The organism is Corynebacterium sp. HMSC056E09, assembly GCF_001813425.1.
In the GTDB taxonomy this organism is placed as follows: domain Bacteria; phylum Actinomycetota; class Actinomycetes; order Mycobacteriales; family Mycobacteriaceae; genus Corynebacterium; species Corynebacterium hesseae.
Genome location: NZ_KV812511.1, coordinates 114,494 through 170,108 on the forward strand (window position 1 = coordinate 114,494; position 55,615 = coordinate 170,108).

General features: G+C 61.2%; 57 protein-coding genes (2 of these 57 cut by a window edge). 24 read left to right on the forward strand and 33 right to left on the reverse strand.

Annotated features, from left to right (window positions below; genetic code table 11):
• Positions 1-786 carry the 5' portion of a TatD family hydrolase gene (locus tag HMPREF2912_RS08835; RefSeq protein ID WP_070565737.1) on the reverse strand. The gene continues 39 nt to the left of window position 1, outside the view, so only the first 786 of its 825 coding nucleotides appear in the window; the start codon lies at positions 784-786; its stop codon lies beyond the left edge, outside the window.
• Between the two features lie 24 nt (positions 787-810).
• On the opposite strand from HMPREF2912_RS08835, the gene HMPREF2912_RS08840 reads away from it, so the two are divergent.
• Positions 811-1,305: a GNAT family N-acetyltransferase gene (locus HMPREF2912_RS08840; protein ID WP_083299263.1), complete on the forward strand. Its 495-nt coding sequence runs from the start codon at positions 811-813 to the stop codon at positions 1,303-1,305.
• Between the two features lie 8 nt (positions 1,306-1,313).
• Complete coding sequence (locus HMPREF2912_RS08845) at positions 1,314-1,817, forward strand: GNAT family N-acetyltransferase (protein WP_070563396.1); 504 nt, start codon at positions 1,314-1,316, stop codon at positions 1,815-1,817.
• 183 nt (positions 1,818-2,000) lie between these two features.
• Here HMPREF2912_RS08845 and HMPREF2912_RS08850 read toward each other — a convergent pair whose 3' ends face one another.
• From HMPREF2912_RS08850 to rsmI, 6 genes are all read right to left on the reverse strand, one after another.
• Positions 2,001-2,261 carry a HigA family addiction module antitoxin gene (locus tag HMPREF2912_RS08850; protein WP_070520778.1) on the reverse strand — a complete coding sequence of 87 codons (261 nt, stop codon included), beginning with the start codon at positions 2,259-2,261 and terminating at the stop codon, positions 2,001-2,003.
• A gap of 34 nt (positions 2,262-2,295) precedes the next feature.
• Positions 2,296-2,577, reverse strand: coding sequence for a type II toxin-antitoxin system RelE/ParE family toxin (locus HMPREF2912_RS08855; protein ID WP_070565735.1), 282 nt, complete (start codon positions 2,575-2,577; stop codon positions 2,296-2,298).
• 100 nt (positions 2,578-2,677) lie between these two features.
• A complete protein-coding gene (locus HMPREF2912_RS08860; protein ID WP_070565733.1) occupies positions 2,678-3,871 on the reverse strand; it encodes an MFS transporter in 1,194 nt (397 codons plus the stop codon).
• 4 nt (positions 3,872-3,875) lie between these two features.
• On the reverse strand, positions 3,876-5,708 hold the full coding sequence (gene metG / locus HMPREF2912_RS08865) for a methionine--tRNA ligase (RefSeq protein WP_070565731.1): 1,833 nt from the start codon (positions 5,706-5,708) through the stop codon (positions 3,876-3,878).
• Positions 5,709-5,785: 77 nt separating this feature from the next.
• Entirely contained in the window at positions 5,786-7,627 is a 1,842-nt protein-coding gene (locus HMPREF2912_RS08870; RefSeq protein WP_070683862.1) for a BCCT family transporter, read from the reverse strand.
• Positions 7,628-7,923: 296 nt separating this feature from the next.
• The gene (gene rsmI / locus HMPREF2912_RS08875) at positions 7,924-8,772 is read right to left on the reverse strand and encodes a 16S rRNA (cytidine(1402)-2'-O)-methyltransferase (RefSeq protein ID WP_070597491.1); all 849 of its coding nucleotides are present in this window, start codon (positions 8,770-8,772) and stop codon (positions 7,924-7,926) included.
• Positions 8,773-8,810: 38 nt separating this feature from the next.
• Here rsmI and HMPREF2912_RS08880 point away from each other — a divergent pair, with 38 nt between their 5' ends.
• Complete coding sequence (locus HMPREF2912_RS08880; RefSeq protein ID WP_369816039.1) at positions 8,811-10,424, forward strand: dolichyl-phosphate-mannose--protein mannosyltransferase; 1,614 nt, start codon at positions 8,811-8,813, stop codon at positions 10,422-10,424.
• Here HMPREF2912_RS08880 and HMPREF2912_RS08885 read toward each other — a convergent pair.
• Positions 10,421-11,110 (reverse strand): zf-HC2 domain-containing protein, encoded by a 690-nt coding sequence (locus HMPREF2912_RS08885; RefSeq protein ID WP_070520764.1) that lies wholly within the window; start codon positions 11,108-11,110, stop codon positions 10,421-10,423. The two genes, HMPREF2912_RS08880 and HMPREF2912_RS08885, sit on opposite strands and share 4 nt — an antisense overlap.
• Positions 11,097-11,510: a DoxX family protein gene (locus tag HMPREF2912_RS08890; RefSeq protein WP_070520761.1), complete on the reverse strand. Its 414-nt coding sequence runs from the start codon at positions 11,508-11,510 to the stop codon at positions 11,097-11,099. The genes HMPREF2912_RS08885 and HMPREF2912_RS08890 overlap by 14 nt, the downstream gene beginning before the upstream one ends.
• Before the next feature lie 55 nt (positions 11,511-11,565).
• Between HMPREF2912_RS08890 and HMPREF2912_RS08895 the strand changes: the two genes are divergently transcribed.
• Positions 11,566-12,102, forward strand: a complete 537-nt coding sequence (locus HMPREF2912_RS08895; RefSeq protein WP_070531669.1) for a methylated-DNA--[protein]-cysteine S-methyltransferase — start codon at positions 11,566-11,568, stop codon at positions 12,100-12,102.
• A 41-nt stretch (positions 12,103-12,143) separates the two neighbouring features.
• Positions 12,144-12,761, forward strand: coding sequence for a DNA-3-methyladenine glycosylase I (locus tag HMPREF2912_RS08900; protein WP_083299262.1), 618 nt, complete (start codon positions 12,144-12,146; stop codon positions 12,759-12,761).
• Between the two features lie 19 nt (positions 12,762-12,780).
• Here the strand turns inward: HMPREF2912_RS08900 and glpR are convergent, their stop codons facing one another.
• The 4 genes from glpR to HMPREF2912_RS08920 all read right to left on the reverse strand — a co-directional run bounded on the left by glpR (position 12,781) and on the right by HMPREF2912_RS08920 (position 17,216).
• A complete protein-coding gene (gene glpR / locus HMPREF2912_RS08905; RefSeq protein WP_338025100.1) occupies positions 12,781-14,010 on the reverse strand; it encodes a divisome protein SepX/GlpR in 1,230 nt (409 codons plus the stop codon).
• 160 nt (positions 14,011-14,170) lie between these two features.
• Positions 14,171-14,887 (reverse strand): GNAT family N-acetyltransferase, encoded by a 717-nt coding sequence (locus HMPREF2912_RS08910; RefSeq protein WP_070683864.1) that lies wholly within the window; start codon positions 14,885-14,887, stop codon positions 14,171-14,173.
• 18 nt (positions 14,888-14,905) lie between these two features.
• On the reverse strand, positions 14,906-16,198 hold the full coding sequence (gene glp / locus HMPREF2912_RS08915; protein WP_070520746.1) for a molybdotransferase-like divisome protein Glp: 1,293 nt from the start codon (positions 16,196-16,198) through the stop codon (positions 14,906-14,908).
• An 88-nt stretch (positions 16,199-16,286) separates the two neighbouring features.
• Positions 16,287-17,216, reverse strand: coding sequence for a UTP--glucose-1-phosphate uridylyltransferase (locus tag HMPREF2912_RS08920; RefSeq protein WP_070520743.1), 930 nt, complete (start codon positions 17,214-17,216; stop codon positions 16,287-16,289).
• Positions 17,217-17,286: 70 nt separating this feature from the next.
• Here HMPREF2912_RS08920 and HMPREF2912_RS08925 point away from each other — a divergent pair, with 70 nt between their 5' ends.
• The 3 genes from HMPREF2912_RS08925 to mscL all read left to right on the forward strand — a co-directional run bounded on the left by HMPREF2912_RS08925 (position 17,287) and on the right by mscL (position 19,356).
• Positions 17,287-17,853, forward strand: coding sequence for a 5-formyltetrahydrofolate cyclo-ligase (locus tag HMPREF2912_RS08925; protein ID WP_070531661.1), 567 nt, complete (start codon positions 17,287-17,289; stop codon positions 17,851-17,853).
• 55 nt (positions 17,854-17,908) lie between these two features.
• Positions 17,909-18,553 (forward strand): SAF domain-containing protein, encoded by a 645-nt coding sequence (locus HMPREF2912_RS08930; RefSeq protein WP_070531660.1) that lies wholly within the window; start codon positions 17,909-17,911, stop codon positions 18,551-18,553.
• A 374-nt stretch (positions 18,554-18,927) separates the two neighbouring features.
• The gene (mscL, locus tag HMPREF2912_RS08935) at positions 18,928-19,356 is read left to right on the forward strand and encodes a large conductance mechanosensitive channel protein MscL (RefSeq protein ID WP_070520733.1); all 429 of its coding nucleotides are present in this window, start codon (positions 18,928-18,930) and stop codon (positions 19,354-19,356) included.
• An 87-nt stretch (positions 19,357-19,443) separates the two neighbouring features.
• On the opposite strand, the gene HMPREF2912_RS08940 is transcribed toward mscL, so the two are convergent.
• The 7 genes from HMPREF2912_RS08940 to HMPREF2912_RS08970 form a co-directional block, all read right to left on the reverse strand.
• A complete protein-coding gene (locus HMPREF2912_RS08940) occupies positions 19,444-19,683 on the reverse strand; it encodes a hypothetical protein (protein ID WP_070520730.1) in 240 nt (79 codons plus the stop codon).
• The gene (locus HMPREF2912_RS08945; RefSeq protein ID WP_070520727.1) at positions 19,683-20,276 is read right to left on the reverse strand and encodes a MogA/MoaB family molybdenum cofactor biosynthesis protein; all 594 of its coding nucleotides are present in this window, start codon (positions 20,274-20,276) and stop codon (positions 19,683-19,685) included. The genes HMPREF2912_RS08940 and HMPREF2912_RS08945 overlap by 1 nt, the downstream gene beginning before the upstream one ends.
• 109 nt (positions 20,277-20,385) lie before the next feature.
• Positions 20,386-21,864 carry a S1C family serine protease gene (locus tag HMPREF2912_RS08950; protein ID WP_070683866.1) on the reverse strand — a complete coding sequence of 493 codons (1,479 nt, stop codon included), beginning with the start codon at positions 21,862-21,864 and terminating at the stop codon, positions 20,386-20,388.
• 111 nt (positions 21,865-21,975) lie between these two features.
• On the reverse strand, positions 21,976-23,586 hold the full coding sequence (locus tag HMPREF2912_RS08955; RefSeq protein ID WP_070597479.1) for a HAMP domain-containing sensor histidine kinase: 1,611 nt from the start codon (positions 23,584-23,586) through the stop codon (positions 21,976-21,978).
• Positions 23,583-24,281, reverse strand: a complete 699-nt coding sequence (locus HMPREF2912_RS08960; RefSeq protein WP_070563351.1) for a response regulator transcription factor — start codon at positions 24,279-24,281, stop codon at positions 23,583-23,585. Before HMPREF2912_RS08960 ends, HMPREF2912_RS08955 begins: the two co-directional genes overlap by 4 nt.
• A gap of 239 nt (positions 24,282-24,520) precedes the next feature.
• Positions 24,521-24,694: a 50S ribosomal protein L32 gene (rpmF, locus tag HMPREF2912_RS08965; protein WP_010187615.1), complete on the reverse strand. Its 174-nt coding sequence runs from the start codon at positions 24,692-24,694 to the stop codon at positions 24,521-24,523.
• A 15-nt stretch (positions 24,695-24,709) separates the two neighbouring features.
• On the reverse strand, positions 24,710-24,979 hold the full coding sequence (locus tag HMPREF2912_RS08970; RefSeq protein ID WP_070520710.1) for a type B 50S ribosomal protein L31: 270 nt from the start codon (positions 24,977-24,979) through the stop codon (positions 24,710-24,712).
• A 474-nt stretch (positions 24,980-25,453) separates the two neighbouring features.
• On the opposite strand from HMPREF2912_RS08970, the gene rpmB reads away from it, so the two are divergent.
• The 6 genes from rpmB (at position 25,454) to HMPREF2912_RS09000 (ending at position 28,276) form a co-directional block, all read left to right on the forward strand.
• Positions 25,454-25,690, forward strand: a complete 237-nt coding sequence (gene rpmB, locus HMPREF2912_RS08975) for a 50S ribosomal protein L28 (RefSeq protein ID WP_005279911.1) — start codon at positions 25,454-25,456, stop codon at positions 25,688-25,690.
• Between the two features lie 2 nt (positions 25,691-25,692).
• A complete protein-coding gene (rpmG, locus tag HMPREF2912_RS08980) occupies positions 25,693-25,857 on the forward strand; it encodes a 50S ribosomal protein L33 (RefSeq protein WP_010187624.1) in 165 nt (54 codons plus the stop codon).
• A gap of 3 nt (positions 25,858-25,860) precedes the next feature.
• Positions 25,861-26,166, forward strand: coding sequence for a 30S ribosomal protein S14 (gene rpsN / locus HMPREF2912_RS08985; RefSeq protein WP_010187625.1), 306 nt, complete (start codon positions 25,861-25,863; stop codon positions 26,164-26,166).
• 15 nt (positions 26,167-26,181) lie between these two features.
• Complete coding sequence (rpsR, locus tag HMPREF2912_RS08990) at positions 26,182-26,436, forward strand: 30S ribosomal protein S18 (protein ID WP_010187626.1); 255 nt, start codon at positions 26,182-26,184, stop codon at positions 26,434-26,436.
• A 240-nt stretch (positions 26,437-26,676) separates the two neighbouring features.
• Positions 26,677-27,471 carry a hypothetical protein gene (locus HMPREF2912_RS08995; protein WP_070683868.1) on the forward strand — a complete coding sequence of 265 codons (795 nt, stop codon included), beginning with the start codon at positions 26,677-26,679 and terminating at the stop codon, positions 27,469-27,471.
• An 88-nt stretch (positions 27,472-27,559) separates the two neighbouring features.
• On the forward strand, positions 27,560-28,276 hold the full coding sequence (locus tag HMPREF2912_RS09000; protein WP_070597474.1) for a TetR/AcrR family transcriptional regulator: 717 nt from the start codon (positions 27,560-27,562) through the stop codon (positions 28,274-28,276).
• Here HMPREF2912_RS09000 and HMPREF2912_RS09005 read toward each other — a convergent pair.
• Positions 28,273-28,953, reverse strand: a complete 681-nt coding sequence (locus HMPREF2912_RS09005; protein ID WP_118781208.1) for a DNA-binding response regulator — start codon at positions 28,951-28,953, stop codon at positions 28,273-28,275. The two genes, HMPREF2912_RS09000 and HMPREF2912_RS09005, sit on opposite strands and share 4 nt — an antisense overlap.
• Before the next feature lie 134 nt (positions 28,954-29,087).
• Positions 29,088-30,428, reverse strand: a complete 1,341-nt coding sequence (locus HMPREF2912_RS09010) for a serine/threonine protein kinase (RefSeq protein ID WP_070597472.1) — start codon at positions 30,426-30,428, stop codon at positions 29,088-29,090.
• Between the two features lie 144 nt (positions 30,429-30,572).
• Between HMPREF2912_RS09010 and HMPREF2912_RS09015 the strand changes: the two genes are divergently transcribed.
• Positions 30,573-31,238, forward strand: coding sequence for a hypothetical protein (locus HMPREF2912_RS09015; protein WP_070520688.1), 666 nt, complete (start codon positions 30,573-30,575; stop codon positions 31,236-31,238).
• Between the two features lie 17 nt (positions 31,239-31,255).
• On the opposite strand, the gene HMPREF2912_RS09020 is transcribed toward HMPREF2912_RS09015, so the two are convergent.
• Both HMPREF2912_RS09020 and HMPREF2912_RS09025 read right to left on the reverse strand, forming a co-directional pair.
• Complete coding sequence (locus HMPREF2912_RS09020) at positions 31,256-32,215, reverse strand: serine hydrolase (RefSeq protein ID WP_230310895.1); 960 nt, start codon at positions 32,213-32,215, stop codon at positions 31,256-31,258.
• A complete protein-coding gene (locus tag HMPREF2912_RS09025; RefSeq protein WP_070520686.1) occupies positions 32,215-33,129 on the reverse strand; it encodes a hypothetical protein in 915 nt (304 codons plus the stop codon). The genes HMPREF2912_RS09020 and HMPREF2912_RS09025 overlap by 1 nt, the downstream gene beginning before the upstream one ends.
• Positions 33,130-33,406: 277 nt before the next feature.
• Between HMPREF2912_RS09025 and HMPREF2912_RS12730 the strand changes: the two genes are divergently transcribed.
• Entirely contained in the window at positions 33,407-33,850 is a 444-nt protein-coding gene (locus tag HMPREF2912_RS12730) for a hypothetical protein (protein ID WP_232755556.1), read from the forward strand.
• 115 nt (positions 33,851-33,965) lie between these two features.
• Here HMPREF2912_RS12730 and purH read toward each other — a convergent pair whose 3' ends face one another.
• The 3 genes from purH to HMPREF2912_RS09040 are packed head-to-tail and all read right to left on the reverse strand — an operon-like array spanning position 33,966 to position 37,897.
• Positions 33,966-35,498, reverse strand: a complete 1,533-nt coding sequence (gene purH / locus HMPREF2912_RS09030; protein ID WP_070520683.1) for a bifunctional phosphoribosylaminoimidazolecarboxamide formyltransferase/IMP cyclohydrolase — start codon at positions 35,496-35,498, stop codon at positions 33,966-33,968.
• 39 nt (positions 35,499-35,537) lie between these two features.
• Entirely contained in the window at positions 35,538-36,143 is a 606-nt protein-coding gene (purN, locus tag HMPREF2912_RS09035; RefSeq protein ID WP_070520680.1) for a phosphoribosylglycinamide formyltransferase, read from the reverse strand.
• A 41-nt stretch (positions 36,144-36,184) separates the two neighbouring features.
• Positions 36,185-37,897: a cell division protein PerM gene (locus HMPREF2912_RS09040; protein ID WP_246816509.1), complete on the reverse strand. Its 1,713-nt coding sequence runs from the start codon at positions 37,895-37,897 to the stop codon at positions 36,185-36,187.
• A 366-nt stretch (positions 37,898-38,263) separates the two neighbouring features.
• Here HMPREF2912_RS09040 and HMPREF2912_RS09045 point away from each other — a divergent pair, with 366 nt between their 5' ends.
• The 5 genes from HMPREF2912_RS09045 to HMPREF2912_RS09065 all read left to right on the forward strand — a co-directional run bounded on the left by HMPREF2912_RS09045 (position 38,264) and on the right by HMPREF2912_RS09065 (position 44,373).
• Positions 38,264-39,016, forward strand: coding sequence for a M23 family metallopeptidase (locus HMPREF2912_RS09045; RefSeq protein WP_070683871.1), 753 nt, complete (start codon positions 38,264-38,266; stop codon positions 39,014-39,016).
• A 252-nt stretch (positions 39,017-39,268) separates the two neighbouring features.
• Positions 39,269-39,820, forward strand: coding sequence for a PadR family transcriptional regulator (locus tag HMPREF2912_RS09050; RefSeq protein ID WP_070520673.1), 552 nt, complete (start codon positions 39,269-39,271; stop codon positions 39,818-39,820).
• Complete coding sequence (locus HMPREF2912_RS09055) at positions 39,817-40,533, forward strand: ABC transporter ATP-binding protein (RefSeq protein ID WP_070520666.1); 717 nt, start codon at positions 39,817-39,819, stop codon at positions 40,531-40,533. Before HMPREF2912_RS09050 ends, HMPREF2912_RS09055 begins: the two co-directional genes overlap by 4 nt.
• A gap of 1 nt (position 40,534) precedes the next feature.
• Complete coding sequence (locus HMPREF2912_RS09060) at positions 40,535-43,231, forward strand: FtsX-like permease family protein (RefSeq protein ID WP_070597470.1); 2,697 nt, start codon at positions 40,535-40,537, stop codon at positions 43,229-43,231.
• 386 nt (positions 43,232-43,617) lie between these two features.
• Positions 43,618-44,373, forward strand: coding sequence for a M23 family metallopeptidase (locus HMPREF2912_RS09065; protein WP_070520656.1), 756 nt, complete (start codon positions 43,618-43,620; stop codon positions 44,371-44,373).
• 4 nt (positions 44,374-44,377) lie between these two features.
• Here the strand turns inward: HMPREF2912_RS09065 and pcrA are convergent, their stop codons facing one another.
• On the reverse strand, positions 44,378-46,903 hold the full coding sequence (pcrA, locus tag HMPREF2912_RS09070) for a DNA helicase PcrA (RefSeq protein WP_070520652.1): 2,526 nt from the start codon (positions 46,901-46,903) through the stop codon (positions 44,378-44,380).
• Positions 46,904-47,024: 121 nt separating this feature from the next.
• Here pcrA and HMPREF2912_RS09075 point away from each other — a divergent pair, with 121 nt between their 5' ends.
• The 3 genes from HMPREF2912_RS09075 (at position 47,025) to pgi (ending at position 50,094) form a co-directional block, all read left to right on the forward strand.
• A complete protein-coding gene (locus tag HMPREF2912_RS09075; RefSeq protein WP_070520647.1) occupies positions 47,025-47,387 on the forward strand; it encodes a chorismate mutase in 363 nt (120 codons plus the stop codon).
• A 68-nt stretch (positions 47,388-47,455) separates the two neighbouring features.
• Complete coding sequence (locus HMPREF2912_RS09080) at positions 47,456-48,358, forward strand: chymotrypsin family serine protease (protein WP_070520642.1); 903 nt, start codon at positions 47,456-47,458, stop codon at positions 48,356-48,358.
• Positions 48,359-48,459: 101 nt separating this feature from the next.
• Positions 48,460-50,094 carry a glucose-6-phosphate isomerase gene (gene pgi, locus HMPREF2912_RS09085; RefSeq protein WP_070520639.1) on the forward strand — a complete coding sequence of 545 codons (1,635 nt, stop codon included), beginning with the start codon at positions 48,460-48,462 and terminating at the stop codon, positions 50,092-50,094.
• 142 nt (positions 50,095-50,236) lie between these two features.
• Here pgi and HMPREF2912_RS09090 read toward each other — a convergent pair whose 3' ends face one another.
• The 5 genes from HMPREF2912_RS09090 to HMPREF2912_RS09110 form a co-directional block, all read right to left on the reverse strand.
• Positions 50,237-51,304, reverse strand: coding sequence for an HNH endonuclease signature motif containing protein (locus HMPREF2912_RS09090; protein ID WP_070683873.1), 1,068 nt, complete (start codon positions 51,302-51,304; stop codon positions 50,237-50,239).
• 52 nt (positions 51,305-51,356) lie between these two features.
• Positions 51,357-51,770 (reverse strand): YccF domain-containing protein, encoded by a 414-nt coding sequence (locus HMPREF2912_RS09095; RefSeq protein WP_046646988.1) that lies wholly within the window; start codon positions 51,768-51,770, stop codon positions 51,357-51,359.
• A gap of 10 nt (positions 51,771-51,780) precedes the next feature.
• A complete protein-coding gene (locus HMPREF2912_RS09100) occupies positions 51,781-52,602 on the reverse strand; it encodes a DNA-formamidopyrimidine glycosylase family protein (RefSeq protein ID WP_070683875.1) in 822 nt (273 codons plus the stop codon).
• A 27-nt stretch (positions 52,603-52,629) separates the two neighbouring features.
• On the reverse strand, positions 52,630-53,898 hold the full coding sequence (locus HMPREF2912_RS09105) for an alpha-hydroxy acid oxidase (protein ID WP_070683877.1): 1,269 nt from the start codon (positions 53,896-53,898) through the stop codon (positions 52,630-52,632).
• An 87-nt stretch (positions 53,899-53,985) separates the two neighbouring features.
• On the reverse strand, positions 53,986-55,615 hold the 3' portion of the coding sequence (locus tag HMPREF2912_RS09110; RefSeq protein WP_070683879.1) for an Lhr family ATP-dependent helicase. 3,314 nt of this gene lie beyond the right edge of the window; the window shows 1,630 of its 4,944 coding nt (coding positions 3,315-4,944); the start codon falls outside the window, past its right edge — the gene reads right to left on this strand; it ends in the stop codon at positions 53,986-53,988.

A 55,615-nucleotide genomic window follows, 5' to 3' on the forward strand; every position in this document is an offset into this window, starting at 1 on the left:
CGCCGCGAGATCCTCCACTTCTTGACCACGCGCCTGCGCCACACAACGATACGTGTGCCCAATCAAGGAGGGCTCATTACGCGCTCCCCGGAAAGGCTCCGGCGTCATGTACGGCGCATCCGTTTCAATCAGCAGTTGCCCTGCCGGGGCAATGGCAGCGGCCTGGCGCATTTCCTCATTACGCTTGAAAGTAACGTTGCCGGCGAAAGACAGAACATAGCCGCGCTCAAGGGCTTCTTTGGCCACGGCGAGCGGCGAGGAAAAGCAGTGCAGCATCACCGTCGGCGGCTCGGGGCAATCCCCCAGCACACGCATGAGGTCCTCATCGGCCTCGCGGTTGTGGATCATCAGCGTCTTTCCCACCTTGGCCGCCAATTCCGCGTGCCAACGAAGAGCCTCTTCCTGCACCTCGAGGGGCGCGGTGGTTTCCGGCTCGTGGTGAATCCAATAGGTATCTAAGCCTGTCTCCCCGATGGCCACGCAACGCGGATCCGCAGCCATCTCGCTCAAGCGCAAACGAGCAGCCTCATTAAGTTCAGCCGCCTTAGTGGGGTGAATGGCGCACGCGGCATACACGTTGTCGAATTCCTGCGCCGCCGCCAAAGCCTTCTCCGCCTCAGCCAAGCCATCACCCACGGTAACGATGCGCTCAACACCAGCAGCACGAGCACGCTCAACGAGCTCGGAATCATCGTCGCGGCAGGAGGCGAGGTGCGTGTGGGCGTCGATAAGCTGGCTCAAACCTTCGGCGGGAACGGGCGTGGGGCGTGGCTTCTTCTTAGACATGGCTGCGAGTGTAGTCTTGCGCGCATGATTATCCGTGAAGCGACGGACGCCGACGTCCCCGCGATGACCGCCACGCTGAATTGGGCCATCCGAGAGACCCACTTCATCTTTCGCAGCGAACCCGCCACGGTGGAAGAGCGCACCGAGTATCTCCACCAGCTACGCCGCGACGGCTGCCCCTGCTTCGTGGCTTTCACTGACGACGGCACGTACTTGGGCTGGGCTCTCTACCGCCCCTACCGCGATCCCAAGGTGTGGCTGGGATGCTACGAGACCACGATCTACGTTGATCCCGCAGCGCACGGCCGCGGGGTGGGCACGCGCTTGCTCGGTGCAGTCGTTGAGCATGCCCGCGAGGCAGAGCAGGTCCATACGCTGCTGGCACTCATCGTGGCGGACAACGCCGCATCCATCAAGTTGCATGAAAAGTTCGGCTTTGCCACTGTAGGAACGTTAAAAGAAGTCAGCCGCAAAGCTGGGCGCTGGATAGACCTCACCCACTTGCAACTCATGGTTTAAGGAACATCATGCACGTCCGTCCCGCAGAGCTTGCCGACGCCTCCGCAATCGCCGCCATCTACAACTCCGCCTCCGCCGCGAAACCGGCCGCCAACCTCGTCACATGGCAGGAGTCCGTAGAGGACCGCGAGAAGTGGCTGGCGCAGATGGAAAAGGACAACTATCCGGTCTATGTCGCCGTGGACGACGACGAAATTGTCGGTTGGGCCGCCTACTTCCAATTCGTCACCCCAGCCATCTACTACGGCACGGCAGAGGACTCCATTTACATCGCGGAATCAGCGCGCGGCAAGGGCGTGGGCAGCGAGCTCATGGACACGCTCATGGATCACGCAAAGGAAAATGACTACGTGGAGACGATGATCACCTACATCGTGGACACCAACGAGTCCTCCATCGCCCTACACAAGAAGTTCGGTTTTGTGGAGACTGGCCGCATGCCCAATATCCACACCAAAGACGGCGTGCGGCTAGGGCTGGTGCACCTGCAGCGCGACTTCAACCGCTCCTAAAGCGGCTTGATTGCCGCCCCACCCCAGTGACGGCACTGCCCTACGCCCCACCTCAGTGACGGCACTGCCATTGTTGCCAAAGATCTGGCCAGATCCTGAGACGAAGCGGGAAACTTTGGCAACAACGGCAGTTTCAACCCAAGAGACTCACACTGTGCTGCTCAGTCACTCCCCGCGCACAAGTTAAGCCGACGCTGCCTGAAGCGGCACAATATCGTCCAACTCAGCAAGAATTTTGTCTTCCGCGACATCCAAATCGTAGTGAGTCTGCAGTCCCAGCCAGAACTGTGGGGACATTCCAAAATATTTAGCCAAACGAAGAGCCGTATCGGCGGTAATAGCCCGCTTTCCGTGGACGATTTCGTTAATACGTCGAGGCGGGACCCCTATCGAAACAGCGAGTTTGTGTTGGGTAATCCCCATGTCCTTGAGAAAGTCCTCCATAAGGATTTCACCTGGGTGTACTGGGGGGAGCTTGTTAGTGGTAGTCAACGATCTCAACCTCCTCTGGCCCTAAAGCGGTCCACCGGAAGCAGATCCGCCATTGGTCATTGATACGAATACTGTATTGACCCCGCCGATCGCCCTTCAAAGCTTCGAGCCTATTTCCTGGAGGAATCCGAAGCTCATCGAGCCTCTGAACGTAGCCCAATTGCCTCAGCTTGCGAAGAGCTACCGAGTGAATACGTGAATCAATCGAGAGCACCCGCTCTCGATTCCATAGACGCTCAGTGGCCCTATCCGCGAACGACTGAATCATAAACGCACCATACCCCCCATAACGCGACGCGTCAATAACGCGAGACGTTAACTCTAACTAACGCTGTAACACAAAAGCTACCGCAACTGGCGAGGACCTGCTAGGCAGCGAGCTCGTCGTCAATGTAGACACGCGTCGTCGCACGCAGGCCCGCGACCAGCATGCAGAAACAGAGCACCATGAGACCAATGAGCACAGCGGTCCAATCCCCGGTGGCCCCGCGCACCACTCCCACGGACAACGGTACGAGGCCCGCCAAGACGTAGCCGCCCGGCTGAACGAAGCCGGAGAGCCGCGCCGTGGTGAGCGCGGTGCGCGTGCGGGCAGTGAGCAGAGCAAGCGCCAATGGGAAGCACATACCGCCGATCCCCATCAACGAGGCCCAGGCCAGCGGGGCGGCGTCGGCAGCCACGAGCACTCCACCCCACCCGGCACACGTGCACAAAGAAAGCACCACGGGAACGGGAGTCAGGCGGTTAAGACGCGAGATGAGCCACGGCATGACTACGCCGCCGAGAATATTGAAGACTCCGATGACGGCCAGCGCCACGCTGGCGGTGTTCTCACTCACGCCTTTTTCTACCAGCATGCGCGGCAGCCAGCCCATCTGGACATAGGCCATGGTGGACTGCAATCCGAAGAAAAAGAGCATGGCCACCGCAGTGGGTGAGGTGAACATGGGGCGTTGCACTTCCGCGCCATCAACCGTGCCGTGGGCGACGTCCTTGCCGGCCTTGGGTAGGACCACTATCCAAGCCGCCAGCTGGGCGATGGCGGGCAGGCACCAAATCCACAACGCACCTTGCCACGATTTTTGTGTCACCGCGGACAATGGGCCGAGTGCACTGGAAACGCCCAACATCGTGGTGTAGGTGGTCATCAGCGCCACCAACGTGCGGCCCGACCCATGCTGCTTGATCCATGCAGGAAGCAGCACATTTGCTAGCGCGATGCCGGCAACAACGCACAGGGTAAGCACGACGAAAAGCGGAAAGCTACCTACCCATGGACGCAGGCCGAGCCCCACAACCAAGGCCACCGTGCCGCCGGCCAAGGTACGGCTTAGGCCCACACGGCGCGCGATGGGAACCGCCGCCAACCCCATGGCGGCAAAACACAGCCCCGGCAGCGCGGTCAACAAACCTGCCTGCCCAGAGCTGATTCCAAAAAAGTCTTGGATCTGCCCCAGCACCGGTGCCACCGAAGCAATACCCGAACGCAGGTTCAGCGCGGTGAGGCAAACAACGGAAAAGAGCAGGAAGGGCGCAAGCGAGCGCCGAAACGCCGAGCCCACGCCTTTACTTCTGAACCGGGGCCCACTCCGGGCCGGTCTCACCGAGCTCTGGGGCAAGTTTAGCCACCAGCGGCTTCGGCTTCTGCAGCGCGGTCCCCGGGGTTATGTCGAATCGCTTCCACGCGGCCTGCTGCGCGGAGTAGTCACCCGTGATGATCGGGTACGGGTGATTCTCCGGCGGAAGGTTTACGCCAACAAGTTCAACCGGCATGTCATCCGCCACTTCCTCGATGCGCGGCTGTGCGGCCCACACTCCCTCGCGGCCCAGGGTCTCGTGCACCTTTTGGGCGGTAAAGGGCAGGAACGGGGTCAGCATCACGTTGCAATCGGAGACCACCTGCAGCGCGGTCCACAACACCGTGGCCAGCCGCTCACGTTGGGTCTCATCCTTGGCCAGCTTCCACGGCTCCATAGCAGCGATGTAGGCATTGGCCTCACCCACGACGTGCATGATGGCGGTCATGGCTTGCTTAAACTTGGACTGCTCGAGGAAGCCCGCGGCGGTGGCAAAGGTTTCCTCTGCAAGCGACAAGATGTCCTTATCTGCCTGCTCCAGCGCGGCCGGTGCCGGCACCTCACCGAAGTTCTTGTGCGCCATCGACACGGTGCGGTTAACCAGGTTGCCCCAGCCGTTGGCGAGCTCGTTGTTAATGCGGCGCACGAACTCATCCCAGGTGAAGTCGGTGTCGTTGTTTTCCGGACCGGCAACGGCAATGAAGTAGCGCAGCGCGTCAGGACCGAACTCCTCAAGGAAGTCCTTGACGTAGATAACGACGCCCTTGGAAGAGGAGAACTTGGACCCAGACATGGTCAGGTACTCCGAAGACACGATTTCCGTCGGCAGGTTGAGCTCACCATAGGTGTGCAGCTCACCGCCCTTGGAGCCCTTACCCGCATAGCCCAAGAGCTCCGCTGGCCAGATCTGGGAGTGGAAGGTGATGTTGTCCTTGCCCTGGAAGTAGTAGTGGCGCGCCTGCGGGTTCTGCCAGTAATCCTTCCACGCGTCCGGGTTGCCGGTGCGGTGTGCCCACTCGATGGAAGAAGACAGGTAACCAATGACCGCGTCGAACCACACATAGAGCTTCTTCGCACCATTGTCCTCCCAGCCCTCGACTGGAATGGGAATTCCCCAGTCGATGTCTCGGGTCATGGTGCGCGGGCGCATGTCCTCCAGCAGGTTGAGGGAGAACTTGAGAACGTTGGGGCGCCAATCCTCACGAGTCTTCAACCACTCTTCGAGGACCTCCTTGACCGCAGGCAGATCCAGCAGGAAGTGCTCGGTGTCAATAAACTCCGGAGTCTCGCCGTTGATCTTGGATACTGGGTTAATCAGGTCCACCGGATCGAGCTGGTTACCGCAGTTATCGCACTGGTCACCGCGCGCGCCATCGGCGCCACACAACGGGCAGGTGCCCTCAATGTACCGGTCCGGCAAAGTGCGGCCAGTGGACGGCGAGATCGCACCCTGGGTGGTCTCCTTAATCATGTAGCCGTTCTCGTAGAGTCCCTTGAACAGCTCCTGCACCACCGCGTAGTGGTTGCGCGTCGTGGTGCGGGTAAAGAGGTCATAAGACAGGCCGAGCCCAGCCAGGTCGGTGACGATCTGGCGGTTGTAGCGATCCGCCAACTCACGCACCGTCACGCCTTCCTTGTCCGCCTGAACCAGCAGCGGGGTGCCGTGTTCATCGGTACCAGAAACCATGAGGACGTCGTTGCCACGCATTCGCTGGAAACGGGCGAACACGTCGGAAGGAACACCGAAGCCCGCCACGTGTCCGATGTGGCGGGGTCCGTTGGCATAGGGCCAAGCAACATTAACGACAACTGTCTCAGTCATGGCCTCTACTCTATCGAACACCCCCTCACCGGCAATGCAGTGAGGGGGTGCAGAGGAGAAAAGCTCGCGCGCCAGAACTAGTTCTTGTGGCTGTGCTGGCGACGGCGGGCCTTGAAGGCCTGTTCGCGCTGGAATTCGCGGTGCAGGCGACGCTCACGCGCCATCTTGCGCTGGAAGGCCTGGGATTCGCGGTACTCGCGGTAAATCACGTCATTGCGCAAGTCCTTGAAGATAGCGAACATGAGCCCGACAAGGATGAAGAGGAATGGCAGTGCTGCCACGATGGTGACATTCTGCAGGTTCGACAGGGAATCCTCGCTCGACAGCAGCAGGGTCAGGCCGACGGCTGCAGTGAGCACACCCCATGCCGCGGATAGCCACGGCTTAGCGGTGGTTGCACCGGACTGGGACATCGAGCCCATGACTGTCGACGCCGAGTCGGCCGACGTGATGAAGAACGTGGCCAGCAGCAGGGCGGCAACGATGCCCGCAACGAAACCACCAGGCAGGTTCTGCAGGAGGTTGAACAGTTCTTGCTCAGCAGAGTCGCCAGAGATGGAGTTGCCGTTTTGCTCCATGTGGATAGCCGTACCACCGAAGATGGCGAACCATACGGTGGAGACACCGGCGGGAACCAAGAGCACACCAATGCAGAATTCGCGGACAGAACGGCCGCGGGAAATGCGCGCAAGGAACATGCCAACAAACGGCGACCAGGAAACCCACCAAGCCCAGTAGAAGATTGTCCACGTCGACAACCATTCGCCAGCGGTTCCATTGTCGGACTCAGCGGTACGAGCGATCATCTCGGTGAAGTTCGCCAGGTAGTTACCGATGGAGCCCGGAATCTGGTTCAGAATCGACACCGTCGGGCCAAAGATGAACACGAAGATGGCCAGCAGAGCTGCCAGGACCATGTTGGCGTTAGAGAGGTACTGAATGCCTTTGCCCACACCAGACATGGCAGACAAGATAAAGGCCAAGGTCAGTACCACAACGATGCCAATCACGACGCTTTGCGTGGGGTTCTCAATAATTCCGGACGCTTCCAGGCCCGCCTGGATCTGCATAGCGCCTAGACCCAACGAGCAAGCAGTGCCGAAGACAGTGGCAAAGATGGCCAAGATATCAATGATCTTGCCCACGGCGCCGTCGGCAGCACGCTGGCCGATGAGCGGCACAAAGGCCTGGCTCAACAGCTGCTTACGGCCGATACGGAAGGTGGAGTAAGCGATGGCGAGGCCAACGACGGCATAAACCGCCCACGGGTGCAGAGTCCAGTGGAACATGGCCGTAGCCATTGAGGTTCCTACCTCGTGCTCACCATGTCCGGGAACTCCGTTCTTAAAATAGTTGAGCGGCTCGGAAGCACCGTAGAACATCAGGCCGATGCCCATGCCAGCCGCGAACATCATCGCAATCCACGAGACCGTGGAGAATTCCGGCTCTTCGTTGATCTTGCCCAAACGAATGGTGCCGAACTTAGAGGCCGCGATGCAGATGACAAAAATAACGAAGATGGTGCCGAAGAGCACATAAGCCCAGCCAAAGTTTGTCACCACAAAGTTGAGAGCGTTGCTGGAGAATGAACCGAAGCTCTCCGGCGCGACCAGTCCCCATGCCACGAAGGCAGCGATGAGGAGGCCCGCGATACCGACGATGCTCCAATCAATCGGTGAGTCGATGCCACCGGGCCCAAATTTGTCGTCCTCTTCTGCTTCTACGGGCAAAGCTGCAGCCGAAGGATCAAACTCCTTATTGGTGAGCATGTCCTGAAGCTGGCTCGTAGCTGACGTCGCCTCTAGGCGCTCGTCGACAGTGCGGTAATCATCCGACGCGGCCGGCGAGCTTTGTTCTTGGGAGGCGGCCGAAGACACCCCCGTGTCCTTCACATTGTCTGTATTGGTCGAGTCTGTCATACCTTCAAACCATGGTGCTGTCCCATCAACTAGTCAAACCATAGCGCTCATAAAAAAGCTGCACAGCGGGCCTATTTCACAGCCACAGTGCTCGGAAGGCGGGCAGTTTCCTCCATGTACTTCCCCACACAGTGCACACCCTTCAGCACCATCCTGTATGCCAACTGTGCAGCGTGTCCATACAATCCGGCTCTGTCTCCAGCTACCGCCCAGGCTCCCTCAACCTTTCTGCGAATAACGATGCCATAACGATTGCCCGAAAAGAGACGGTCATCACCAGAAACCTGAGGTGGTGCTCAGCCGCGCGCAGCAAGGTAAGCGTCATAGAGCTCACGGTTGGACCATGCCGTTCCCGCCGCCGCCTTCTTGCACGCATCCTTGGCACGCACACCCCGCTCTACTTCTGCGCGGACCTGCTCAACAAGGGTCTCCATCGACACGGGTGCGGCCTCACCGCCCTCGATTACTACGGTGATTTCGCCCCGCGCATTCTCTTCAGCCCACTCCGCGAGCTCGCCTAGGCAGCCTCGCTTAATCTCCTCGTAGGTCTTCGTCAGCTCCCGGCACACAGCGGCGCGACGGTCGGCGCCGAGGATCGCGGAGGCGTCGCCAAGCGTCTGCGCCAAACGGTGCGGGGACTCGAAGAACGCAATCGCGCGCTGCTCCCCCACCAAGGACTCCAGCCACGCCTTGCGCGGCCCGGGCTTGCGCGGCGGGAAGGCATCGAAGAGAAAATGCCCCACTCCCAAACCAGACAGCGCAAGAGCCGTCGGCACCGCCGAGGGTCCTGGGAAGCAGGTCACGGGCACGTCTGCTTCCACTGCTGCGGTGACGATGGAGTGCCCAGGATCAGACACTAGGGGCATACCGGCGTCGGACACCACGAGCACTGTCCCGGTCCGGGCGGCGGCGACGAGAGCGCGCGAACGCTCCTCTTCGTTGTGGTCGAAATTGGACACCACCCTGCCGCGGATCTCCACCCCTAATGCCTGGGCCAGATTGCGAACGCGACGGGTATCTTCCGCGGCAATGACATCTGCGTGACCCAAAGCTTGCATCAAGCGGGCTGAAGCGTCACCGGGATTTCCCAGCGGCGTGGCGGCAAGGATGACCCCACGCGGCAAGGGTTCAAGCTGAAGACTCATACTCCCCAGCATGGCACACGCACGCTAGACTCATCCGAGTGAGTATCGCAACCCCTACCGATCGATCTGGCCGCATCAAGCGCCCGCGTCCGTCTATCGCACGCGGCGCCCATACCCGGCCAGCGCCTCCTGCTCCCCGGCCCTATGTCTGGACAACGGCTGACACGATCAGCACCGTGATCATCGCGGCGCTGGCTTTCCTCACGCGCTTCATTGGCCTGACCTCCCCGGTCTCCGAAGGCACGCCCGTCTTCGATGAGAAGCACTACGTGCCGCAGGCCTGGGACATGGTTACCAGCTGGCATAACCTTTTTATCGGCGGTATTGAGTCCAATCCGGGCTATGGCCTTGTCGTCCACCCGCCGCTGGCCAAACAGATTGTTGCGATTTCGGAGGCTCTCTTCGGCTATACCCCATTGGGATGGCGCTGCATGGCCGCGCTTTTTGGCGTGGGCACGGTCCTGCTGACAATGGCGCTGGCTCGCCGATTGTCCGGTTCATGGCAGGTTGGATTCCTGGCCGGTCTCCTCGCAGTGTGCGATGGTGTGCTTCTCGTTGCCTCCAAGTTTGGCATGCTGGACATCTTCCAAGTCTTCTTCGTCGTTGCCGCCGCATGGGCCTTGGCGCGCGACCACCAGCAGATGCGCGAGCGCCTCCACGCCGCTTTCTTTTCGGGCACTATGGGTGATTCCGACTTCGGTCCTCGTTTTGGTTTCCGGTGGTGGCGCTTTGCAGCCGGTGTCTTCCTGGGGCTAACACTTTCTGTGAAGTGGTCGGGCCTGTATTACATCATGTTCTTCGGCCTCATGAGCGTCTTCTCGGACCTCGCGCTGCGCCGTCTTTATGGCGTGCGCCGCTACATCGTGGGCACGCTGGTACGCGATACGCCCGCGGCCCTCGCCTCCATCGTCGCGGTTCCTGTAGCGCTCTACGCGTGGTCATGGCGCGCTTGGTTCGCCGATGAAACCGCCGTCTACCGCCACGCCAAGGTGGACGGCACTATCGAAGAAGGGTCCTGGCTGCTCAACCTCCCCGAGCCCCTCGCCGGCTGGTTCTACTACCACTCCTCCGTGCTGGAATTCCACGCCTCCTTGACCACTTCAGGCGGCCACAGCCACCCCTGGGATTCCAAGCCGTGGGCCTGGCTGGTGGCCGCGCGCCCCATCCTCTACTACTCCTCCACTGACATTTCCTGTGGCGACGGCGGATCCTGCCGCAAGATGCTGTACCTGTTTGGCACCCCGGCCATTTGGTGGCTGGTCATTCCAGCGGTGCTGTGGGGACTGTGGTCCTTGCTCGTGCGCCGCAACCGCGCCTTCCTCATTCCGCTCGTGGGCGCCGCGGCGGGTTTCCTACCCTGGCTAGCGGTCTTCGACCGCCAGATGTACTTCTTTTATGCCACGGCGTTTATCCCGTTCATCATCGTGCTCATCGCGTTGGCCTTGGGCCAAATGATCGGGCGCGGCCGCAAACTGGAATGGCACTGGCTCACAAGGCTCTTCGGTTCCGCGATGCCGCTGGGCACCTTCATCACGGTGTGCTACGCCGCACTCGTTGTCGCGATGTTTGCCTACTTCTCCCCGATTCTCTACGGCTACATGATCCCGGATTCTTGGTACAACTCCATCATGTGGCTGCCGTCGTGGACCTAACGCGGGCTAGCAGATAGCGTCCGATAAACGTCCCGCAGCAGGAACCCCCGGTCCGCCGCCCAAGCCCAGCCCAGGCAGGCGGTGGCGAGCCCGGTGCCGATGAGGATATAAAGCTGCCCCGCGGCGACGCTGCCCAGGGCAAAATCGCGCATGGTAAAGCCGCACAGGAACGCGAACATTGTGCACGCCACCGGCAGCAATCCGGGCGCTGAGGCAGGGCGCCATGCAGCAAAACCCAAACCGCTGGCAAGGCCGAAGCGCAGTGCTGCGGCCTCGATCAACAGGCGCGCGCGCTCCGGGTCAGCGCCTTCTGCAAGGGTCCCTTCGCTCTCCAGGGTGGTCAAACCCGAAGCACTGACGACGACCACAATCGCCCACACAAGAAATGCCACGGACAGCACACCGAGGGCTACTCGCGCCAACGACAGCGAAGCCTGCCGGGTGCTCGAAGCTCGCTGCCATTCTGGCTCCACGCCAGCGAGGATTACCTCGGATAGATCCTGCGGCGGTGCTCCATCCGGTTCCACAAGGCTCAACGACCGGGATAGAGCCGCTGCCTTGTCCCGGAAGGCCGCACAGTCTGGGCAGCTGGAAACGTGTGCCTCGATGACGTCAGGCGACAGCTGCGGGGCTTCCCCGTCTAACTGCGCGGAAATCGCTGCCTGCACTTGCTCATGCGTCAGCACGGCTCAGCACTCCATCCACGCTCGCCCGGCCGGAACCGAAGACCACGATCATGAGCAATGACACGATGAGAACCAGCGGGTACTCGATGCCGCCATCGGCCGCGAAGAGACCGTTACCGATGTGCACGAAATACAATGCGCACGCCATGAGCAGCGCTAAAGCCCCCGCAACAAAGGTCGTGAGAAGGCCTACCACCAGGGCCGCCCCGCCCAGCATTTCCGCGAAGGCAGCCAAGTATGCCGAGGTCTGCGGCTGTGGGACCCCCATGGCGGAGAACTGCCCGGTAATTTCGTCCATCCCGCTAAAGAACATCTTGTCCACGCCGTGCGCCACGAAGATTACTCCCAGCACCGCGCGGAAGATGAGGAGCGCGGCATCGCGTACGGCGGGTCTATTCATGGTTCATAGACTACCCTGGATAGCCACCTCCCTCCGAAAGGACTCCCCACCCAGCATGCTTACGTGGACCACTACGAACACGCCTCTAGGTTGCCTCACCCTCGTGGGATCTGCGCGAGGTTTATCTCATGTGTATTTCGACGGCGAATCTCCGGATCTTAGAAGCATGCAACGCCTCACGGATGTCACCGAACCTGGCTCTGCGGGCGCGGTGCTTGTCGACGCCTCTCAACAAATTGCCGAGTATTTTGCCGGCACGCGGAGGGATTTTGAGCTGCTTCTCGCCGTGCCTGAGTCCCCGCGCACCTTCCGGGATCGGGCGCAGCGTGCTCTGCGCGATATCCCATTCGGGGAACGTTGGACCTATTCGACTCTTGCCACCGCCGCCGGTAGCGCGCAGGCCGCACGTGCCGCGGGGAGCGCCTGTGCCACCAACCCGCTTCCTATTGTGGTGCCGTGTCACCGCGTCGTACCGGCTGGCGGCGGTGTGGGTTCCTATCGCGGAGGCGCAGCCGCGAAGCAGATGCTTCTGGACCACGAGGCCGCGTGCTGCGGCACTAATCCGCAGAGAGCCCTTGGCAACCACGGGTAGCCCTGGGGAACCGATGAATAACTTCTGCAGTCTAAAAAGGCATGACTAGTACACAGATGGCAAACGATACGAGACTTGTTTTTGACTCCGCGGGGCTCGGCCGCCCTGCTTGGGCAATGACCTCCCCACTCCTCAAGGAGTACTACGACACCGAATGGGGTATGCCCATCCATGAGGAATCCGCACTGCTAGAGCGCCTCTGTTTGGAGGGCTTCCAGGCTGGGCTGAGCTGGGAGATCGTTCTGCGCAAACGCGAAGCCTTCCGCGCCGCTTTCGTGGGGTTTGATGCTGACCTTCTGGCAAGCTTCGGCGAGGAGGAAGTGGAGCGCCTGATGAATAATCCTGGAATCATCCGGAACCGCCTCAAGATCAATGCGGTACTCGCCAACGCGAAGGCCACGGTGGCCTTAAGAGAGCAGGGCGGACTCGATGAGTTCATCTGGAGCTTCTTGCCGGAAGAGACCATCGCACCGGAGCGCGAAGAAGACATCCCTAAATACACACAAGAAGCCTTGGACATGTCCAAGGCTTTAAAGAAGGCCGGGTTCAAGTTTGTCGGCCCAGTAACGTGCTTCTCACTCATGGAGGCCATCGGCATGGTCGATGCCCACCTCGTGGGCTCGCACCGTCGCGGTACATCCGGTGTGTGGCCGGCCTAGCGCTCAGCCAACACAGCGCTTAGCCAACTCGACGCTCCGCCAAATCATCACGCCGTTGACGCGGGGTGGGATGAGGACCGTCAAACCCACCGTCGGAATCATCCTCCGAGTACACCGGAAGGTAGTCAAAGTCCGGGCTTTCATCATCGATTTCCAGGATGAGCGCGCCCGGGCGGCGCAGCTTCGGCGGAAGCGACTCGGCGGGGTTCTCCGCGTTCCGCACTCCCAGGCGGGCGCGGCGTAGGTGGTAAATGCGGCGCCGCAACAACTCCCGTTCACGGCGTACCTGGGCGCGCAGCGCAACCAGGTAAACCGTGGTCATAACACCAGCGATAGCCGCCAGCCACCACGTCCATCCACCCACGACGATGCCGAGGCATACCGTAGCTACCACTGCTACCGCCAATCCGATAAGCGTACGCTGACGGCGCTGGTAACGCGTGGCAGAAGCTTCCTTCTCCTTCACCGGATCCCATCCGCCGCGGCCAAGGCGGCGCTGTGCGAAGGCGAGCTCGTCCTCAGACAGCTCGGTATCGCTGCTGCCGGCCTCAGAGTCCTCGGCGTTCAGCTCCGCGGCATCAGCACTCTCGATTTCCGCCGCCGTGGATTCTTCCGCGTCGGGAGCATCATCGGCCCCATCTGAATCCTCGGCGTTGGGCGTCGTCGGCGCCTCCTCCACAGCGTCAATAGCACCCGGGTACATCAAATCGACCGGAGAAGTGTAGGCGTCATCGAAGTCATAAGCATCCTCCGCCACCTCAGCATTTGCTGGGGCTGTAAACACTTCAGCAGCATCTGCTTCAACGTCCTTGGTGTCCTGTCCTGCTTCCTGCTCGGCCTCGGCGACGTGGGCGGGCTCCGCTTCGAGCTCGAAGTCCTCTTCAACGGCGTCTTCCTCAACAACCTCGCCGTCAATCGTCTCCGCGACGTCCGAAGTAGCTTGGTCAGAGGTAGCGGTTTCAGCGCGGGAGGACTGCGAATCCTCGCTTACGCCTTCGGCCTCCACCAGCTCGTACTCCGCTTCGTCCGCTGCAGCCCCCGTTCCTGCCTGGGCGCGCGGGCGGATATCTTCCTTGCCCAGGCGCGGCTTGCGACGGCCCGGCACAGAGCCGGAATCACCTTCGAAGAGCACGCGGGTCTCTTCAAAGGCCTCACCCGTGTGGCTCATCGGACGCTGCGAACGCAAAAGCAACGGGGCGAGGATGAAGAGCCACAACACGATTACGAGAATGATCGGCACGGCAGTCATCATGCGGCTGTGTCCCACTTTCAGGGGTCGACGAAAAGGGAATATAACTAGGCCCCTACTCTAGCCGCCCACACCGGCTCCATGGGCATCAACGAGCCCATAAATTACAAGGTTGTTACTTAAGTGAAAACAGAGGTAGTTGAACTAATCCAAGCGCGATCTAGAGACCGAGGATCCGCCCCGCCGCGTGCAGGCGCTCCACCGCGCTCGAGGCAAAATCCTCACGATTGAGCGCCAAGAAGTGGTGGTCCCGCCATGCGCCGTCAATGTGTAAGTTGCGGCGCAGAAATCCCTCATCCCGAAAGCCATTGTTGTGTAGCACCTTGCCCGAAGCAGGGTTCTCCGGCAGGTAGGTGGCGGTGACTCTGTGCAGCCCCACGCGGTAAAAAGCGTGGTCCACGCCGAGGGCGCACGCAACGGTGGCCACGCCTGCGCCGTGTACCCCGGAATGGACCCAATAGCCGATCCAGCATTCACTAACCCCTCCGTGCTGAATATTTCCCAGGGTCAATTGGCCTCGAAATTGCCCATCGACGTCAATGACGAGCGGCACCACCGTTCCAGCGCGGGCAGAATCGCGCAAAAACATCAGGTGATTCCACCACGCAGACTGCGAATGCGCCGCATCCCACGACGTCGGCAGCGTAGGTTCCACGGGTTTAAGAAAATCCCGATCCTCTATGCGCTGCTGCCGCCACGCCTCGCCATCCCGACGCAACAGCGGGCGCAGGCGTACCGTCGCTCCGTGCGGGAAAACGCTGGAGCCTCGCAGCCGCACAGCAGGGGTCGCCTCAGGCCACCCCGGATGCTCGGGGTGCGCCTCACCGCTGGCGGGGGTGGAAAACCTCCCTGCGGCAGTACCAAAAGGATCAAGCATGGCGTGCGTAGCTGCCGGCTAGCTTCGTTGGGTCAGGAAGAGGACGTCGACCACATCTCCCGGGCGGATCTCGGTGACCTCCTCCGGGATGCGAATCATCGCGTTCGCTTCTGACAACCCGGCGAGCAGGTGTGCCGGCGCGCCCGCCGCGCCACCTAGCCCTTCCACGAGGTAATCGGAGGTCTCGGCGTCACGCATCAGCCGGGCACGGATGTATCCGCGACGGCCCGGGCGGGACTCCATGTGGTTGAGCACGCGTGCGCGTACGACGCGACGCTGACCGCTGCGCTTGCCTAGGGACAACCGAATCAGCGGGCGCACAAAAACCTCGAAGATGACGAGCGCAGACACGGGGTTCGAAGGCAACAGGAAGGTGGGGATGCGCTCTTCACCCAACAGACCAAAACCTTGGACCGAACCGGGGTGCATTGCCACACGAGTAGTATCGACATCCCCCAGCTCATCGAGGACTTCGCGGATTTCATCCGCGCCCGCACCACCCACGGCACCGGAAATCACCAACACCTCGCTGCGCGCCAGGTAAGTCTCCAAGGCCTCCCGCACGCGGCGCGGCTCACCGGCAGCAATGCCCACGCGGTGCACGTCCGCGCCGGCCTCCTTCGCGGCCGCTGCGAGTGAGTAAGAGTTCACGTCGAAGACCTGACCCAGGCCGGGCTCACGGTCGACGTCGACAAGCTCCTTGCCGTAAGAGACGATGGTCACGCGCGGGCGTGGGTACGCCAGCACCTTCGAGCGCCCCACCGCCGCGAGCAGGCCAATCTGCGCCGGCCCCAAGACAGTTCCAGAGGACACTGCCACATCGCCGGGTTGGATGTCATCGCCCACGCGGCGCACGAAGTCTCCCGAACGCACTGGCCGGTGTGAGGTCACGCGCTTGCGGCCGCGGTCGGTCCACTCGAGGGGAAGGACGGCGTCGGCAAGCGTGGGCAAAGGCGCGCCCGTATACACCCGCACCGCCTGCTTAGGCTGCAAACGCAAAGGCTGGCGCGAGCCTGCAGGAACCTCCCCCACCACCGGAAGCGAGCGCTCAATCTCAGTCTCCGAAGCAGGAGCATCCGCATCCTCAGCGTCGTGGCGAGTGCGCGCCTTGAGGGCTTTTTCTCCCCCGACGTCCACGGCACGCACGGCGTAGCCATCAATCGCCGCCTGCGGGAAGCCCGGCAGCGGCTGATTAGCCTGCACCTCCTCCGCGCACTTGAGACCCAGCGCATTCGCGATGGCGATGCGTACCGGCTCCGGAGTCATCGCTGCATCAAGAATGAACGCCATCTGGTCATCGACCGAACGCATGTACCGCCTACCTTTGCTCTGGGGTATGTGGGGCCTAAAGGGATGGAAGTTACTGGAGTAGAGCTTAGCGCGCTTGGTGCGTCAAGACTTAGCCCTTCAGCCCGTTTTCTTCTTCGTAATCCTCCACAATCTTCTTAATCGCCTTGTAGAGCGCAGGACCGTATTTCTCATCGCGCAGACCAAAGTCCACGTTGGCTGGGATATAACCGCCCGGGTTGCCAAGGTCGTGACGCTTGCCTTGGTGAACTACGACGTGAACCGGGTGTCCCTCCTTGATGAGGAGCTCGATGGCATCGGTCAACTGCAGCTCTCCACCCTTGCCCGGCTTGATACGGCGAAGCGCATCAAAGATCTTCCTGTCGAGCAGGTAGCGCCCGGTGGCCACAAGGTTGGACGGCGCATCAGCCGGATCCGGCTTCTCCACCATGCCCACAACCTTCTTCACTCCCGGCGCGTCGGTGTCTTCGACGTCGAACACACCGTAGTTAAAGGTCTCCTCGCGCGCGACCTCAAAGGCGCACAGCACGCTGCCGCCTAGAGCTGCGCGAACACGGGCCATCTCCCCCATGACGGTGGCGGGCAGAACAATGTCATCCGGTAGCATGACGGCGAAGAATTCCTCGTCATCCTCGAGCACGGATTCCGCCAAGCCCACCGCGTGGCCCAAGCCCAGCGGCTTTTCCTGCTCCACCGAAATCGGGTGAATCAGCTGGGCGGCGCGCTTGACCTTAGCAACCTGCTCGTCTTTGCCGCGGGCGTCGAGTGTCTCAACCAGATCCGGAAACTCCTCGAAGTGCCGCATCACTTCTTGCTTGTTTGGTGCAGTGATCACCGCGAGGCGCTGAGCACCAACCGAAGCGGCCTCTTCCGCAATAAGCTCGATGCCCGGCGTATCAACGACGGGGAGCAGCTCCTTGGGCACGGTCTTGGTGGCAGGCAGGAAGCGAGTGCCCATGCCAGCAGCGGGGACAACGACCGTAGCGATCCCGGTGTGGGAATCCTCGTGTGCAATAGCCATAAGTTCCACTTTACAATGCACCCACCGCTCTCCTGCGCTGCGCTACGCCGTCACATTATGATTAACAACCATGACGACCTCCCCCAAGGACGCCTTAAGAGCCTCACTCCTTAGCGCCCGCCGCGAACGCACCTCTGAACAGCGAACTGACGACAACGCCGCGTGGTGTGCTGGTGTGAGAGAGCTCCTGACTCCCGCGATGCGCATTGCCGCCTACCACCCACTGGGCACAGAGCCGGGCGGCCCCAGCTTCGTAGATACCGTGGCACAGCTCTGCAAAGAGGTTTACCTGCCTATTTCCGGTGCAGACGGGGAGCTTTTGTGGACGCTATATACCGGCCCACAGGCCATGCGCCCGGGGGCGCTGGGGATTGCGGAGCCCGTCGGCCAGCGCCACAGCAGCGAAATCCTGGCCCAGCTCGATCTCATCCTCGCGCCCGCGATGGCAGTCAGCGAATCAGGCATGCGCTTGGGCAAGGGGGCAGGGTATTACGACCGCGCGCTCACGCCTCTCCCCACTGGGCGCCCGCCTGTCGTCGCCTTGGTGCATTCCAGCGAGATCCGCGATGTCCCCTTCGATGAGCACGACCGTCCAGTCGATGGCGTCCTGACCGAGCGCGGGTTGCGCTGGCTTTAATCGCTTTCGGGCCCCGCCCGGGAACCACGCGGCGCCACGCGCAGTCTAAGAAGGTATGGATTTTCTACATGTTCTGCGCACCCCGGGACATCGCCGCAGCGTGTTCCTGCGCCGCGTTATCGCAGCTGTCCTGCTCGTGACCGCCGCGGCCAGTGCGCTCGCTTCCACGCGTGAGCAGCCCCGCGTCGTGGTCATGGCCCGGGACGTGGCGGCCGGGGAGACGCTAGCGCTTGGCGATGTCTCCGTGGCCCGCGTCCCCTCCTCCGCTCTTCCCGCCACGGCGTTGGGAAATAACCCAGAGGATGCCGTGGGACGCGTGCTGGTAGCGGCCGCGAGCGCTGGCGAAATCTTGACCACAACTCGCCTACTCAGCTCAGATCTCGTCGCAGATTTCGGTATGGACAACGGCCACCTCATCCCGCTTACGCTGGCTGAGCCGGAGATTTCTCGTAATCTCCACCATGGAGATACGGTCAACATCGTCGGCACGGTCGAGGATGGGCCCGACGGTACCGCCCCCGCACGCGGAAAGACTATTGCCCGTGGCGCTCGCGTCGTGTCGGTAGGAACAGGCGGAGATGATGCACGCACACAATCGTTGCTCGTTGCCCTCCCCGCCGAGGCGGCCGAGGACGTCGCTGCCGCTTCCCTTGCGCAACCGCTCACGGTCGTCATCGTGGGCGACCGTGCCCACAATTAAGATGACACTGTGAAGATCGCCGCGTTTGCGCATCAATGGTGCCGCGGGATGTTGCCACCACCAACAATCTCTGCCTAGTATGGGCGCATCCACTCAGGCGCTAATGTTTGTGTGTCTTTCCTGTCTCACAACGTCGTGGCAACGCATGCTGTGAGCGCTCAACAGTGGTCTTTTCTATTCCAGCAATTTCCCCCGATGCTTCTTCCTAAGTAGGCACTCCTACCGCTTCAAGAATCTCGCTCCTTTCGGCCCCTTCCGGCTCATCACGTGCTAGGTACCGCCTCATTGAACAGCGTTGGTTCTCTCACCGCGCGCTGCGCCGCAGCCGCGCACTACCGAAGAAGCATTTACTCCGCAGAAAAGGACATATTCCCATGCTTAAGGGCTTTAAAGATTTCATCTTGCGCGGCAACGTCATCGAGCTGGCCGTGGCCGTCATCATCGGTGCTGCATTCACCGCAATCGTTACCTCCATCACGGACCACCTCATCCAGCCGCTGATCAACTCCTTCGGTTCCCCGGACTTCGGTGGCCTGGGCTTCGCGATTACCGACAATCCCGAGACCTTCCTTGACTTTGGTGCGGTCATCACGGCACTCATCAACTTCCTGATCGTCGCTGCCGTCATCTACTTCGTCATTGTCGCTCCGCTCAATGCCGTCACCGAGCACGCTAAGCGCCGCCAGGGTGTTGACCCGGAGGAGCCGGCTCCGACCGCCGAGCAGCTGCTCGCTGAGATCCGCGACCTGCTCGCTGCTGAGAACGGTGGCACCACCACTGAGAAGCCAGGTTCCAGCTTCTAATTCACAAGCAAAACCTGCAATCCCGCAGAGCCAGCACAATGCTGAAGCTCTGCGGGATTTCCTTATGCGCTCTAGGCCCTCGACGCGCTACTGCGTAGTACCAAAGTGCGGCGGCATATTCTCGCGGTAGAAAGCCTCACCGGTGACTTCGTCTTCGCTGTTGCCATCAAGGCTTACGATGCGCAGCTCATCGGCGCCAGCCCCAGCAGAGGTACCAGCCGCCTGCGATACTGGCCCGCCGGGCACGTCGAAGCTGCGGTCATAATTCTGGGCGGTCGACGGGCGCTGAGCACGACGACGGCGGGCACGTGGTGCGGAATCAGCCATTAGACGCTGGATTTCTGCAGCTGATCAACTAGATGATGCACCAAAGGCGTCAAGGTTGCCATGCCATCGCGCACCGCCGCGCGGGACGAAGCCACGTTGACGATGACCGTCGAACCGGACACTCCTGAAATACCGCGGGAGGTGCAGGCATCCACCGCGCCGCATGCCTGGCCGGAAGAGCGCAGCGCCTGCGCCACGCCCGGAACCATTTGATCCAGCACCGCGCGGGTTGCCTCAGGGGTCTTATCGCGGGGGCCAACGCCCGTGCCACCGATAGTCAATACGAGGTCAACTCCCCCGACCACACCGGTTTCAATCGCCTGTCGGATTTTGGATTTCTTGGAGCGAACAATCACTGCGCCGTCGAAGGTGAAATCGGCTTCGGCCAGCAATTCACCCGCCAAACGCGATGTGTCCTCCGTTGACTCATCTGGGTGGTCGGTAACGATCACGACGAGCGCGCGACGCGGCGCCTGAACGCTTTGTTCTTGCTCGCTCGCAATGAGGAAGGCGTCATCGGGCTCGGTAACATCATCAAGTTCGTGTGAGGCATCGCGCCCCAACAGCTCAGCTGCGTCGGTGTTGTCTGCCACGGAGGTTCTCCTTAAAGGTGGGACGGAATCTTCCGGAAGTAGTTGCTTAAAAAGGTGTCAGGGTGCGGTATTCACGCGGTGCTTGCGCACCGCCCGAGTATTTGTAAACTTACTCGCTCGCCAGCGTTACCTCTACCTTTCTCACGTCTTCGTTGTCGCGGCCCTTAACTTCCAGTGTCACGGTTGCCCCAAATTCCTGCGAGCGGGTTGCCGCAATCAGGGCATCGGAGCTTTCAATGAGCCGGTCGTTGACGCGAGTGACCACATCACCGGACTTCAGTCCTGCTTTATCAGCCGGGCTGCCAGATTCCACATCAACGATTTCCGCGCCAAGGGTATCGCTCTGCGCACGGACCTTAACGCCCAACGTGGGATGCTTGACCTTGCCGTTATTGATGAGCTCATCGGCCATCCGCTTAGCAAAATTTGAGGGGATGGCGAAGCCCAGGCCGATGGAGCCGCCTTCGGCATTCGAACCGCCAGATAGCGAGGCAATCATCGAGTTCATGCCAATGATGTTGCCCTCCATATCCACCAGGGGACCGCCGGAGTTACCGGGGTTGACGGCTGCGTCGGTCTGGATGGCGTCGATAAGCGAGGACTCCCCACCTTCCTGTGACGCACGCACCGGGCGGTTCTTGGCCGACACAATTCCGGACGTCACCGTGGCGTTGAGCCCCAGCGGGGAGCCAACGGCAACTACCTCCTGCCCCACTGCGGCCGCGTCCGAATCACCAAACTGGAGGAAAGGAAGATCGCTGACGTCGTCGATTTTGATGACCCCGACGTCTGTCGTCGCATCGGACGCGACAAACGTAGCGCTATGGCGCGAACCATCATTCATCGTCACTTCGAGCCTCCCTCCCTGATCCGCGCCAGCAACCACGTGGTGGTTGGTCAGCACATAACCATCTGGGGAGATAATTGAACCGGAGCCCTCGGCACCGCCAGAGCGGGTCATGGAGTAGATCGACACCACCGACGGCAGAACCTTCGATGCTACGTCCTCCACAGAGCCGGCGGCCGGCTCGTTACCGGTGCTATTGGCCACCGGCTGGCGCTCGAGAACCTCGTTGACCGTCGAGGTCGAGGATTTATCGTCACCGGCTTTGCCAACCACGGCACCGGTGACGCCGCCAACTGCAATGGCTTCAACAAGCATCATCGCCAACGCGGTGCCCATTCCTACTTTGCGCTTGTTCTTCGGTTCGCTCCCCTGCTCCACGACCTGCGCGCCTGCGCCTTGCTGACCAGCGAAGCGCTGTCCTGCATATGGTTGCGCTGTGCTTTGTCGCACCTGGCTTTGCTGACCGAAGCCATAGGTTGAGCCACCATACGGTGCTTGTCCTGCGCTTGGAGCCTGAGAGGGCTGAATACCAAACGACGATGGGCTTCCCGGCCCGCCCTGTGCGCCGTAGGGCGCTTGCTGCTGCCTTCCCTGTGCCCACGAGTCCGAGCGCGGCTGATTCCAGCCGTTTGATGAGCTTCCCGCAGAAGGCGCCCCGCCCTGCTGCTGTGCTTGTCCCCGTCCATCAGAGTTCTGCGGGGTATCCATGGGATTATCCATGTTCGAATTCCTCATATTCATGTCAGGTAGTGTGCACCATCGCGCTGGGGTGTATCTGTCTCTGCTCTGCCAGTGTGCTAGGAAAAGCTGTACATTTCCTGTACGCTCTGAACTGGTGCGATACTTGGAAGACTAGCTTTGGTTAAACCACCGCTCCGCAAAGATATGACCCCGGTCGTGCGGGTTCTCCGAGTGCTCCTCGGCTGGCTCCTGAGATGTCTCCTCTGCGTCTTGCGCATCGAAGGATTCTGGCTGAAACTCGTTCGGAATTTCTTCCAGTCCATCCACCATGGCATCCCCCTCGGTGGGATACCCCGGCAGGATAACCTCCATGCGTGTTCCACCGTCCGCGGAATCCTTAATGGTGATCTCTCCATTGTGCCGCTCAACGACGGATTTCACGATGGCCAAGCCTAGTCCGGAACCAGGCATTGCACGAGCTTCGGCCGAACGGTAGAAACGCTCAAACACCTTGTCGCGCTCCTCGGGCGCGATACCGGGGCCCGAGTCATCCACACGCAGGCGCACCTTGTCCTCTGCCACTTGCCGCATGGAAACGCGCACGGTACCCGTCGGCGGCGACCACTTCGCGGCGTTATCCATGAGATTGAGCGTGGCACGCCCCAAGGCAAATGGGTCACCATCCAACATCCACGGAATAAACCTCACGCGGAAGTCCACGTCAGGGCGCCGGCGCTTGGCACGGTTAAGGGAATTCTCCAGAACCTCGTGCAGCTCGACAGGTTCCGGTTCCTTCTCAGTGGCATCTTCGCGTGCCAAGTCCACGAGATCACCGATCAGGGTCGACAACTCCGACATCTGCGCCATCACGTCGTCTTCCAAGTCGCGACGATCTTCCTCACTGATGCCGAATCCGCCGCCGGATTTATTCAGCATCATGAGCAGCTCGATATTGGTACGCATGGAAGTTAGCGGCGTCTTCAACTCGTGGCCGGCATCTGCCACGAACTGCGATTGCTGCACGCGCGCATGCTGCAGGGCAGACAACATTCGGTTGAAGGACACCGTCAGCTGCGACATCTCGTCATTGCTCTCCACCGCAATCCGCCGCAAGTCATTAGTCTGCGTCACATAATCTACCGCGCGCTTGAGGCGTGCGATGGGTTCCATGCCGGTCTTGGACACCACCATTCCCGCAAAAACGGAAAGCAGCACGCCGAACGCCACGATGATGAGCAGAGCCGAGCCCACCGCGGAAACGATTTCCTCGGTCGGTCCTAGGTCCTTAGCCAGGACTACCGTGGTCCCGCCGTCCTCATGCTTAGCCAGCACGCGCTCCCCGCCCAAAGTACGGATGGAGCTTTCCATAGTGTCCCCGTCGGGCTTAAAATCGCCGCCCACGGGCAGTGCGTCACCAAATGCAAACGCCACCGACGGTGGGGAGATTGAGATTCGAGTCGAGGGGTTATAGAGCTTGAATGAGGAAATTTCCTGGTCGATGTTCTCCACGAAGGCCGGATCCTGCGCCTGCTGTATGAGCACGTCGGCTTGCTGAATAAGCTGCTTATCGACGCTCGCCGTCATCGACGCCGCGACAAGCCAATAGGTCACAAACGTCATCACTGCCACGGAGAAGGCGACAACAACGCCGGTAACCAAAGAAAGGCGCCACCGAAGCGGCGCCCGTGAAGCCCAGCCGCGTCGGCCTGAGCGGCCTAACCACGCAGTGGTATCCAGGTCTTCAGAAGGCACCGCATCAGGCGCGGGCCTCCGCAAAATCACGCGATAGCCTCCCTCATGACATAGCCAACACCGCGCACGGTGTGGATAAGACGCGGCTCACCATTCTCCTCGGTCTTTTTGCGGAGATAGCCAATATACACTTCAAGCGCATTTCCGGAGGTGGGGAAATCATAGCCCCACACTTCTTCCAAGATGGTGTTGCGGGAGAGAACCTTGCGGGGGTTCTCCATCAACAAGCGCAGGAGAGCAAACTCGGTACGGGTCAGGGAAATTGGACGGTCGCCGCGAGTAACTTCACGCGTATCTGCATCAAGCTTGAGGTCCTCGAAGCTTAGCTGCGTCTCAACCGGCTGCTTCGTCCCGATGGAGTCCGCGGCGGCACGCCGAACCAAAGAACGCACGCGAGCCAAAAGCTCCTCCAGAGCGAATGGCTTGGGCAGGTAATCGTCGGCGCCCGCATCGAGACCTGCAACGCGATCGGACACGCCATCACGAGCCGTCAGCACGAGAATGGGGCGGTCCCAGCCTTCGCTGCGCAGGGTGCGGCAGACTTCAAGGCCGTCCATGTTCGGCATCATCACATCGAGGATCAGTAGCTCGGGGTTATCACTGTGAACCATCTCGACAGCCTGAACGCCATCGGCGGCCAACACAACCTCGTAGCCATTAAACTTCAGGGAGCGCCGAAGCGATTCACGTACGGCCTGCTCGTCATCCACGACAAGAATCTTCATAATCTCAATTATGTCCTATCTAGGACGTTTTCACGAAGTAGGCCGCATTCTTTCGCCCCCTTATACCCCCTTAGGCCGCTAATTTCCCCAAAAAATTCAAGACCGCCTCGGCGGCCCACGCCTTAGCAATCAGGGAGCACTGCGAGCGCGCACTACATGCGCACGACAAAAGCCCCGAAGATTCACTCAAAGCGGTGAATCTTCGGGGCTACAGTCACAGACTGAAGACCTAAGAGGCCTTAGAACTGCTCGACGTCAACCAGGCCAAGCTTTGCAGCCTTGACCAGGCGGCGCGGGATGCGCACGGTCTGACCGTCGATGGTGACTTCCTGGAGGGCGACATTGTCAGCCTTCCACTGGGAACGGCGAGAGTGGGTGTTCGCGCGGGACTTCTTAAACTTAGGAGTTGCCATCTTTTCCTATCCTCCTTACGCGTTCTTCTTCTTGCGGCGAGCCATTGCACCGAAGCGCTGGTTGAACTTCTCAACGCGGCCAGCGGTATCCATAACGCGCTGCGCACCGGTCCAGAACGGGTGGGACTCAGCGGTCACGTCGACGACGATGAGCGGGTACTCGTTGCCGTCTTCCCACTCAACGGTGCGCTCGGAGGTAGCGGTGGACTTGGTCAGGAAGGAGTGGCCGGTACCGGCGTCCTTGAAGACCACCGGGTGGTAATCCGGGTGGATGTCTTTCTTCATATGTCGATTCCCTCAGGGTTGAACTACGGGTCGGTTCCTTCCGTGACGCGTGAGAGCGTGAAAGGATCGTGCCCGAGTTGGGTCTCTATACTTACAAACGTGCGGCTCGCGCCGACAACTTGAAACATCCTACAGGCCGCAGGCATCAAAATCGAAATCGCCGCAGTTCATACTCCTCAGAGCAACGCAACGGCAAGCACAAACAATCACCCCGCCAGCACCTTCGACGGAAATGGCGCTTGGATAATAGGTATCAAAGCCGGGTTGCACGACAGCGGTGATTAGGTTCTACAGGCCGCGGCATGTAAGATTTCCCCTTGCTGTTGTCAAAGTAATCGTTTTACGCCCCATCAACTGGTGTTCAACGGATTAAGCCTCCTGCTCAACCTCACTTTTTAGAGCGCCGCGCCTCACCGCGGATATAGGCACTCCGTTAGTCGCTTTCGATGTGGGCGGCTAGGAGAAAGAAGACCCATGTCGGCTATTTGCCAGGTAACGGGCCGCAAGCCGGAATTCGGCAAGCAGGTCTCGCACTCGCACCGCCGCACCTCGCGCCGTTGGAACCCCAACGTGCAGCGTCGTCGGTACTACCTGCCCTCTGAGGGCCGTACCATCACCCTGAATGTTTCCACCAAGGGCATGAAGATCATCGACCGTGACGGCATCGAGTCCGTCGTGGCCAAGATTCGCGCACGTGGGGAGAAGATCTAAAGATGGCACGTAATGACATCCGTCCAATCATCAAACTGAAGTCCACTGCGGGCACCGGCTACACCTACGTGACCCGTAAGAACAAGCGCAACAACCCGGATCGCATCACCTTGAAGAAGTTCGATCCGATCGTCCGCAAGCACGTCGAATTCCGCGAGGAGCGATAATTTATGGCTAAGAAGTCAAAGATCGCCAAGAACGAGCAGCGCAAGGAAATCGTCGCCCGCTACGCGGAGCGTCGCGCTGAGCTCAAGGCAATCATCAAGAACCCGAACACCCCGGACGAAGAGCGCCTCGAGGCGCAGTTCGAGCTGAACCGTCAGCCGCGCGACGCTGCTCGCGTCCGCGTCCGTAACCGCGACTCCGCCGATGGACGTCCGCGCGGTTACCTCCGCAAGTTCGGTCTGTCCCGTGTCCGTATGCGCGGCATGGCTCACCGTGGTGAGCTGCCGGGCGTTCGCAAGTCCAGCTGGTAAAGGGGTACCCATACAATGGCTGTCAAGCGTAATAATCACAAGAAGTTCCGTATGGAGCAGACCCGTCGCCCGAAGAAGAACCCGCTCAAGGCCGAGGGCATTGAGAAGGTTGACTACAAGGAGATCAAGACCCTGCGTCTGTTCATCTCCGATCGTGGCAAGATCCGCTCCCGTCGCGTCACCGGTCTGACCCCGCAGCAGCAGCGCCAGGTTGCTACTGCCGTCAAGAACGCTCGCGAAATGGCTCTCCTGCCGTTCACGTCCCGCTAAACACTAGCTGGTTTCAACAGCGCACTTTTGCCGCTGTACTCGTGACTCACTAGGACAGGACAAAAGAGCTTTTAAGCCGCCGCCTACCTCCCCGTTTAAGGGGCATGGTAGGCGGCGGCTTTCGTTTTCCGCTGTCCTCTTGGGGATCGTGCACCGCACCTGTCTTAGCCAGAGCTGGCACCCCCGAGTGCTACATTGAAGGGTTAGAACGCCCCTGATGGAAAGGGAACTTAAGCCTTTATGCCACTGCACGAATCACTCACAGACCTCAGCGAACTCGCTACCCACTGCCAGTCCCCCGCCCATGCACGCGGCTTGCTAGAAGAAGCGCAGGATTTGGTGCGCAACGCAACTGCCCACCGGGGAGACGGTGTGGAACTCGCTGCGTGGTTTTCTCGCGTGGTCACGGACATCATCCGTTCTCCAGGCCTCGCCAGCCCGGTTCGCCTCACCGGCGCCGCTGCCCGCGGCGACCTCCTCCCCTCACTACCCATCACGTGGTTAGGCACTGACGAACAGCTAGCGAAGGTCATCACCGAGGCCGGTTTGACCTGCGGCGCGGTACAGGATTGCGCATCAACCCGTGCCGATGCTGGCCGCCCACTGGGGTCTGGCGGCGAGGAGGAGCTCTACGCCGAGGCTGTGTCACAGCGCCCAGCACCGCTCAAGCTCGTGGATGGGCTTCCCGATCGTTTAGCCGATGTGTCAATTCGTTTTTCTTTGCTGGCGCCCATTTCTGCCATCGCGCGTTGGGCAGCACCAGCGCCCCGCCCCACCCAAGACCGTCTTGCCATCGGCGTGGAGCGTGAGCAGCTCACCACCGCGGAGGCGGAGGGCCTGAGTCTCGCTTGGGGCACGGGCATCGCGCTGGAGTTGGGGCGGTGGTACGAGGGCGTCGTCCAGCACAGTGTCGTGCTCGGGGATCTGCCTCCACTGGACCGCACCGCCTATGGATCGGCGTGCCGCACAGTCTCCGCTGCCTTTGAATCCATCATGATTCGGCACGGTAATGTGGTTGGCAGTAGTGAAAGCTGAGCTTTAGCAATCGCCGTTTGCGGCGGAGTGTACGATTACTGATTTGCCGTCAGTTATTGCTTGAACATTATCGAAGGGAGTCCGCCTCATGGCAGGTAGCGTTGGCAGGCCACGGAAGAATAGCCCACGCCGCCGGGGTAATACCGCGCGCGAAGAAATCCTGGATGCCTCATCCGAGCTTTTTACCACCCAGGGTTTTGCTACAACTTCCACGCACCAAATTGCTGATGCCGTCGGCATCCGTCAGGCTTCGCTGTACTATCACTTTCCTTCGAAGACGGATATCTTCCTCACTCTGCTGAATTCCACCATCGAACCCTCGCTGGAGCTGGCGGATGAGCTTGCGGCCTCCGATGCCGCGCCGGCGCAGCGCCTGTGGTCACTGGTAGCAGCCGAATCTCGCCTGCTTTTGACCTCGGCGTGGAACGTCGGCCGCCTTTATCAGCTGCCGGTGGCTAATTCCCCCGAATTCGGTGAATATCACGAGCAGCGCGACCGCCTCAAGGATCACTTCCGTACTGCCGCCGCAGGAATTGTGGGCGAGGACGATCCGCGCATCGAGCTCCCCTTCCACATCGCGCTCTCCGTCATTGAAATGCGCCCCAATGATGGCAACGCACCGTTTGATGCCTCGCAGCGCGTGCCGGAGCAGTCCGCCATGCTTGCCGACGCCGCCCTAGCAGTCCTCGGCGCCACCCCTCCCGACGACGCCGAGGCGACCACCCTGGAGCTGCTCAAGAACCGCAACGACTCTATTTCTTCCGCCGCCGCGGCCGCCGCGGACCGCAAGAGGTCGGCCCGCTAGCGGCCGTGTCGAATGGCGTAGTGCGCCAAGAAGGTCTTATAAGGCTTGTAGGCCTTTTCGCCGTCAGCGCGGAGGTTATCGACGAGGCGATCCATCTTGTGGTTCGTCTTCTTTTCGGTCCACCCCAGCGCCTCAGCAATGTCGCGCACCGAGGGGATATCGGCGTCGGTGGAGCCCGGCTTCTTGAGGTAGCTGGCTAGCTGGCGCAGCAGCTCTTCTTGCTCATCATTGGGCACGTGACGGGTGCGTGTGCGCTCTTCATCAACGTCCTGCTCGCGCTTGGTACGGCGCGAATAGTTGCTGTTTTCTACGTCGATATACAGCTCGTAGGGGCATTCTGGCGTCTCAAAGGTAACCCTCGATGGCCCTGGGGGTACCGCCGCGACCGAGCGGGGGCCGAGGTCAATGCGCGAAAATCCTTTGACCCCACGTAGCTCTATGCGCAGCGGGATGTGACTGCCCACGTTGCAGATCATCCACCCCTGGCCGCCATACCACAGCTGGAAGAGCTGGCGGTGCAGGCTGAGGTCCTCCTCACCCACCCGGAAGTCACCGGCGCGGCCGACGATGACTTCCTCACCCGGGGAAATAACCTTCACGCCGCCGATCAGGTCATCGATGCGCAGCCTGGGCCCCCGCGGTGCGTTCTGCGGCGGGCGTGGTTGTTGCTGGCTCATAGACACCTCCGTAGGGCTGGACAACTCGCGCTCTTCGCCGGGTATGTCGGCGAGGCGCCTTCAAACAGTGCCCTTCAGTGTAGCGGCTCTCACTATGTCTCGGCGTGCTAAGCCACAGCCCAATTCAGCTGGGGCTAGGCCACGATAGCCCACGTCACTATGAAAATAAGGATGATGACCACGACGGTGACCGTGATGATGAGGGCATTCGAATTATCCTTCGCGGCCGGCTTGCGGGTTGCCCGTTGAGGAGTAGACCGTCGTTGCACCGTAGACCCTGGCATCGCCGGGGTAACTGGTGTGGAGGGTGACACGGTTCCCGAAGACGCGATCGGATTAGAGGGAGCGACGAAGCCAGTTGGCCTTGCCCGATCCATGGACCCAAAGGAGGCGGAGGGCTCCGGCCAACGCTGGGGTGATTGCCCCTGTTGGCCAAACTGTCCCGTCCGCGCAGTGCTTCGTTCATTCCGCGGCTGCTCTGGTTGCGACGAAGGCTGCGGGGCTGGGGCGCCGCGCAGGGCTGGGGCGCTACGCGGGGCAGAGGAAGTAGGGCCGGAAGCGGGCTGGGAGGGGCGGGAACGGGAGACGTCGTCAAGCGCGGCGATGAAATCCTGGGCCCGCGCATAGCGCTGCATGGGCACGCTGTTGAGCGCCTTGTTCAGCACGGTCTGTAGCTCCGAGGCAACGCGAGCAGTGTCTTCTGCAAGGAATACGGCGAAGGCATCGCTGGACAGATCCGGGATACGGCGCTGTCCTTCCCACTCGCTGCGCGGCATCGTGTCCTTGAGGTGGTGAAGCGTGAGCATCTCGAAAGCGATAAGCGCCAGCGAGTAATCGTCCGCGCGCGCCGACATGTCATCATCACCATAAGCATGGCCGTTATTCTCTGGGGCCAAATACTTTTCGGTACCCACGATGTGACCGACCTTGGTCAGGCGCGACTGGCCTTCCTCGATACTGATCCCGAAGTCACTCAGCACAGCCGGCGGCAGGCTGCCCGGGTTTTTGCGCAGCAAGATATTGGCGGGCTTGATGTCCCGATGCACCCACCCGGGGTGCAGCTCGTGGTGCATATAGTCCAGCGCCGCGGCAATCGGTTTGAGGTAGTACGCCACCTCGGCGACCGTAAATCCCCTCCCCTTGTTGGCTCGTTCCCGGATCGCCTGCGCCAAGGTTCCACCGTCAATGAACGCCATGACCATCACGTCATCCCCGCGCGGCGTCGACTCCTTGGAATAGAACTGAACCACCCCCGGGTGGCTACCGATCCTGGTGAGAGCCTTCATTTCGTTGTGGAAACGGGCTCGAGAGGCCTCATCCCGAACATCATCCAGCAGCACTTTAACCGCGAGCTCACGGGACAGGTCCGGATCGGTTGCATGAAAAACCTGCCCCATGCCGCCCTCGCCCAGCAGGTACACGGTGGTATACCGCTTTTGCTGGGTAAGCCATTGCACGAAGTAGGAATTAGTCACCGCCCCATTGCACCATATGCATAGCAAGGCTTGAGGTTGCCATGTCCCATCGCCCCCAAATGGAGGGTGCTACCCCGCAGTTCCGTCTGGTTGTGCGGAGCCAGATATGCTACCTGTAGTTCTCTACTGTTTTCCAAGGACCCTATGAGCACCCCAGGATTTGGCACTAACCATTACGCGCATAAGCCCCCTACGCCGGCGTCGGGCCAGACTCAACGGCCCCAGTCAGAGCAACGCAACCTCGTTCCGATCATCTGCGCCATTGCGATCCTTATCGCACTGCTGATTGCCGGAATCGTGATTTGGAATGATGTCCGTTCCACCAGCCAGGCAAGCCCCGAAGCCGGCAGCGCAACGGAGCAGGAACCCACCCGCGTAGGCCGGGCTGCGCCGGAGGAGACGGCCGCAGAAGAAGGAACAGCTGACGACGAGGAAACTGCAAATGAGCAGGCGCCGAAGACTTCTCTCAATCCTGATGCTGCCGATGTCCCCGAAGGACTCACCGCGGCCGGATGGTCCGACTACCCAGAGGCACGCTGCCAGCAAGGCGAGAGCATGGTTTTCGCTGCCCATGGCTCGGATCCCGATTCGCACATTGTGGTCTGCGAAAAGCAGGACTCCCTTTTCTACCGCGGAGTCTGGTCCAGCGGTGCTGCCTTTGGTCCGGCGCGCGGTGAGGGAAGCTCCTTTAGCGCCACAATCCTCGATCCCACCAGCGGGGATGACACCGGCTCCGTGCTCAACATCCGGGGTACGGACTATGACATCGACGGGGAGGCCGGAAAATTCGAGGACTACTGGCCTCACTAGGAACCGCACTAGGGCTTTTAGACAGCTCCCTGCTGGCATCCCGCGTCCGGCCACTCCACCTGAGCGGTTTCTAATTGCCTGGCTAGTCGGGTGAGCATCTGCTGGGCTTCGCCGTAATCACCGGATGGTGCTGCGGCAAAAATTGCCACCGCCACCGTGTGTCCACCTAGCGTGATAAGCCCCATCTGACGGGCCTCATAGGAACCGTCCTCGGCAGGCCCCCAGCCGCCCTTCACCACCGCCCCGTCGAGGGTGCGAAGGCCATACTGCTGTGCCGGATCAACGTCACCCATGGCCGCGAGGATGGGATCTGCGCCTTCCTGGCATCCCAGCGCGGCGACGAATTTTGCTTGCTCGGACACCGGCCACTGAGTTTGGCCGAAGGCGCTAAACCCGGGGCGCGGTGGCGTGGCGGGAACGGTGGCGGTTCCGATGATTTCCTGGGTAGCCTGTGCCGCCTGCGCTCCCCCGCCGAGGGCTTCCCAGAGAGAATCTGCCGCAGCGTTATCGGAAAAAGTAATTGCTCGAGACACAGCGTCCGGATCCGCTACCCCGGCGCGTTCGGCGGCGATGGCCAGGGGGACTTTCGCCGTGGACCATGCGGGCCGCGGGTCGGTGATGCCGGCAGCCGCGACGGTCTGTGACCCAGCCACCGCGATTCCGGTTCCTGGGTTGTCGGCGGCGATGGCGTCGACGGCTTCCTGAAGGTCGGTGGCCTTAATCACGGATGGTTCCTTGTCGAGGATGGAATCAGGGGCAGGACTTGCGGACGAGCCGGATCCAGAATCAGGAAGGGAAGGCTGCGGGCTGCTTGCTGGAGCACTTGGTTCCGGCTGAGAGACGTCCCCAATGGTGCAGGCGCTGAGCGACGCCACCGCGATCCCCACCAGCGCTGCCAGTGCCGCCGGCCGGCGTCGCGGGTGTTCATGCGTGCGGCTTGGTCGTGTTCCGAATTTCATCGATACTCGCTTACACATTAGAGGATGTATACAACCGCATTATTGCCGCCAGTGCAGGTCACATACTCGCCGTTATCGGAACAATCCATGGTGTAGAACAGCTTGGTCTTCGGGCTAAAAGCCCTAATCGTGGCGTCAAACTCGTGGGTATCGACGTAGTGTTTGACGTATTCATCGCGCACGGAGTTGGCGAACGGCTCCGTCGTCACCTCAGTGCCGCGATAGACACTGTTGAAGTTGCCGCCGGGCTCGTTGTTACGCGCGGCGTCGTTCGCCGGGATAGCGCCCGCGGGCAGGTCAGGGTGCTCGGGGCGCTTCTGCGCCTTGGAGGTCGTCGTGGACTGCTCTGAGGTCTTCTCAGGTTCCTCCGCAGCTGAAGTGCTGTCTTGTGGACCCTCATTCTGCTCGGTGAGTTGGGCTGGCGCCTGGGGCGATTCAGCCTGGGATCCTGAGTCAGCGTGTTTAAAGAAAATGAGGTAGGCCAACGCGGCAATAACGAGGATTACTGCCAAGATCAGCACGCCGATGAGCACAAGCTTTCCGGAATTAGAGGAACCATGGTTTCCGGCATCGTCCTGTGCATAGGAATTCGCATAGGCAGCCGGCTGCTGATCGTACTGGCCAAATCCGTCCTGCGGCGCCGCCTGGGGCGGGAACTGTTGCGTGGGGAATTGCTGCTGCTGAGGATACTGGCCCTGGGATCCGGAGGGAGCAAAAGGATTTGAGTAGTTGTGCTCACCCGATTGCGAGTAGCCCGGATTATTTCCCATGTTTTGGGGGTATTGCTGGGGCTGTACTGGGCGCTGTTGTGTTGGCGGGGCTTCAAAATCCGCGGTTTCCGGGTGGGTTTCTTGATGAGAAGGCTGTGGCTGGCTGCCGTTTCCCTGCTGGGGATGCGCGCCGAATCCATGATTGCGATCTGAATCAGTCACCGAAGCCTCCGTAGATCGTGACGTTTGCAATTGCCAATAGGCGTTTTCTATCTGTCCTATCTTTGCACAGTCACAATTCTCTGCGCAGCGTTTACGTCTTTACTCGCGCTTTGCACAGTGTGTGCTCTGCTGTGCTGCCAGCGCTTCCTGCCCCACTGGGGAGTATTCCCACGAGCTTCCATTGAAGTCCCCACGGACGGTGCTTAAGGGTTTAGATTGTTAGAGGTATCTCGATGCTCTAACTTCCTGTGCACGGAAAGGTTGCTGATCTCCCGCCATGTCATTTCCTACTGGTCCTTCGGGCACCCCTCCACGCGACTCCGGTTCCTCCGGCTTCGGTTCACCTGCTCCCGGGTTTGGCCGCCCGGGCCATCCCGGCGGCACAAATGGTCCGAGCGGCGGATTCGGAAGCACTCCCCCGTTCGGTGGGCACCCCGCTAGCCCCGCCCCGCAGCCGTTCAGTGGTGGCGCGCCAACACCCCCAAATCCACCCCAGCCCAACTCTTATGCCGCTCCTACCCCGCCGAAAGGCACAGGGCGCTTCAGCGGCGCCATCGCGGCGCTGATTGCTTTGCTCCTCATCCTGGCTGTCGTCCTTGGCGTCGGCGCGTGGTTTATCTGGGGCCGCGAATCATCCAATACGGAGCAGACTGGTACAAGCTCCGAGCCAACCTCGACGGCCGCGCTTGCGACCACGCCTATGACCATCACGGGCGCTTAAGAAACTGAGATCATAACTGCCCTAGCCGCCAAATCTTGCGCTTCCGCGTCGAATTACGCGGCTAGATTCGTCAGCTAGGGCAGTTGAAGTTTGCTGGAACGCTTTGGTTCAGGCTCTAGTGGAAGAAGTGGCGGGTTCCGGTGAGGTACATGGTCACGCCAGCCTTCTTAGCGGCCTCGATGACTTCTTCATCGCGAATGGAACCACCCGGCTGAACCACGGCCTTGACACCGGCATCGAGGAGAACCTCGAGACCATCCGCAAACGGGAAGAAGGCGTCCGATGCAGCGAAGGAACCTTCGGTGCGGTTGGTGCCGTCGGCCAGCGTGTTGGCGCGCTCAACCGCGAGCTTGGCGGAGTCGACGCGATTGACCTGGCCCATGCCCACGCCCACGGTGGCATTATCCTTAGCCAACAGGATGGCGTTGGACTTCACCGCACGCACGGCGCGCCAAGCAAACTCGAGCTGCGCTAGATCGGATTCGTTCAGGGCCTCGCCCGCAGCCAGCGTCCAGTTGGCCGGGTTATCGCCCTCCGCCTGGTAGGTATCCGGCTCTTGGGTGAGCACACCGCCGGAAATGTACTTGCGCTCCACCTGCGGAGCCTCGTACTCAGCTTGCAGCACACGGAGGTTCTTCTTGGCCTTAAGAACCTCGATGGCGCCCTCCTCGTAGGACGGGGCCACGATGACCTCGGTGAAGATCTCCTTGACCTGCTCCGCCATCTCCACGGTGACCTCGCGGTTCACAGCGATGACGCCGCCGAATGCGGACATCGGGTCGCAGGCATGGGCCGCGCGGTGAGCAGCCGCGATGGACTCGTCAGACACCGCGATGCCACACGGGTTGGCATGCTTGATGATTGCCACGCACGGGCGCTCATGATCCCAGGCGGCGCGCCACGCGGCGTCAGCATCCTGGTAGTTGTTGTAGCTCATTTCCTTGCCGTTGAACTGCGTCGCATTGGCCAGTCCCTTGGCACCGATGCGGGTCACGGTCGCGGACTGGTGCGAGTTCTCGCCGTAGCGCAGCGGGGTGGTCTCCTCGCCCTCGCTGAGCTGATCGACGAACCACGCAGACACCGCGGCGTCGTAATCAGCGGTATGCAGGAAGGCATCGCGGGCTAGGCCGCGGCGCTGTTCCAGCGTGAAGCCACCGTTGACCACGGCGTCTGCGACCTCGCCATAGCGCGCAGGGTCTACAACCACAGCAACGGAGGGGTGGTTCTTGGCGGCCGCGCGCACCATGGACGGGCCGCCGATATCGATCTGCTCGACACAGCCATCAAAGTCGGCTCCGGAGGCCACCGTCTCACGGAAGGGATACAGGTTCACCACGACGAGTTGGAAGGGCTCTACCTCCAGCTCCTCAAGCTGCTTGAGGTGATCGTCCTTGCGGGTATCCGCCAGGATTCCCGCATGCACGCGGGGGTGCAGCGTCTTCACACGGCCCTCAAGGCACTCTGGAAAGCCGGTGAGCTTCTCGACGGGCGTGACGTCAATGCCCAAGTCTGCGATCTTTTTCGCGGTGGAACCGGTGGAAACAATCTCCACGCCAGCGTTATCGAGGGACCGGGCGAGGTCTTCTAGACCGGTCTTGTCATAAACGCTAATCAGCGCGCGCTTGATGTTCTTACGATCTTCGCTCATGGTACGGGGACTTAAGCCTTCCTTGCGGTAATGAATTAATTAGAGCTGAATGCTGAGTGCTTCGCCCTCCACGCGCGCCGCGCGGAGAACGCTAACGATAAGTTCTCTTTCGACCACTTTGATGCGCTCGTGCAAGCTGGCCTCATCATCCTCTGCCAGAATCCGGACGGGTTCCTGGGCAATGATGGAGCCGGTATCGACGCCGGCATCAACGAAATGGACGGTCGAGCCTGTGACCTTGGCACCATAAGCCAGCGCATCGCGTACGCCATGCGCGCCTTTGAAGGCAGGCAAAAGCGCTGGATGGGTATTAATGGTGCGACCTTCAAAGCGATCCAGGAAATCTTTGCCCAAGATCTTCATAAAGCCTGCAGAAACAACAACGTCTGGCTGCGCAGCATCCACTGCGGCAACCAGACGTTGGTTCCATTCGGCACGGTCAGCGCCCATCTCTACGACTTCGGTGGCAATTCCCGCCGCCCTCGCGCGCTCAATGCCCCGGCAAGGCACGTCCGCGATGACTTTCACGACGCTGTAATGCTCATCCTGGCCATCGACGATGGCCTGCAATAGCGAGCCAGTTCCGGAAACCAGAACAACAACGTTGAGGTGGGCAATAGCAGCGGGCTGATGCGGTGTAGTCACGCGCTACAGCCTAGCCGCTACCGCCGTGAACCGCGGAATTTTTACTCTTTTGTGGGGCCTTCAGCTTCTTGGTGTTCCTCTGCGTCTGTGTCGAGCTTCCCCGTGGCTTCAGCGGTCTCATCGGTTTCAGCCTCGGTTTCGGCACTTTCTACGTCCACGACTTCTGCGTCAACTACGTCGGTTTCAGTCTGGCTTTCGACCTGTTCCTCAGCTGGCGCCTCAGCTTGCTCCTTAGTCTGGCCCTCTTGCTCGTCCTCTATTTCGTCCTCAGCGTCGGCCTCGGCTTCGCTTTCTTCGTCGGGGTTGGATTCCTCCGCGTCAGTCTCTGCTTCTTCCGCTTCGGCAGCGGTGGCGTCGCCAAGCACTGCAGAATCCTGCTCCGGCTGAGCAGTGTCGGTGGAGTCTGTCGTCGTCTCCTCGGCAGCCGCGGGGGCTTCTGCCTCAGCAGCCGGGGCGGTAGCGCGGCGAGCACGCGATGCGGACACCGCCTGAGACGTCGCAAAGGCACACCCCACGACGAGGCACCACAGGGAGCTCAGCCCCACCGCTGTCCACAGCTCCGGCCCGGTGTAGCCGTACACGCCTAGCGCGCCGGACACGGCGTAGTACGCCACGAGAGAGGACACGGCAACAGTGATGGTTGCAACAAGCGCTACGTGGAAAGACACCAGCGCTCGGCGACGATAAAACGCCGCCACCGCAGCGAGTACTGGAACAACCAAGAGAACCGCGAACCACGAGCTGATGGAAGGAGGAACGGCTGCGGCCAACGGCAGCGGCGGAAGTGGAACTACGTGGCCGCTGAACAGACTCACGCTAGTACCTTCACCAATGTGCAGTTCCGAGCCGCTCAGCACCGCCCCCGCAGCAACTGCGGCATTCGGGAGGTACAGAATACTTAGCAGGAAAAGCCCCACGGTCCCCATCGCTGTGAGAACCGGATAGCTAGCGAGCATCTCAGCCTGGCGCGACCAGCCACACCCCCACATAATCACAACGAGAACCAGCCCTGCGGCGCCAAGGTAGCCAAGGTAGCTCAGGCCGATTTGGGCGGCGTCGACGAATACGCGGGGAACTCCGCTGCGCTTAGCCAAGGCCTTCCACAAGCGCGGGCCCATGCCTCCAATGAGAGCAGCGGCATGCAGAAGGAGCATGCGGGGCACAACGCGATACAACTCCGGCGGAGAGACGTCGTAAACCTTTCCGGCATCCCAGAGCATCAACCACGCAATAATGGTCAGAACCACCGGCACTGCCAGCACGCAGCAGCTCAGGACAAGCAAGTCATTAATCCTCACCTTGTCCTTGACCGCCGCTCGAACGCGGCGGCCTACCAGCCAGGCCAAGAAGGCGGCAGGAAGAACAGGTAGGACACCGATATCAATCCCGCCAGCGCGGATTGGAGCCAGGTTAAACACCATCCACGCCTCCCCCACGATGGTGTTCAGCCACGCGAAGGGGGAGCTAGTGAGGAGGAGCGCGGCGATAGCGACCACGAGTATGCCCAGAACCACGACGAGGTGCGGGATGCCGACGACGATAAGCATGCGGCGAATTCGCCCGCGCAACGTCGTCGGGGCCTGCGCGCGACGAGCGCGAGCCTTATCCGATTCAATTCCCTTGATGCGCTCAGCAGGAGCCCGGCGGTCTCGCCGGTAGCCTCGCTCAGAGCGCTCAGCGCCATCGCCGCGTCCACGCACATGCGCGCGGGGGCGAGCTGACGTCCTGGACTGGGGGCTCGTGTTCTTATTCATCGGCGTCCACTTTGCCACGAGCACCTCCCCCACCGGGGGTGGCGCGTCGATATCCGATCCGATTGATCCGATACTCCCCCGAATCAACAACTCTGCGGGACTCCTTTACTTGCGTCCTCTGCGCTGACTGCCCGGTTCCCTGACCATAGCTTCACTTCATTCACAGGAAACAGCTGTCGTATCATGACATAGAAATCTTTCGGCATATTCAGAAGAAAAACTGCAATCCGGGTTGCTCTGCATCCGTCGAGACGCTACTGTTACATCTCGTTGGTAACAGGAAGGTCACAATCGGATAACCAACCAGATTTAGACGTAACGATTATTTTGGTTGGACGATAGTGAATTAAGACGGAAGAAGAGTTCATGCGAAGCAAGACTCAGCGAAGCGCAGGTCGCCACCGCAAAATCACCACCTCGCAGACCACAAAGGGACGCCTGGCGGTTATGACCATCGCAGCTGGTGCCGTATCTACCGCAGGCGTTGGCGGTGCCGCAGCTGGCACCATTCAATCCGCCGGCACCGGCGAGACCAAGGCGCAGTCCATCGATTACACCTTGCAGGCAGACACCGATCCGCTCAAGGACGCACAGGCCGCCGTCGAGGACGCAGCACCGCAGATCCTCTCCATCGCGGAAACCAAGCCGGTCGCTGACCTGTCCACGCAGCTGGATAAGGCCATTCAGGCCGCTGATGCCCGCGCCGCCGCCGATGAGGCAAACCGCGCGCCTTCCGTAGCCCGCCCGGCAGAAGGTACCTTCACCTCGGGCTTCGGCCCCCGCTGGGGCTCCTTCCACTCCGGCATCGACATCGCTAATGCCGTGGGCACCCCGATCCTTTCCGTTATGGATGGAACCGTCATCGATTCCGGCCCGGCTTCCGGCTACGGCCAGTGGATCCGCATCAAGCACGATGACGGCTCCATGAGCGTTTACGGCCACATGCAGACCCTTGACGTCGCTGTTGGCGAGCGCGTCCACGCTGGCCAGAAGATCGCCGGCATGGGTTCTCTCGGCTTCTCTACTGGCTCCCACCTGCACTTCGAAATTCACCCCACCGGTGAAGGTGCCGTGGACCCGGTTCCGTGGCTCGCAGAGCGCGGCATCGACGTCGCTTAAAACTCACGCGACCAAACCTTCCAACACCACGTAGGCGGCATAGAGCGAATCTGCTCTATGCCGTCTTTTGCGTATTTCACCCCACTCACCGATGGTCAGGCGCGTAGGGTCGCGCGCCACCTCGCGGGACACCGGGCGGGGGTAAACACCACTCTCCGTTCCGGAACCTCTTGCCAAGCCGATAGTTACCCGGTAACTTACCGGGTATGCACCTAACTAATCCTCCCCTTGTCCTCCGCGCAGGAGGTGACCATGTCCGTCAAACACTCCGTTCTTGCGCTGCTCAGTGATCAACCTTCCACAGCCAGCCACATCAAGACCCGCTTTGCGGAGACCTTCGACAACCTCTGGCCGCTCAACATGGGCCAAGTAGCCCAAACCCTAAGCCGCTTAGAGCGCGATGGGCTCATCGCCACCGACGGCGAGCTCACCGGCCCCACCGGGCGCCGCGCCACCAGCTACGCCATCACCCCTGACGGGCGCGCAGAGCTCTCGCAATGGTGGAAGTCCACCTTGCACAGTGACGCCATCGAACGCGATGAGCTCGTGCTCAAAGTGTCCCTTGCCGCTCGGCGCTCCGACGTCGACGTTATCGCCGTCCTTGACGCCCAGCGTTTCGCCACCGTTCGCCAGCTCCGCGAACTCAACCGCCGAGCCTCGGAATTGCCTGCGGAGCGCAGCGCCCAGCGCTTGGCCGTGGAGCGCCAAATCTTCGACTTGGAATCTCTCTCACGTTGGCTCGACCGCGTGGAATCTCTGACCAACCCGACCACCCCCACCGCCGCCGAGGAGGAACCGCGATGACCCCCGACTCCGTGCCCACCACCCAGCACATTCCTTTCCCGCTCGAACTCGAAAACATCACCTGTATCTTCGGCAGCGGCGCTCGCCAGGTCACCGCGCTGGATTCCGTCAACCTGCAGCTACAACCGGGCGAGTTGGTAGCCGTCATGGGCCCCTCCGGCTCCGGCAAATCCACCCTGCTCAACGTCGCAGGACTGTTGCAACCGCCGACATCGGGACGCGTGCTTCTCGACGGCGCCGATGCCTCCCAGCTCTCCAAAGCCAAGGCCGCAATTGCCCGACGCCGCCACTTGGGCCTCGTGTTTCAGCACTTCAACCTGGTTTCTTCCCTGACCGTTGGTGAAAACGTTTCCCTTCCCCTTGAACTCGATGGCCTATCGCCTGCGCAGTGCCGTGAGGCAGCAGAGGAAGCGCTGAGCGAGGTCGGCCTCGACGGCACCATTGACCGCTTCCCCGAGGAAATCTCCGGTGGTCAGGCCCAGCGCGTGGCGATTGCCCGCGCGCTCATTGGACCGCGCAAAGTTCTGCTCGCGGATGAGCCCACCGGTGCCTTGGATACCTCGACGGGCGAGGAGATCATGAAGGTTCTACGCGCGCGTATCGACGCCGGTGCTTCCGGCATTCTGGTCACCCACGAGCCGCGTTTCGCGGGCTGGGCCGACCGCGTCGTTATGGTTCGCGACGGGCGCCTCACCGGCGAGGAGGTGCGCTAATATGTCCGGCATTAATGCCGCTACCCGCCCGACGAGGCGTGATCTCAAGCTTCATCCATGGCGCACTCTGGCCGCCGTGATGCTCATTGCCTTGCCGGTGGCCCTAGTCATCGGAATTGCGCTCTTTGATAATTCCTCCGGACGGCTCTCCGCAGCCTTGAGCTCGCCCGATCGGTCCCTTCAGGTGAGCAACGAGCGTCAGGACATTGCCAACGAAGACGTTCCCCGCCTGGCCGCCCAGGTGCTGCCAAAAGGCCTCAGCGTCAGCCCGGTCACCACTTTTTCTAGCACGTCACTTATCCATAATGGGAAGTCAACCAACTCCTGGGTAGATCAGTTCGACACAGAGAATCCGCCGGAACCGGCACAGGAGGCCGTCGATAAATTCAACCTTGGCCCCAACCAGGCAGTTCTGTCGCGTTCGACCGCACGCAAGATCGACGCCTCCGTCGGAGACGTCATCACCGTGCGCACCAACGCCCTCAGCGGCGATCGCCAAGCCACAGTCGCGGCCATTGCTCCCGAAAACTATGACTTTGTCACCTCCCCCACCCTCAATGACGCTCTCAGCGACCCGTCCTTTCAGATACGCACCTCCTGGGTCATCGTGGGTGACACGCCGCTGACCAAAGAGGACGCCGACCGCGCCCATGAAGCTGGGCTGGAAATCTGGGCACCGGAGCTGCGAGATACGGACCGACCCGATTCTGAGTCGGATTCCTTTGGTGGAATCCTGAGCAGCATTCTTTTCGTGCTTTTCTTCTTCGGCCTCTACGCCATCGCCGGATTGCTCATCCTTTTCCTTCTCGCGCCCGTCTTCACGCTGGCTACCGGACGCAATACGCGCCTGTACGCGCTGATGTCGAGCCAGGGTGCATTACCACGCCACATCATGTTCGCAGTGATGGCCTATGGCCTGCTGATGGGACTAATCGGCGCCACCATCGGTGGGATCGTTGGCCTCACGGTCTCGTGGGTGTGGTGGACAGCCCGCTATCCGGACTTTGCTGCACGCCTGCCCTTCCTAGCGATTGCTCTCGCGTGGCTCGTGGCGGTGGCAGGCTGTGTCATTGTCTCCATCGTTCCCGCATGGTTGGCACAACGTGGTGCCCTCTCCGCTGCAATCCAGGGAGCCTCTCCCGACCGCCTGCTGCGCTTTAGGAAGTGGATGGCCATCGGCCCTGCATTCCTTCTTCTGCTCGTACTATTCAGCTTCACTCCCTGGGGAGAGTACATCCCCACGGTGCTGGCTCTCTTCGGAGTCATCGCGGTTGCCGCGTCTGCCCCGGCCTTGGTCTTCCTGTGCTCCCTGTTGTCTCGCCGAGGCCCACTCGCATTGCGCCTTGCCGGGCGCGGCCTTACCCGGCGCAGCATGCATGCCTTGCCGACGTCCATCGCTCTCGTATCGGTCTCCTTCACAGCCTCCCTGTTTGGTGTAGGCGTCATGACCGATAGCGCAAAGAGCGTAGCCGAAGAAGCGCTTGTTATGCCGGAGACCACAGCGCTGATTGAGGAGACGACGTTTGACCAACCTACGCAGGCTTCTACGCCGGAAGAACGCGCAGCGGTAAAGGCCATCCAGCAGGCTACCGGTGCTCGCACACACTCCTTCTATGCTTTCCCCTCGTGGACCACGTCTTTTAGCCTTCCTGACGATGGTGAATTCTATGAGCTCAGCACCGAATTTGACTACCAGTGCTCACAGGTCGATCTCAGCAAACCGGTTGAGAGGGCAGTCTTCGTGGACAACCAAGGGCGGCGCACCGATGAGTCCGAGGAGGCCCGCCAAGAGTGCGCGCACGAGTTGATGACGACCTTCCCTTATAGCCCGTTGATCTATCAAAGCAGGATGATCCAAGCTGATTCCTCGCAGCTCGAGCTGTGGCAGTTCGACTCGGAAGAGGATCGACGTGCGGCGGCACAAACATTGGAGGCCGGCGGCATCGTGCTCCCCCACAGCAGCCACGTCGGGGACAAGACACACGGCACGGTAACCGTAAAGACGTATAACCGCGTCGACAGTCAAGAGCCAAGCGGAGCCCACAACGCCGATCTGCCAGTTGTTGAGGCCTTGCCTACCGTGGATCGTGACGTGGTCCTGATTAGCCAGCAGGCCGCTCAAAAGCTGAACATGAAGCCCTTCTACGTAGGCCAGGCCCTGGCGTTGGATGAGGCGCCGAGCGAAGCAGAGCGAGAGGAGCTGCGAGACCTAACAGCGAGCGCTTCGCAGTCGCGATACTCACTGGAGTTCGGTGTCTCCTCCCCCGAGAGCTTCCGCTACTACCTCGGCCTAGGAATGGGAATCATCTGCCTCATCGTGCTCGCGCTCATCATCGCCAATGCGGCTAACACCATGCGCCATGAAAGCACCGTGCTGCAGTCGATTGGCGCGCACCCCTCGCTGATGTCCAAGGTAGCCGCGTGGCAAACCTGGATAGTGGCCACCGCAAGCATGCTCTTCGGAGTGATCGCGGGACACCTTGGCACGTTCCTCTTCACTGATAGGTCCGCCTTCACCTTCTCTGAACCCCCACATGGCCTGCGCCCGCAGGACTACTTCACCCCGGATTGGTGGCAGTTCCTCGCCGTGCTTGTTGTGCCGCTCATAGCCGCCGCTATAGCGGCCGCGGTCAATCGCAGCGATAAGACAGCCCCGCTCACCGCACGGGATCGCAGCGAGTCGCGTTCGTTGACCTAGCCTTCGTGGCCCACCGTTCCCCGACCGAGCCTTCGGCCGGGGAACAACTCTTTTCACACCCCCAACCCCTACCCCCATTCTTTAAACCTTCACTTTACCCCTGTAACAATTTTCACTTCTTTCACACACGTAACACGCTGGGCTGTTCGATAGTTTTTCGAACAATTCCTGTATTTACCTGCATTTTTGCGCATTGCGCAGGGTGATAGCACGGGATAGTTTGTATCTCGTTGCCACGGAAGCTCAGCACACGGCCGAAACCGCACCGGCGTGTCGCAGACTTCGAGGCACAACGCGGCTGATATGGCCGCATCCTATCGCTCACAGGCTTTCCGCCGGCTACGACGGCGGAAGCGAGCCACCGCAGGACTTAAGGACGTGAAGTAATGAAGCGCACGCTCAGCGCACTCGCCGCCATGGCGGTCACCACCGCCACCGTGACGGCCCCAGCGTTCGCTGCCGAACCGGCAGCAAGCGTGGATGTCTCCGACGGGTCCAGCCAGGGCCCGACTGCCGACGACGTCGAAGTCAAGGAAGACTCCAAGGCCGACCTCTTCAAAGCATTCTCCGGGCTGCTCGTTTCGACGGCCGGGGCCCTCAACGGGGCATCCACTCCAGAGATCAACTCCACGCAGGACGGCCTCGATATCGTCCTCGACCCCTCCAGCATTCCCGGACTCGCTGAAGCCTTCGCGCCGCAAGGCGATCACTCCGGCCTCACCCCTACCCGCAGCCAGGACGCAAACGGTAACACCGTGGTCTTTCCGACCTCCGGAACCTTCACCTCCGGCTTCGGACCGCGTTGGGGTTCCTTCCACAATGGCATCGACGTGGCGAACCCAATCGGTACGCCCATCTACGCCGTCATGGATGGAGAGGTCATCTCCTCCGGCGCAGCCCAGGGCTTCGGCAACTGGATCCGCATCCAGCACGACGACGGCACCATCACCGTCTACGGCCACATGCCCAGCGACCAGCTGCTGGTCGACGTCGGCGACCGCGTCGAGGCCGGCGACCAAATCTCCGTCATCGGCAACGAGGGCCACTCCACCGGCCCGCACCTGCACTTCGAGGTTCACCCGGGCGGCGGCGCAGCCGTTGACCCGGTGGAGTGGTTCAGCGAGCGCGGCATCCACATCTAAAGCCTTAGAGCTTTTCCATCGGCACACCACCGATGAGCATGAGGCGGACCTTGCCTGCTGAGCCGAAGTCCACGGTGACTGTCGCCCGCGCGCCGGTACCGGAGGCTTCGATGACCGTGCCTAGCCCGTATTTTGCGTGGTTGACACGGTCCCCCACAACTAAATTGAGATGGTTATTCTTCGGCATTGATGTCGCCGAAGCTGGCTTGCGCGAGCGCTGCGAAGGGGAAGACGCAGCGCTCCGCGAGCCATAGCCGCCGCCACGGGAACGGAAGAACCCGCTATCTGAGCCGAAGGTTCGCCCGTATTGGTAGGAATCATCTCCGCCCCACGCACTGGACAGCGAGCTGTCCGGTTCTTCACGGCGCCAGTCGATGAGGTCCTCAGGGACCTCGGCGAGGAAGCGGCTGGCCGGGTTCGTCACCGGGTTGCCCCAAGACGAGCGGAGAATCGCACGCGTGAGGTAGAGCTGTTCCCTAGCACGCGTAATGCCCACGTAGGCAAGGCGGCGCTCCTCACTGAGCTCCTTCGGGTCTCCCAGGGAGCGCATGTGCGGGAATTGGCCATCCTCCCAACCGGTGAGGAAAACGACGGGAAACTCAAGGCCCTTCGCGGTGTGCAGGGTCATCAACGTTACTACCCCGGACTCATGATCTGGAATCTGGTCCGCATCAGCCACGAGCGAAACCTTTTCGAGGAACGCTTGAAGCGAGCCCGGCGCGGCTTCGCCTTCCGAAAGCTCCGGGGCTGCCTCTGCGTCCGCGCCCATAAAGGCCATTTCATTGGCGGCTTCAGAGCTGAACTCGCGGGCCACCGATACCAACTCGTTGAGGTTGTCTAGGCGTGCCCCATCCTGCGGGTCATTGGAGTTTTCCAGCTCCGCGCGGTAGCCGGTGGCGTCCAAAAGCGCGTTGAGCAGCTCCCCCAAATCCGGCTGGCCCGTCACCTCATTGACCATGCCCGGAATCTGTGCGCGCACGCCGTCCATCATCTCGTTGAATTTGGTGACGGCATTGACCGCCCGCGTGCCAAGGCCTGCGACCTTTCCTTCGGCCGCATCACGGAGAGCCGCCCCAAAACTAACGCCAAGGTTCTCCGCATGTAGAGCGATTTGCGCCTGCGCCTTGTCACCGATGGCGCGTTTTGGCACGTTGATGATGCGGCGCAAGCTCACCGTGTCATCCGGATTATCCATAATGCGCAGGTAAGCCACCATGTCCCGGATCTCGCGGCGCTCGTAGAAGCGCGTGCCGCCAACCACCTTGTACGGGATACCCGAGCGCACGAAGATATCTTCCAACGCGCGGGAGGCGTTATTGGTGCGGTACATCACCGCAATATCGGAATACGCCGTGCCTTTATCCGCCAGGGAATCAATTTCCGAGGCGATATACCGCGCCTCGTCGTGCTCGTTATCCGCCACATACCCGACGATCTTGTCGCCTTCGCCGTGGGCGGTCCACAGATTCTTCTCGCGGCGGCCCTCATTCTTCGCAATCACCGCATTCGCCGCGTTCAGGATGGTCTGGGTCGAACGGTAGTTTTGTTCAAGCAGAATCGTGTGCGCTTGCGGGTAGTCCCGCTCGAACTCCTGGATATTCCTGATGGTGGCTCCGCGGAAGGCATAGATCGACTGATCAGAATCACCCACCACACAAAGTTCCGGGGCATCCGGCGGCAGCTCGCCCCTGCCCACCAAGGCCGAAACGAGCGCGTACTGCGCGTGGTTGGTGTCCTGGTATTCGTCGATAAGCACATGCTTAAAGCGGCGGCGATAAAACTCCACCACCTGTGGGTGCTGGTTAAAGATGCGCACCACTTCCCCGATGAGGTCGTCGAAATCCACCGCGTTCGCGGCGCGCAGGCGGCGCTGATACTCCTCGTACACGCTCGCCACAGTGAGCTCAAAAGGATTCTTCGTCCGCTCTGCCTCCGCCCGGGCCCGCTCCGGGGAAATGAGCTCATTCTTGCGGTTCGAGATCTGGTTAGCCAAAACACGCGCAGAGTACTTCTTCAGGTCCAGCTGCATGTCTTTGGCAATCATGGTGAGCAGCCGGCGCGCATCATCGCCGTCATAAATGGTGAAGTTCGTGTTCAACCCCGGCACCAGCTGAGCATTGTTGCGCAGGATGCGCACGCAGATGGAGTGGAAGGTTGACACCCACATCCGCTCCGCCACGGGGCCGACAAGCTGGCCGACGCGCTCCTTCATCTCCGCGGCTGCCTTGTTGGTAAAGGTAATGGCGAGGATCTGCCACGGCGCTACCCCACGCTCGCGCATGAGATAGGCAATGCGACGGGTCAACACCGCGGTCTTTCCCGAGCCCGCGCCGGCCACAATGAGCAACGGCGAGCCCGAATGTGTCACGGCCTCCTCCTGTTGCGGGTTTAAACCTTCCAGCAGAAGATCATTTCCCTGGCTGGAAGGGGCATCCGCGTTGTGCCCGGACGCGGGAAACAGGCCACCGGCGGAGGTGTCGGCGGAAGGATCAGACGAAGAACGAGGCCTAAACGGAGAAGTGTTGTTCATAATGCTCTCCAACCTACTAGCACCACCGGACATTGCCGTCCACGCCGCTTCTTATCGACGAATACCGACGTCACGGCACGCGATTCCCGTTTGTCTTAACGTGGTGGCACAATCTTCACTCATGAGCGCTTCACATCCTGACACCGCAGATTCGGGCTTAACCCCCGAGCACCAAGACCCCAACGTCGTGGACAACGGCCTCGACATCCGCATGCCCTCGGGCACGGATGACCCGCTCAGCGATGCTGAAATCCAACGCTACCGCGAGGAGATCAACCGCCTCGACCGCGTGATCCTCGACGCTATTAAGCGCCGCACCGATATTTCCCGCACGATTGGTAAGACGCGCATGAGCTCGGGCGGTACCCGTTTGGTACACACCCGCGAAATTGCCATCCTCAATGAGTTCCGCGACGAGCTTGGCGAGGAGGGCCCCGCGATTGCCTCTGCCCTGCTGCGGTTGGGGCGCGGCAAGCTCGGCTAATCTAGCACCAACTCGGACTAATCCCCAACGCACGCGCACCTGAAGTAGCGGTGTTTTAGGCTCTCAGCATGCATGTGTACTCTCGCTCCGCTGTAGTTCTCACCGCAGTTGCCACTGCCTTAGTGTTGACCGCCTGCGGCAGCTTTTCTTCACCTGAGACCTCAAATTCCGCTACTCCACTCGACCATCCCTCCGTCAGCGACTCCGAACGCAGACAAGGTTCCGGAGCATCCGGAACAATGCAAGGCTCCGAAGAGGTCCTCGACGGCGATGCGCTCTGGGTTAACTCCACTGAAATCCCCCATGCAGAGCTGCTTGAGCCCCGCAATAACTTGTACAACGCACTAAAAGCCGACTACTACATGGACGTGGGAGTATTGACGCCGGGTGCGGCTATCTATAACCGCACGAATGATGGCCGGTGCTCTACCGGTCATTTCGCCGGCGATGGGCAGCGCCTCTTTATCCTTACCGCCGGACACTGCGGGGACAAGGGCGACAGCTTCTACTATGAAGATCGCTCCGGCAGCGAGGTAGAGATAGGCCAGATGGTAATGAAGGCCAGCAACACCAACACAGATAGCATCAACTCGGCCGACATTGCGCTGATCGAAGTGTCCAACCCCGACGCCGAAGTATCTACCTCACCGGCGCTCAATGCGCCTTTAGCCGGATGGATGAGCCTGGAAGAAATCACGCGAAAGAAGCCCACGTTGTGCTTTGCCGGTTCCACAGCAGGCATTGCCTGCGACCCTTTCATCGACCGATTCGGTGCTCAAGGGCTTTTCACCTTCGGCAGCTACAGCGATACCGGTGATAGCGGTGGTCCTGTCTACGCCTCCATCGACGGCAAACTATATGCAGCAGGAGTCGTGTCCTTTGGCGACTATTACGATTACTCCGGCTCCGAGACGGGCGCCATGGAGATCGCAAACACAATGAAGCAATTCGGCCTCAAGCTTTACGCCTAGCTCAACCCAGCGCAGCCTTCTGTCTCGGCACCGAAGAGATTTCTGGACTACGGTGGACACAGTAAGTTTCATGTCTGCTACCTGCCAGAAAGGCTTTTGCAATGGACATCACCGCTCAGCCGCAGTGGGCCGCGCTCACCTCGCTTTTTGAGAGCAAGAAGGACCTCAACCTGCGTGAGCTTTTTGCCAACTCCGCTTCCCGCGCCGCAGACTTTTCTTTCGATGCTGCGGGCCTGCACGTGGACCTGTCGAAGAACCTCATCGATGAGGAAGTCGTCACCGCTTTGGTGGATCTTGCCCGCGCCGCGGACGTCGAGGGCCGCCGCGACGCCATGTTCACCGGCGAGCACCTCAACAACACCGAGGACCGTGCTGTGCTGCACACCGCGCTGCGCCTGCCTGTGGAGAAGGACTTGAGCGTCGACGGCCAAGACGTTGCTGCCGACGTCCACGAGGTTCTGGGCCGCATGCGTGACTTCGCCACTGCGCTGCGCTCCGGTGCGTGGCTGGGGCATACGGGCCACACCATCAAGAAGGTCGTCAACATCGGCATCGGCGGTTCCGACTTGGGCCCCGCGATGGCTGCCAAGGCGCTGCGTTCCTACGAGGTAGCGGGTATCAGCGCGGAGTTCGTTTCTAACGTCGACCCGGCGGACCTCGCCGCGACTCTCGACGGCCTCGACGCCGGCTCCACCCTCTTCATCGTGGCCTCCAAGACCTTCACCACCCAGGAAACCCTGGCCAACGCTCACGCCGCACGCCGCTGGCTGATTGAGCAGTTTGATGGTGATGAGTCGGCCGTCGCCAAGCACTTCGTTGCCGTTTCCACCAACGCGGAGAAGGTCGCGGAGTTCGGCATCGACCCCCAGAACATGTTTGGCTTCTGGAACTGGGTGGGCGGCCGCTACTCCGTTGATTCCGCTATCGGTCTGTCGCTCATGTGCACCATCGGCCCGCTGGACTTCATGCGTTTCCTCGAGGGCTTCCACGCCATGGACGAGCACTTCCGCACTGCGCCTCTGGAGCAGAACGTGCCGGTGCTCATGGGCCTGCTCGGCGTTTGGTACTCCAACTTCTTTGGCGCGCAGACCCACGCGGTGCTGCCTTACTCCGAGGACCTCGGACGCTTCCCGGCCTACCTGCAGCAGCTGACTATGGAGTCCAACGGCAAGTCCGTGCGCCGCGACGGCACCGCTGTCACCACCGGCACCGGTGAGATTTACTGGGGCGAGCCGGGCACCAATGGCCAGCACGCCTTCTTCCAGCTCATGCACCAGGGCACCCGCCTCATCCCGGCGGACTTCATCGGCTTTGCCCGCCCGAAGGAGGACTTCCCTACCGCGGACGGCACCGGTTCGATGCATGACCTGCTCATGGGTAACTTCTTCGCACAGACCAAGGTGCTGGCTTTTGGTAAGACGGCGGAAGAGATTGCCGCCGAGGGCGTGGACCCGGCTGTGGTCCCGCACAAGGTAATGCCGGGCAACCGCCCGTCCACCACGATCCTGGCGGAGGAGCTCACCCCGCAGGCCCTCGGCGCGCTCATCGCACTCTACGAACACATCGTCTTCACCCAGGGCATCATTTGGGACATCAACTCCTTCGACCAGTGGGGCGTGGAGCTGGGCAAGCAGCAGGCCAATGACCTGGCACCGGCAGTCTCCGGCAAGGAGGAGGCCGCATCCGGCGACGGCTCGACCGATGCTCTGATCGGTTGGTATCGCAACCACCGCTAAGCACTGCTTGGCGACGTCCCCCGGCCGAACGGTCGGGGGCTCACCCGTTTTTAGCGGGCAATCGACGTGCGAGATCGCCAAGGCCGCGGATGCCCTGTGGGCATCCGCGTGGTGGTGCGTGTCCTTTGTATTTCGTGGCGGTTTACCCGCCGGGCGGTCCGAGTCCGCGTTGCGCGGCTTGATATGCCACTTGAGCGGTGATTGGTTCTCCCCAGGGCGGGATGTAGTCCACACCGCCGCGAATCCTAAACACGTAGCCAGCACCTGTTGGTTTCTCTGGGTCGTCATCATTAACGCCGTTGTGATAGGCACACAACATTGTCAGATTCGGTGGATCGGTGGTACCTCCTGCTTTCCACGGCACTAGGTGATGCACCTGGGCATAATCAGCAGGTTTATTACATCCCTTCCTGGCACAGGTGGGATGCTCGGCGCTGGCCATCATGCGCTGCTCAAACCCGGCTAAACGCTTCATCCGGTGCAGCCACACCGGCCCGATCGTGGGGTGGATGAGGGTTACGTAGCCGATCTCGGCGAACTTGTAGTTCAGAAACTCCGCGCCGGTCATCCGGCCGCCATTAGTTAGCTCAAGCACGATGTCATCACCATCGCCGCTAACAATTTTGTCGAGCTTGTCCAAGGTGACGACCACGCTGGTGAGCACCGCCGGTTTGGTTCCGCCGTGGGATTTATTGAAGAAGACGTGGCTGGCTGCTTCCAGCAGATTGCTCTGGTTGATGGATTCCAGCACGCCGCGCATCTCAGTGACGGTCAGAGGGTCATCAGTAATGGTCAGCGAGTGCGGCCCATCAGCACGGTAGGTCATGCGCACCCCAGGCGTAGGAATACGTTTGGGCTTGAGCTCCTTTAAGCGCTTTGCCGCCACGGCTGGGATGTTCGGCGCCGGTGTGCCGGCCAGCTTGACCCGTAGGTTCCAGGCATGCAGCTGGTTCTGCAGCTTCTTCGTGTAGGCCTCGATGAGGCTCAGCGTGGCCAGGTCATGGCCTTGTTCGGCGGCTCGGCTGCGGGCCGTGCGTTGCTTACCCGTGAACTTGGTGGCTCCGAAGTAGATGTAGTTTAAGCGCGCCATTTCGGCGGCGTCGGCAGATGAAGCGCCGAGTGCGCGTAATCGCTTCTCGCCTCCTACCGCTTGCTTCACCAGTGTGATCCCCGAGTTGCGGTAGGAGAAATAGGTTTCTAAATCCCCCATGACTCAGCACACTAAACCACTCTGAGCTACCCCGCAACCGGAGACAGAAACGCTAGAGCTTAATCATCGATTCCCAGCCAAAGGGGATGTGGTCAGAGTCCACGATCTTGCGGCCGAACGGGAAGCACGTCACCGGGATCATCTTCAGGTTGGCCAGAGCCACCGGGATGCCCACGATGGTCACGGCCTGCGCCGCTGCAGTGGTGACGTGGCCGATAGCCAACCACAGGCCAGCGACAAGGAACCAGACAGCGTTAGAGAACCGCGACATGCCACCGGTACCTTTGACCGGTTGAATGACGGAGCGCCCAAAGGGCCACAGCGCGAAATTCGCCATACGCATCGAGGCCACACCGGCAGGAATCGTCACGACGGGGATGCAGGCCAGGATGCCTAGGAGAAAGTAGCCCAGTGCGAGGACAAGGCCACCAGTTGCCAACCAGATGATGTTCAAAATGATCTTCATGCATCCCAGCCTAGCGACGCGGCTGGCAGTGTGGGCACCACCAGATGACGCGCTCCAACTCTCCTTCGTCGCCGCCGGCGTCCACGCCACCCAGCGTGGACTTCTCAATGAGCGTTCCGCAGCGCCGACAGCGCTGACGGTTGCGCCCAAAGACATAAGTTGTCTCCCCTGCCCTTTTCACGCCGGTGGTCACCCGTACCGGGGAATCGCGGTTGGCCCAGATGAGGCGACGGGAGATGATGAGGATCTGGGAGACGTCGACAAGCGCTACAGGTGTTGCTGGATGAACGCCGGCCAGGAAGCAGATCTCGGCGCGGTATTCGTTGCCCAATCCCGCCACGTTGCACTGGTCTAAGAGCGCGGCGCCGATGCTGCGCTCGGGGCGTGCCTCGATGCGGCGTACGGCCTCCTCGAAGCCGCCCGCCAACCACTCGGGTGCGAGGATGTCGGGGCCTAGGTGCGCCATGCGCTGCTCAAACTCGCGGGCTGGAAAGACCTCGACCAGCCCTAGCCAATGCCCCACCAACTCAATATCGCGCGGGGTATTCTCCATCTGCAGCACCACGCGTGCGCTGTGCCCGGGCTTGCGCCAGCGGTCCCCGGCATAGTGGATGGCCCATGTGCCTTCCATCTTGAGGTGGGTATGCAGGATGAGCTCGCCGCCGAAATCCATGAAGAGGTGCTTGCCATAGGGCCAGACCTCCTCGCACACCAGCCCGTCGAAACGCACGGTGGCATAGCGCGGCACGCGCAGGGAGGAGGAGGTCACGCGCCGGCCTTCCATGAACTGCAGCCGGTGCGACAGCTGCAGAACGGAATCACCCTCAGGCACAGCAGAACCTCCTCACCAAACGGGTGCCTACTCTACCGGCGCATCCTTTCCCGCACCGAATGCCAGCGCGCCCGGCTCCCACGGGGTGACCACGTGCTGGCGAGACAGGTCTTCAATCTTCTTCACACCGAGCAGCTGCAGGGTATTCTTGAACTCTTCTGCTAGCAGCTCAATGACGCGGTCGACGCCTTCCTTGCCGCCGGCCATCAACCCGTAGAGGTAGGCGCGGCCGATGAGGACGAAGTCCGCCCCCAGAGCCAGCGCAATGGCGATGTCGACGCCGGACATGATGCCGGAGTCGTAGATGATCTCCACGTCCGGTCCCACCTCTGCGCGCACGGCCTCAAGGGCTTGGAGGGTGTTGACCACGCGGTCGAGTTGGCGCCCGCCGTGGGAGGACACCACGATGCCATCGGCGCCAAGATCGATGACCTTGCGTGCATCCTCGGGGTTGACGATTCCCTTGACGAAGAGCGTGCCCGTCCACTGCTTGCGAATCCACGCCAGATCCTCGAAGTTGAGGCCTGGGTCAAACATGGTGTTGACCAGCTCGCCCAGGGTGCCCGTGGTCGAGGTCAACGACGCGAAGGTGACCGGGTCCGTGGTGAGGAAGTTGAACCACCACTCGGGGCGCCACGCGGCGTCGAAGACCGTGCCGGCGGTCAGGCGCGGCGGGATGCGCATGCCGTTGCGGGTATCGCGCAGACGCTGGCCCGCCACGGGCGTATCGACGGTAACCACGAGGGTGTCGTAGCCGTTGGCGGCAGCGCGCTCGATGAGCTCCTGGCAGGCGGAGTGGTCCTTCCACAGGTAGAGCTGGAACCAGCGGCGACCGCTATTGCCTTGCGACGCCGCGACCTCCTCCACCGAGCGCGTTCCCATCGTGGAGAGCGTAAACGGGATGCCTGCGTCGCGGGCGGCTTGGGAACCGGCGTCCTCGCCCTCGGCATGCATGAAGCGGGTAAAGCCGGTTGGCGCGATGCCGAAAGGCAGGGCCGCGGGCTCGCCGGCGATCTCAGTGCTCAAGGAGATGTCGTGCGCGCCGTTGAGCACGTTGGGCATGAGGCGAACGTCGCGGAAGAAGTCGCGGGATTCGCGGTAGCTGACCTCATCGCGGGCGGCACCATCGACGTAGTCGAAGGCCGCCTTCGGGGTGCGGCGCTTGGCAATCTTGCGCAGATCCCACACATCAGCGGCCTCTGCCAGGCGTGCTGCCCGGCGGTCGAGGTTGGGCGCTTCGAACCGCATGAGGTTCTTCAGCTCGGACACGTTAGGCAATTGGCGCTTCAGCCGCATGGCGATAAGACTCCTTTTCTATTGGGCTATCAGCTTTTGAGGTTAGACCCATGAAAAGCCCGTGGGCTAAATGAAGGTGAATATCATTCAGCGGCGTCGGCGGCGCGGGCGGAAACCACCTGGGCTGCCCGGTGCAGTCGATGAACCACCAGACTCAGTGGAATCCTCCGGATCATCGAAGGTGAGCTCCTCCATCGCCTCGACGGCACGGCGCCCACCGCGACGTGCGGGACGGTAAGGCTCGGCGGAGCGCGCGGCTTCTCCAGATTGGCCGTGCTGTCCTGCACGGCCGGAAGAGGCGGTGTGGACAGAGCCAGTAATCCGCACGCCCTTCGGGGTTAGTGCCGCACCCAGTGCACGCAGTTCGCCGCCGAGCTTCGACTCGAAGATAGGCCGACCGTTCGCCTTCTCAATAACCACCTTGCTCAAGTGCCCGGCGGCAACCAGCTCGTTGAGCCCTGCTAGCACTGCGGCCAGTACCTCGGTGCGCTCGATTCCTTCGGGCAGAGCGTTGAAGAACGTGGTCAGCGTCTTTCCCCCGCGGGTCAGGTGCGCCACCGGCAAGCCATCCATGAGCACCACCAAGGCACCCGCGGCGCGGGTCGGGCGGGCTGCGGATTCGCCGGCATCCGTAGTGGGCCACGACAGCGCCGCACCATAGGGGTTGGCCGGGTCGGTCGCGGCAAGGACATAGGCCTGCGGCTCGCGGGTGCCGGAGGGCCAGCCCGTAACATCGGGGGAATCATCCACGCCGCGCAGGCGATCAATGACCGCAGGCGTGGAGAACTGCGCGGCCCCCAAGCCTTCAATGACATAGCCGCGCATGGCCTTGCCGGATTCCTCGAAGCCGGAGAGCACTTTATAAGCCAGGGCGAAGCCACCCAGGACGTCCTCGGCCACCACGGATCCGCGGGTGAGCACGCCGTAGCGGTCCAACCAGGCCTCGCCGTGCGCGATGGAGCGCGACGTCGCATCCGTGGCGGCGGGCACGGACAGCGACCACCGCCCCACCACGTCTGGTGCGGCCTGCGCACCAGACACATTGAGCGATTGCGCAAAGGAAGTGCGCCCCATGCGCAGTCGCGAACGCGATGGTCTGCGCCGCGCGCGATGCGCCGCACGCCCAGCGGGACCGCCTGCGGCAAGGTGGGCCCGGATAGGAGCGAAGGAATCGGGGCTGACTAGGCCAGCCTCCACCAGTCCCCAGAGGGCCTCGCGAACCTCCTCGGGCGTACCGCTCAGCTGCGGTTGAATATCGGAGATAAGATAGCTGCCGCCGCCCTGTAAGGCCTCGAGCAGCTGGGTTTGCAGCATGGACAAGCCCACCTCCTCTGCAGAAACCTGCGGGGCGAGCTGTGCGGCATAGTCCGCCGGTAGCAGCATGATCCAGGGGTCGTTCGAGCCAGCCTTGCCCGCGCCCACGATAAGGACCTCGCCGCCGGTGGTCAGCTCATCGAGCATCGTCGGCGAATAGTCCCCTACACGCGCAGGCAAGATGAGGCTCTCCCAGGCAGAGGCTGGCAGGCGCACCCCGGCCAGCTGCTCGATGACCGCAAAGACGCCGTCCACCCCGCGCAGCACCGGGCGCCGGCCCACCGCCGCCACCTGCTGCCAGTCAGGGAGGAAACGCCCAAAGGCCGCAGGCGAAACCGGCTGCGTGGCCGCCCGCGCGGCCGCCAGCGAGCGCGATCGGATGACCTTGAGCACCTCCGCCGCG

Excerpts from the sequence above, each read along its gene's own strand:
- HMPREF2912_RS08840 (WP_083299263.1), top strand. The coding sequence starts at position 811 with ATGATTATCCGTGAAGCGACGGACGCCGACGTCCCCGCGATGACCGCC.
- HMPREF2912_RS08845 (WP_070563396.1), top strand. The coding sequence starts at position 1,314 with ATGCACGTCCGTCCCGCAGAGCTTGCCGACGCCTCCGCAATCGCCGCC.
- HMPREF2912_RS08850 (WP_070520778.1), bottom strand. The coding sequence starts at position 2,261 with ATGGAGGACTTTCTCAAGGACATGGGGATTACCCAACACAAACTCGCT.
- HMPREF2912_RS08855 (WP_070565735.1), bottom strand. The coding sequence starts at position 2,577 with ATGATTCAGTCGTTCGCGGATAGGGCCACTGAGCGTCTATGGAATCGA.
- metG (WP_070565731.1), bottom strand. The coding sequence starts at position 5,708 with ATGACTGAGACAGTTGTCGTTAATGTTGCTTGGCCCTATGCCAACGGA.
- HMPREF2912_RS08870 (WP_070683862.1), bottom strand. The coding sequence starts at position 7,627 with ATGACAGACTCGACCAATACAGACAATGTGAAGGACACGGGGGTGTCT.
- rsmI (WP_070597491.1), bottom strand. The coding sequence starts at position 8,772 with ATGAGTCTTCAGCTTGAACCCTTGCCGCGTGGGGTCATCCTTGCCGCC.
- HMPREF2912_RS08890 (WP_070520761.1), bottom strand. The coding sequence starts at position 11,510 with ATGAATAGACCCGCCGTACGCGATGCCGCGCTCCTCATCTTCCGCGCG.
- HMPREF2912_RS08895 (WP_070531669.1), top strand. The coding sequence starts at position 11,566 with ATGCTTACGTGGACCACTACGAACACGCCTCTAGGTTGCCTCACCCTC.
- HMPREF2912_RS08900 (WP_083299262.1), top strand. The coding sequence starts at position 12,144 with ATGACTAGTACACAGATGGCAAACGATACGAGACTTGTTTTTGACTCC.
- glpR (WP_338025100.1), bottom strand. The coding sequence starts at position 14,010 with ATGACTGCCGTGCCGATCATTCTCGTAATCGTGTTGTGGCTCTTCATC.
- HMPREF2912_RS08910 (WP_070683864.1), bottom strand. The coding sequence starts at position 14,887 with ATGCTTGATCCTTTTGGTACTGCCGCAGGGAGGTTTTCCACCCCCGCC.
- glp (WP_070520746.1), bottom strand. The coding sequence starts at position 16,198 with ATGCGTTCGGTCGATGACCAGATGGCGTTCATTCTTGATGCAGCGATG.
- HMPREF2912_RS08920 (WP_070520743.1), bottom strand. The coding sequence starts at position 17,216 with ATGGCTATTGCACACGAGGATTCCCACACCGGGATCGCTACGGTCGTT.
- HMPREF2912_RS08925 (WP_070531661.1), top strand. The coding sequence starts at position 17,287 with ATGACGACCTCCCCCAAGGACGCCTTAAGAGCCTCACTCCTTAGCGCC.
- HMPREF2912_RS08930 (WP_070531660.1), top strand. The coding sequence starts at position 17,909 with ATGGATTTTCTACATGTTCTGCGCACCCCGGGACATCGCCGCAGCGTG.
- mscL (WP_070520733.1), top strand. The coding sequence starts at position 18,928 with ATGCTTAAGGGCTTTAAAGATTTCATCTTGCGCGGCAACGTCATCGAG.
- HMPREF2912_RS08940 (WP_070520730.1), bottom strand. The coding sequence starts at position 19,683 with ATGGCTGATTCCGCACCACGTGCCCGCCGTCGTCGTGCTCAGCGCCCG.
- HMPREF2912_RS08950 (WP_070683866.1), bottom strand. The coding sequence starts at position 21,864 with ATGAATATGAGGAATTCGAACATGGATAATCCCATGGATACCCCGCAG.
- HMPREF2912_RS08960 (WP_070563351.1), bottom strand. The coding sequence starts at position 24,281 with ATGAAGATTCTTGTCGTGGATGACGAGCAGGCCGTACGTGAATCGCTT.
- rpmF (WP_010187615.1), bottom strand. The coding sequence starts at position 24,694 with ATGGCAACTCCTAAGTTTAAGAAGTCCCGCGCGAACACCCACTCTCGC.
- HMPREF2912_RS08970 (WP_070520710.1), bottom strand. The coding sequence starts at position 24,979 with ATGAAGAAAGACATCCACCCGGATTACCACCCGGTGGTCTTCAAGGAC.
- rpmB (WP_005279911.1), top strand. The coding sequence starts at position 25,454 with ATGTCGGCTATTTGCCAGGTAACGGGCCGCAAGCCGGAATTCGGCAAG.
- rpmG (WP_010187624.1), top strand. The coding sequence starts at position 25,693 with ATGGCACGTAATGACATCCGTCCAATCATCAAACTGAAGTCCACTGCG.
- rpsN (WP_010187625.1), top strand. The coding sequence starts at position 25,861 with ATGGCTAAGAAGTCAAAGATCGCCAAGAACGAGCAGCGCAAGGAAATC.
- rpsR (WP_010187626.1), top strand. The coding sequence starts at position 26,182 with ATGGCTGTCAAGCGTAATAATCACAAGAAGTTCCGTATGGAGCAGACC.
- HMPREF2912_RS08995 (WP_070683868.1), top strand. The coding sequence starts at position 26,677 with ATGCCACTGCACGAATCACTCACAGACCTCAGCGAACTCGCTACCCAC.
- HMPREF2912_RS09000 (WP_070597474.1), top strand. The coding sequence starts at position 27,560 with ATGGCAGGTAGCGTTGGCAGGCCACGGAAGAATAGCCCACGCCGCCGG.
- HMPREF2912_RS09005 (WP_118781208.1), bottom strand. The coding sequence starts at position 28,953 with ATGAGCCAGCAACAACCACGCCCGCCGCAGAACGCACCGCGGGGGCCC.
- HMPREF2912_RS09015 (WP_070520688.1), top strand. The coding sequence starts at position 30,573 with ATGAGCACCCCAGGATTTGGCACTAACCATTACGCGCATAAGCCCCCT.
- HMPREF2912_RS09020 (WP_230310895.1), bottom strand. The coding sequence starts at position 32,215 with ATGTGTAAGCGAGTATCGATGAAATTCGGAACACGACCAAGCCGCACG.
- HMPREF2912_RS12730 (WP_232755556.1), top strand. The coding sequence starts at position 33,407 with ATGTCATTTCCTACTGGTCCTTCGGGCACCCCTCCACGCGACTCCGGT.
- purH (WP_070520683.1), bottom strand. The coding sequence starts at position 35,498 with ATGAGCGAAGATCGTAAGAACATCAAGCGCGCGCTGATTAGCGTTTAT.
- HMPREF2912_RS09040 (WP_246816509.1), bottom strand. The coding sequence starts at position 37,897 with ATGAATAAGAACACGAGCCCCCAGTCCAGGACGTCAGCTCGCCCCCGC.
- HMPREF2912_RS09045 (WP_070683871.1), top strand. The coding sequence starts at position 38,264 with ATGCGAAGCAAGACTCAGCGAAGCGCAGGTCGCCACCGCAAAATCACC.
- HMPREF2912_RS09050 (WP_070520673.1), top strand. The coding sequence starts at position 39,269 with ATGTCCGTCAAACACTCCGTTCTTGCGCTGCTCAGTGATCAACCTTCC.
- HMPREF2912_RS09055 (WP_070520666.1), top strand. The coding sequence starts at position 39,817 with ATGACCCCCGACTCCGTGCCCACCACCCAGCACATTCCTTTCCCGCTC.
- HMPREF2912_RS09060 (WP_070597470.1), top strand. The coding sequence starts at position 40,535 with ATGTCCGGCATTAATGCCGCTACCCGCCCGACGAGGCGTGATCTCAAG.
- HMPREF2912_RS09065 (WP_070520656.1), top strand. The coding sequence starts at position 43,618 with ATGAAGCGCACGCTCAGCGCACTCGCCGCCATGGCGGTCACCACCGCC.
- pcrA (WP_070520652.1), bottom strand. The coding sequence starts at position 46,903 with ATGAACAACACTTCTCCGTTTAGGCCTCGTTCTTCGTCTGATCCTTCC.
- HMPREF2912_RS09075 (WP_070520647.1), top strand. The coding sequence starts at position 47,025 with ATGAGCGCTTCACATCCTGACACCGCAGATTCGGGCTTAACCCCCGAG.
- HMPREF2912_RS09080 (WP_070520642.1), top strand. The coding sequence starts at position 47,456 with ATGCATGTGTACTCTCGCTCCGCTGTAGTTCTCACCGCAGTTGCCACT.
- pgi (WP_070520639.1), top strand. The coding sequence starts at position 48,460 with ATGGACATCACCGCTCAGCCGCAGTGGGCCGCGCTCACCTCGCTTTTT.
- HMPREF2912_RS09090 (WP_070683873.1), bottom strand. The coding sequence starts at position 51,304 with ATGGGGGATTTAGAAACCTATTTCTCCTACCGCAACTCGGGGATCACA.
- HMPREF2912_RS09095 (WP_046646988.1), bottom strand. The coding sequence starts at position 51,770 with ATGAAGATCATTTTGAACATCATCTGGTTGGCAACTGGTGGCCTTGTC.
- HMPREF2912_RS09105 (WP_070683877.1), bottom strand. The coding sequence starts at position 53,898 with ATGCGGCTGAAGCGCCAATTGCCTAACGTGTCCGAGCTGAAGAACCTC.